The 55,993-nt window shown below is 66.9% G+C and carries 64 protein-coding genes (1 of these 64 cut by a window edge); 48 read left to right on the top strand and 16 right to left on the bottom strand.

From position 1 onward, the window contains the following. The first annotated feature begins 86 nt into the window (after positions 1-86). Positions 87-941 (top strand): 3-hydroxybutyryl-CoA dehydrogenase, encoded by an 855-nt coding sequence (locus A5724_RS25290; protein WP_067808752.1) that lies wholly within the window; start codon positions 87-89, stop codon positions 939-941. Between the two features lie 54 nt (positions 942-995). Here the strand turns inward: A5724_RS25290 and A5724_RS25285 are convergent, their stop codons facing one another. Next, a complete protein-coding gene (locus tag A5724_RS25285) occupies positions 996-1,889 on the bottom strand; it encodes a polyphosphate kinase 2 family protein (RefSeq protein WP_067808750.1) in 894 nt (297 codons plus the stop codon). Beyond that, positions 1,882-2,592 (bottom strand): TetR/AcrR family transcriptional regulator, encoded by a 711-nt coding sequence (locus A5724_RS25280; RefSeq protein WP_067808748.1) that lies wholly within the window; start codon positions 2,590-2,592, stop codon positions 1,882-1,884. Before A5724_RS25280 ends, A5724_RS25285 begins: the two co-directional genes overlap by 8 nt. 105 nt (positions 2,593-2,697) lie before the next feature. On the opposite strand from A5724_RS25280, the gene A5724_RS25275 reads away from it, so the two are divergent. From A5724_RS25275 to deoC, 6 genes are all read left to right on the top strand, one after another. Then, positions 2,698-4,008, top strand: a complete 1,311-nt coding sequence (locus A5724_RS25275) for a DUF445 domain-containing protein (RefSeq protein ID WP_067808747.1) — start codon at positions 2,698-2,700, stop codon at positions 4,006-4,008. 109 nt (positions 4,009-4,117) lie between these two features. Next, positions 4,118-4,588, top strand: coding sequence for a helix-turn-helix domain-containing protein (locus A5724_RS25270; RefSeq protein ID WP_067808745.1), 471 nt, complete (start codon positions 4,118-4,120; stop codon positions 4,586-4,588). Positions 4,589-4,600: 12 nt separating this feature from the next. Beyond that, positions 4,601-5,206 carry a heparin-binding hemagglutinin gene (locus A5724_RS25265; protein WP_067808743.1) on the top strand — a complete coding sequence of 202 codons (606 nt, stop codon included), beginning with the start codon at positions 4,601-4,603 and terminating at the stop codon, positions 5,204-5,206. An 87-nt stretch (positions 5,207-5,293) separates the two neighbouring features. Continuing rightward, entirely contained in the window at positions 5,294-5,575 is a 282-nt protein-coding gene (locus A5724_RS25260) for a DUF2516 family protein (protein WP_067808741.1), read from the top strand. 4 nt (positions 5,576-5,579) lie between these two features. Further along, positions 5,580-5,990 (top strand): DUF2599 domain-containing protein, encoded by a 411-nt coding sequence (locus tag A5724_RS25255; RefSeq protein ID WP_067808739.1) that lies wholly within the window; start codon positions 5,580-5,582, stop codon positions 5,988-5,990. A 32-nt stretch (positions 5,991-6,022) separates the two neighbouring features. Then, the gene (deoC, locus tag A5724_RS25250) at positions 6,023-6,658 is read left to right on the top strand and encodes a deoxyribose-phosphate aldolase (RefSeq protein ID WP_067808831.1); all 636 of its coding nucleotides are present in this window, start codon (positions 6,023-6,025) and stop codon (positions 6,656-6,658) included. A 31-nt stretch (positions 6,659-6,689) separates the two neighbouring features. Here deoC and A5724_RS25245 read toward each other — a convergent pair whose 3' ends face one another. The 4 genes from A5724_RS25245 to A5724_RS25230 are packed head-to-tail and all read right to left on the bottom strand — an operon-like array spanning position 6,690 to position 9,736. Continuing rightward, a complete protein-coding gene (locus A5724_RS25245; RefSeq protein ID WP_067808737.1) occupies positions 6,690-7,556 on the bottom strand; it encodes a DUF2993 domain-containing protein in 867 nt (288 codons plus the stop codon). Then, positions 7,553-8,368 (bottom strand): carbon-nitrogen hydrolase family protein, encoded by an 816-nt coding sequence (locus tag A5724_RS25240; RefSeq protein ID WP_067808735.1) that lies wholly within the window; start codon positions 8,366-8,368, stop codon positions 7,553-7,555. Before A5724_RS25240 ends, A5724_RS25245 begins: the two co-directional genes overlap by 4 nt. Positions 8,369-8,372: 4 nt before the next feature. Beyond that, positions 8,373-9,179 carry a methylase gene (locus A5724_RS25235; RefSeq protein ID WP_067808733.1) on the bottom strand — a complete coding sequence of 269 codons (807 nt, stop codon included), beginning with the start codon at positions 9,177-9,179 and terminating at the stop codon, positions 8,373-8,375. Positions 9,180-9,226: 47 nt separating this feature from the next. Beyond that, positions 9,227-9,736: a DUF2505 domain-containing protein gene (locus tag A5724_RS25230; protein WP_067808731.1), complete on the bottom strand. Its 510-nt coding sequence runs from the start codon at positions 9,734-9,736 to the stop codon at positions 9,227-9,229. A gap of 26 nt (positions 9,737-9,762) precedes the next feature. On the opposite strand from A5724_RS25230, the gene A5724_RS25225 reads away from it, so the two are divergent. Both A5724_RS25225 and A5724_RS25220 read left to right on the top strand, forming a co-directional pair. Beyond that, a complete protein-coding gene (locus tag A5724_RS25225) occupies positions 9,763-10,809 on the top strand; it encodes a UDP-N-acetylmuramate dehydrogenase (protein WP_067808729.1) in 1,047 nt (348 codons plus the stop codon). A gap of 15 nt (positions 10,810-10,824) precedes the next feature. Then, on the top strand, positions 10,825-12,114 hold the full coding sequence (locus A5724_RS25220) for an Ig-like domain-containing protein (protein WP_067808727.1): 1,290 nt from the start codon (positions 10,825-10,827) through the stop codon (positions 12,112-12,114). A 3-nt stretch (positions 12,115-12,117) separates the two neighbouring features. On the opposite strand, the gene A5724_RS25215 is transcribed toward A5724_RS25220, so the two are convergent. Continuing rightward, positions 12,118-12,882, bottom strand: a complete 765-nt coding sequence (locus A5724_RS25215) for an SDR family oxidoreductase (protein ID WP_067808725.1) — start codon at positions 12,880-12,882, stop codon at positions 12,118-12,120. A 192-nt stretch (positions 12,883-13,074) separates the two neighbouring features. Between A5724_RS25215 and A5724_RS25210 the strand changes: the two genes are divergently transcribed. The 7 genes from A5724_RS25210 (at position 13,075) to A5724_RS25180 (ending at position 20,459) form a co-directional block, all read left to right on the top strand. Continuing rightward, positions 13,075-14,349: an ROK family protein gene (locus tag A5724_RS25210; protein ID WP_067808722.1), complete on the top strand. Its 1,275-nt coding sequence runs from the start codon at positions 13,075-13,077 to the stop codon at positions 14,347-14,349. 147 nt (positions 14,350-14,496) lie between these two features. After that, the gene (gene mshA / locus A5724_RS25205) at positions 14,497-15,801 is read left to right on the top strand and encodes a D-inositol-3-phosphate glycosyltransferase (protein WP_067808720.1); all 1,305 of its coding nucleotides are present in this window, start codon (positions 14,497-14,499) and stop codon (positions 15,799-15,801) included. Beyond that, positions 15,798-16,301, top strand: coding sequence for a YbjN domain-containing protein (locus A5724_RS25200; RefSeq protein ID WP_067808718.1), 504 nt, complete (start codon positions 15,798-15,800; stop codon positions 16,299-16,301). Before mshA ends, A5724_RS25200 begins: the two co-directional genes overlap by 4 nt. Before the next feature lie 66 nt (positions 16,302-16,367). Beyond that, positions 16,368-17,123, top strand: a complete 756-nt coding sequence (locus A5724_RS25195; protein ID WP_067808716.1) for a phosphoglyceromutase — start codon at positions 16,368-16,370, stop codon at positions 17,121-17,123. Between the two features lie 121 nt (positions 17,124-17,244). Then, positions 17,245-18,432 (top strand): cell wall metabolism sensor histidine kinase WalK, encoded by a 1,188-nt coding sequence (locus tag A5724_RS25190; RefSeq protein WP_067808714.1) that lies wholly within the window; start codon positions 17,245-17,247, stop codon positions 18,430-18,432. 8 nt (positions 18,433-18,440) lie between these two features. Then, positions 18,441-19,127, top strand: a complete 687-nt coding sequence (gene regX, locus A5724_RS25185) for a two-component sensory transduction protein RegX (protein WP_067808712.1) — start codon at positions 18,441-18,443, stop codon at positions 19,125-19,127. Positions 19,128-19,274: 147 nt separating this feature from the next. Then, positions 19,275-20,459: a glycosyltransferase 87 family protein gene (locus A5724_RS25180; RefSeq protein WP_232004974.1), complete on the top strand. Its 1,185-nt coding sequence runs from the start codon at positions 19,275-19,277 to the stop codon at positions 20,457-20,459. Here A5724_RS25180 and A5724_RS25175 read toward each other — a convergent pair. Together A5724_RS25175 and A5724_RS25170 are read right to left on the bottom strand one after the other, a co-directional pair. Then, positions 20,397-20,690 (bottom strand): YciI family protein, encoded by a 294-nt coding sequence (locus tag A5724_RS25175; RefSeq protein WP_067808708.1) that lies wholly within the window; start codon positions 20,688-20,690, stop codon positions 20,397-20,399. The genes A5724_RS25180 and A5724_RS25175 overlap by 63 nt on opposite strands. Beyond that, a complete protein-coding gene (locus A5724_RS25170) occupies positions 20,687-21,463 on the bottom strand; it encodes a hypothetical protein (protein ID WP_067808706.1) in 777 nt (258 codons plus the stop codon). Before A5724_RS25170 ends, A5724_RS25175 begins: the two co-directional genes overlap by 4 nt. Before the next feature lie 33 nt (positions 21,464-21,496). Between A5724_RS25170 and A5724_RS25165 the strand changes: the two genes are divergently transcribed. From A5724_RS25165 to A5724_RS25135, 8 genes are all read left to right on the top strand, one after another. Then, positions 21,497-22,462: a Ppx/GppA phosphatase family protein gene (locus A5724_RS25165; RefSeq protein WP_067808704.1), complete on the top strand. Its 966-nt coding sequence runs from the start codon at positions 21,497-21,499 to the stop codon at positions 22,460-22,462. Between the two features lie 63 nt (positions 22,463-22,525). Continuing rightward, complete coding sequence (locus A5724_RS25160; protein WP_067808702.1) at positions 22,526-23,542, top strand: hypothetical protein; 1,017 nt, start codon at positions 22,526-22,528, stop codon at positions 23,540-23,542. A gap of 27 nt (positions 23,543-23,569) precedes the next feature. Next, complete coding sequence (locus tag A5724_RS25155) at positions 23,570-24,415, top strand: sugar phosphate isomerase/epimerase (RefSeq protein WP_067808700.1); 846 nt, start codon at positions 23,570-23,572, stop codon at positions 24,413-24,415. A gap of 463 nt (positions 24,416-24,878) precedes the next feature. Then, entirely contained in the window at positions 24,879-25,760 is an 882-nt protein-coding gene (proC, locus tag A5724_RS25150; RefSeq protein WP_197518776.1) for a pyrroline-5-carboxylate reductase, read from the top strand. 139 nt (positions 25,761-25,899) lie between these two features. Beyond that, positions 25,900-26,172: a helix-turn-helix domain-containing protein gene (locus A5724_RS25145; protein WP_067808827.1), complete on the top strand. Its 273-nt coding sequence runs from the start codon at positions 25,900-25,902 to the stop codon at positions 26,170-26,172. Positions 26,173-26,265: 93 nt separating this feature from the next. Then, complete coding sequence (locus A5724_RS33340; protein WP_003402602.1) at positions 26,266-26,367, top strand: 30S ribosomal protein bS22; 102 nt, start codon at positions 26,266-26,268, stop codon at positions 26,365-26,367. A gap of 29 nt (positions 26,368-26,396) precedes the next feature. Further along, positions 26,397-27,473 carry an SDR family oxidoreductase gene (locus A5724_RS25140; protein ID WP_067808698.1) on the top strand — a complete coding sequence of 359 codons (1,077 nt, stop codon included), beginning with the start codon at positions 26,397-26,399 and terminating at the stop codon, positions 27,471-27,473. A gap of 21 nt (positions 27,474-27,494) precedes the next feature. Then, positions 27,495-28,583: a lysophospholipid acyltransferase family protein gene (locus A5724_RS25135; protein ID WP_197518775.1), complete on the top strand. Its 1,089-nt coding sequence runs from the start codon at positions 27,495-27,497 to the stop codon at positions 28,581-28,583. Positions 28,584-28,598: 15 nt separating this feature from the next. On the opposite strand, the gene A5724_RS25130 is transcribed toward A5724_RS25135, so the two are convergent. Together A5724_RS25130 and A5724_RS25125 are read right to left on the bottom strand one after the other, a co-directional pair. Then, positions 28,599-29,138 carry a MaoC family dehydratase N-terminal domain-containing protein gene (locus A5724_RS25130; RefSeq protein ID WP_067808694.1) on the bottom strand — a complete coding sequence of 180 codons (540 nt, stop codon included), beginning with the start codon at positions 29,136-29,138 and terminating at the stop codon, positions 28,599-28,601. Positions 29,139-29,185: 47 nt separating this feature from the next. Further along, entirely contained in the window at positions 29,186-30,076 is an 891-nt protein-coding gene (locus tag A5724_RS25125; protein WP_067808692.1) for an HAD family phosphatase, read from the bottom strand. 38 nt (positions 30,077-30,114) lie between these two features. Here A5724_RS25125 and A5724_RS25120 point away from each other — a divergent pair, with 38 nt between their 5' ends. The 14 genes from A5724_RS25120 to A5724_RS25055 all read left to right on the top strand — a co-directional run bounded on the left by A5724_RS25120 (position 30,115) and on the right by A5724_RS25055 (position 40,771). Further along, positions 30,115-30,372 (top strand): glutaredoxin family protein, encoded by a 258-nt coding sequence (locus A5724_RS25120; RefSeq protein WP_067808690.1) that lies wholly within the window; start codon positions 30,115-30,117, stop codon positions 30,370-30,372. Between the two features lie 65 nt (positions 30,373-30,437). Next, entirely contained in the window at positions 30,438-31,781 is a 1,344-nt protein-coding gene (locus tag A5724_RS25115; protein WP_067808688.1) for a glutamyl-tRNA reductase, read from the top strand. Positions 31,782-31,793: 12 nt separating this feature from the next. Continuing rightward, the gene (gene hemC / locus A5724_RS25110) at positions 31,794-32,729 is read left to right on the top strand and encodes a hydroxymethylbilane synthase (RefSeq protein WP_067808826.1); all 936 of its coding nucleotides are present in this window, start codon (positions 31,794-31,796) and stop codon (positions 32,727-32,729) included. Next, on the top strand, positions 32,726-34,411 hold the full coding sequence (locus A5724_RS25105) for a bifunctional uroporphyrinogen-III C-methyltransferase/uroporphyrinogen-III synthase (RefSeq protein WP_067808685.1): 1,686 nt from the start codon (positions 32,726-32,728) through the stop codon (positions 34,409-34,411). The genes hemC and A5724_RS25105 overlap by 4 nt, the downstream gene beginning before the upstream one ends. A 15-nt stretch (positions 34,412-34,426) precedes the next feature. Then, entirely contained in the window at positions 34,427-35,407 is a 981-nt protein-coding gene (gene hemB / locus A5724_RS25100; RefSeq protein WP_067808683.1) for a porphobilinogen synthase, read from the top strand. Continuing rightward, entirely contained in the window at positions 35,404-35,829 is a 426-nt protein-coding gene (locus tag A5724_RS25095; RefSeq protein ID WP_082965258.1) for a hypothetical protein, read from the top strand. Before hemB ends, A5724_RS25095 begins: the two co-directional genes overlap by 4 nt. 21 nt (positions 35,830-35,850) lie before the next feature. Next, positions 35,851-36,222 carry a hypothetical protein gene (locus A5724_RS25090; RefSeq protein WP_067808679.1) on the top strand — a complete coding sequence of 124 codons (372 nt, stop codon included), beginning with the start codon at positions 35,851-35,853 and terminating at the stop codon, positions 36,220-36,222. Continuing rightward, complete coding sequence (locus A5724_RS25085) at positions 36,219-36,710, top strand: DUF3093 domain-containing protein (RefSeq protein ID WP_067808677.1); 492 nt, start codon at positions 36,219-36,221, stop codon at positions 36,708-36,710. Before A5724_RS25090 ends, A5724_RS25085 begins: the two co-directional genes overlap by 4 nt. Next, the gene (locus tag A5724_RS25080) at positions 36,707-36,931 is read left to right on the top strand and encodes a hypothetical protein (RefSeq protein WP_067808675.1); all 225 of its coding nucleotides are present in this window, start codon (positions 36,707-36,709) and stop codon (positions 36,929-36,931) included. Before A5724_RS25085 ends, A5724_RS25080 begins: the two co-directional genes overlap by 4 nt. An 88-nt stretch (positions 36,932-37,019) precedes the next feature. Then, positions 37,020-37,886 carry an oxygenase MpaB family protein gene (locus tag A5724_RS25075; RefSeq protein ID WP_067808673.1) on the top strand — a complete coding sequence of 289 codons (867 nt, stop codon included), beginning with the start codon at positions 37,020-37,022 and terminating at the stop codon, positions 37,884-37,886. Beyond that, positions 37,873-38,469, top strand: coding sequence for a TetR/AcrR family transcriptional regulator (locus tag A5724_RS25070; protein WP_067808671.1), 597 nt, complete (start codon positions 37,873-37,875; stop codon positions 38,467-38,469). The genes A5724_RS25075 and A5724_RS25070 overlap by 14 nt, the downstream gene beginning before the upstream one ends. A 44-nt stretch (positions 38,470-38,513) precedes the next feature. Further along, positions 38,514-38,873: a hypothetical protein gene (locus tag A5724_RS25065; protein WP_067808669.1), complete on the top strand. Its 360-nt coding sequence runs from the start codon at positions 38,514-38,516 to the stop codon at positions 38,871-38,873. A gap of 45 nt (positions 38,874-38,918) precedes the next feature. Further along, positions 38,919-39,404: a pyridoxamine 5'-phosphate oxidase family protein gene (locus A5724_RS25060; RefSeq protein ID WP_156752446.1), complete on the top strand. Its 486-nt coding sequence runs from the start codon at positions 38,919-38,921 to the stop codon at positions 39,402-39,404. Next, positions 39,401-40,771 (top strand): cytochrome P450, encoded by a 1,371-nt coding sequence (locus tag A5724_RS25055; RefSeq protein WP_067808665.1) that lies wholly within the window; start codon positions 39,401-39,403, stop codon positions 40,769-40,771. The genes A5724_RS25060 and A5724_RS25055 overlap by 4 nt, the downstream gene beginning before the upstream one ends. 69 nt (positions 40,772-40,840) lie before the next feature. Here A5724_RS25055 and A5724_RS25050 read toward each other — a convergent pair whose 3' ends face one another. The 3 genes from A5724_RS25050 to A5724_RS25040 form a co-directional block, all read right to left on the bottom strand. Further along, the gene (locus A5724_RS25050) at positions 40,841-41,263 is read right to left on the bottom strand and encodes an STAS domain-containing protein (protein WP_232004973.1); all 423 of its coding nucleotides are present in this window, start codon (positions 41,261-41,263) and stop codon (positions 40,841-40,843) included. Positions 41,264-41,419: 156 nt separating this feature from the next. Then, positions 41,420-42,148, bottom strand: a complete 729-nt coding sequence (locus A5724_RS25045) for an NADP-dependent oxidoreductase (RefSeq protein ID WP_067808661.1) — start codon at positions 42,146-42,148, stop codon at positions 41,420-41,422. A gap of 356 nt (positions 42,149-42,504) precedes the next feature. After that, positions 42,505-45,291, bottom strand: a complete 2,787-nt coding sequence (locus A5724_RS25040; RefSeq protein ID WP_067808659.1) for a helix-turn-helix transcriptional regulator — start codon at positions 45,289-45,291, stop codon at positions 42,505-42,507. 290 nt (positions 45,292-45,581) lie between these two features. Between A5724_RS25040 and hemL the strand changes: the two genes are divergently transcribed. Genes hemL through A5724_RS25005 form a run of 7 tightly spaced genes read left to right on the top strand, consistent with a single transcriptional unit; the run spans position 45,582 to position 52,524 of the window. Next, positions 45,582-46,886, top strand: a complete 1,305-nt coding sequence (hemL, locus tag A5724_RS25035; protein WP_067808657.1) for a glutamate-1-semialdehyde 2,1-aminomutase — start codon at positions 45,582-45,584, stop codon at positions 46,884-46,886. Further along, complete coding sequence (locus A5724_RS25030) at positions 46,883-47,491, top strand: histidine phosphatase family protein (RefSeq protein WP_067808656.1); 609 nt, start codon at positions 46,883-46,885, stop codon at positions 47,489-47,491. Before hemL ends, A5724_RS25030 begins: the two co-directional genes overlap by 4 nt. Beyond that, on the top strand, positions 47,488-48,105 hold the full coding sequence (locus tag A5724_RS25025) for a TlpA disulfide reductase family protein (RefSeq protein WP_067808654.1): 618 nt from the start codon (positions 47,488-47,490) through the stop codon (positions 48,103-48,105). Before A5724_RS25030 ends, A5724_RS25025 begins: the two co-directional genes overlap by 4 nt. Continuing rightward, positions 48,102-48,872, top strand: a complete 771-nt coding sequence (locus A5724_RS25020) for a cytochrome c biogenesis CcdA family protein (RefSeq protein ID WP_067808652.1) — start codon at positions 48,102-48,104, stop codon at positions 48,870-48,872. The genes A5724_RS25025 and A5724_RS25020 overlap by 4 nt, the downstream gene beginning before the upstream one ends. Beyond that, on the top strand, positions 48,869-50,452 hold the full coding sequence (locus A5724_RS25015; RefSeq protein ID WP_067808650.1) for a cytochrome c biogenesis protein ResB: 1,584 nt from the start codon (positions 48,869-48,871) through the stop codon (positions 50,450-50,452). The genes A5724_RS25020 and A5724_RS25015 overlap by 4 nt, the downstream gene beginning before the upstream one ends. Continuing rightward, positions 50,449-51,429 carry a c-type cytochrome biogenesis protein CcsB gene (gene ccsB, locus A5724_RS25010; protein ID WP_067808648.1) on the top strand — a complete coding sequence of 327 codons (981 nt, stop codon included), beginning with the start codon at positions 50,449-50,451 and terminating at the stop codon, positions 51,427-51,429. The genes A5724_RS25015 and ccsB overlap by 4 nt, the downstream gene beginning before the upstream one ends. Before the next feature lie 18 nt (positions 51,430-51,447). Continuing rightward, on the top strand, positions 51,448-52,524 hold the full coding sequence (locus A5724_RS25005) for a MinD/ParA family protein (RefSeq protein WP_067808646.1): 1,077 nt from the start codon (positions 51,448-51,450) through the stop codon (positions 52,522-52,524). Between the two features lie 11 nt (positions 52,525-52,535). On the opposite strand, the gene A5724_RS34280 is transcribed toward A5724_RS25005, so the two are convergent. Next, positions 52,536-52,709 (bottom strand): hypothetical protein, encoded by a 174-nt coding sequence (locus A5724_RS34280; RefSeq protein WP_197518774.1) that lies wholly within the window; start codon positions 52,707-52,709, stop codon positions 52,536-52,538. Between the two features lie 48 nt (positions 52,710-52,757). Here A5724_RS34280 and A5724_RS25000 point away from each other — a divergent pair, with 48 nt between their 5' ends. The 3 genes from A5724_RS25000 (at position 52,758) to A5724_RS24990 (ending at position 54,533) form a co-directional block, all read left to right on the top strand. Then, entirely contained in the window at positions 52,758-53,075 is a 318-nt protein-coding gene (locus A5724_RS25000) for a DUF4229 domain-containing protein (RefSeq protein ID WP_067808643.1), read from the top strand. Continuing rightward, positions 53,072-54,109, top strand: a complete 1,038-nt coding sequence (locus A5724_RS24995; protein ID WP_067808641.1) for an aminotransferase class V-fold PLP-dependent enzyme — start codon at positions 53,072-53,074, stop codon at positions 54,107-54,109. The genes A5724_RS25000 and A5724_RS24995 overlap by 4 nt, the downstream gene beginning before the upstream one ends. Before the next feature lie 190 nt (positions 54,110-54,299). After that, on the top strand, positions 54,300-54,533 hold the full coding sequence (locus tag A5724_RS24990) for a hypothetical protein (RefSeq protein WP_067808824.1): 234 nt from the start codon (positions 54,300-54,302) through the stop codon (positions 54,531-54,533). Positions 54,534-54,548: 15 nt separating this feature from the next. Here A5724_RS24990 and A5724_RS24985 read toward each other — a convergent pair whose 3' ends face one another. After that, on the bottom strand, positions 54,549-55,993 hold the 3' portion of the coding sequence (locus A5724_RS24985; protein WP_082965256.1) for a DUF4118 domain-containing protein. It continues 832 nt past the right edge of the window; the window shows 1,445 of its 2,277 coding nt (coding positions 833-2,277); its start codon lies beyond the right edge, outside the window; the stop codon is at positions 54,549-54,551.

The following is a 55,993-nucleotide window of genomic DNA, read 5'->3' as shown; positions in this document are numbered from 1 at the left end:
GTGGAACCGAAGACCGGAGCCACTGAGTTGATAGCCTCAGGCCCCGTCCATCAATTTGGGCGGGGCCTGTTGCTCTAGGAGAGCTTGTGAGCATTGAACGCGTAGGCGTGGTCGGCGCCGGACAGATGGGCGGCGGTATCGCCGAGGTGTGTGCCAAGGCGGGCGCCGACGTCGTCGTCTATGAGCCATCCGAGGAACTGGTCGAGGCCGGCCGCAAGCGGATCACGGGTTCGCTCGAGCGCGCAGCGGCCAAAGGCAAGCTGTCCGAAGACGATCGCGATGCAGCGCTGGCGCGGCTGACGTTCACCACGAACCTCGCCGATCTGGCGGACCGTCAACTGGTGATCGAGGCGATCATCGAGGACGAGACGGTCAAGGCGAAGGTGTTCGCCGAGCTCGACGAGATCATCACCGATCCCGACGCGGTGCTGGCATCGAACACGTCCAGCATCCCGATCATGAAAATCGCTGCGGCGACGAAGAATCCGAGCCGCGTGCTTGGACTGCACTTTTTCAATCCGGTGCCGGTGCTGCCGCTGGTCGAACTGGTCAGCACGCTCGTCACCTCCGACTCGGCGATCGAGCGGACGGAGAAGTTCGCCGGCGACGTGCTGGGCAAGCAGGTGGTGCGCTGCAGCGACCGGTCCGGCTTCGTGGTCAACGCGCTGCTGGTGCCGTATCTGTTGTCGGCTATCCGGATGGTCGAGGCTGGCGTCGCCACTGTCGAGGACATCGACAAGGCCGTCGTCGCCGGGCTGTCACATCCGATGGGCCCGCTGCGGCTGTCGGATCTGATCGGTCTGGACACCATGAAGCTGATCGCCGACTCGATGTTCGACGAGCTGAAGGATGCGCACTACGCCCCGCCGCCGCTGCTGCTGCGGATGGTGGAGGCCGGTCAGCTCGGCAAGAAGTCCGGTCAGGGCTTCTACAAGTACTGAGCCGGTGCGAGTGTGAACACACGATTCTTCGCATTGAGTTCACATTCGGGGGAGCTACGCCAGCGCTAGTCGCTTCTTCTCCGCTTCGACGTCGAAATCCGCTGGCGGCCATGACAAGTGGAGTCTCTCCAGCGCCTCGATCAACAACTCGAGGATGGCAAGGCGGCTGTACCACTTGTGGTCCGACGGCACCACGTGCCACGGCGCGACGTCGGTCGAGGTCCGCTCCAGCATCGCTTGATACGCCTCTTGATACGCCGGCCAGAGCAGTCGCTCGTCGACGTCGCCCGGGTTGTACTTCCAGTACTTGTCCGGCCTGTCGAGTCGGGCGGCAAGCCGTCGTTTCTGTTCGTCAAGCGAGACGAACATCGCGACCTTGATGATCGTGGTGCCGTCGGCGACGAGTCTGCGCTCGAATCTGTTGATCTCCTCGTAGCGGTTATCCCACACCTCCGGCGCAACCAGGTTGCGCACGCGGACGATCAACACGTCTTCGTAATGAGAGCGGTCGAACACGCCGATGTGGCCGGGCGGTGGCAGCGCGCGGCGGATCCGCCACAGATAGTGATGCTTGAGCTCTTCCTCGGAAGGGGCGCCAAAAGCGTGGTAGCGCAGGCCTTGCGGATTCGCCGCTCCCACAACATGTTTGACGATGCCACCCTTGCCCGCGGTGTCCATTCCCTGCAGGACGAGCAGTATCGAGCGGTGGTCTTCACCGCTCTTGCTGCGGGCATAGAGCATCTCCTGCAGTTCCGCGAAGCGCTCATTGCGCTCGGGCTGCAGCTCGGCGGCATCGCCCTTCTTGCCCTTGAAGCCAGGCGTTGCGCTGGTGTCGATGTCGGCGACCTTTTCGCCTTCTCGGTAGACCAGATAGTCGTGCGGTTCGTGCGTCCAGTGAGGGGGAAAAGCCGCAGGCTTGCCCTTGGCCTTATCGGCGGATTTACTCATGAGCCAGTAATTGTGGCGGTAAAACCGGTGACGGATGGTCCTGTTCGCGGAACTTCTGCAACGAACCGCCCACCTCGACGATGCCGCGCAGCGCGTTCCACGACAGCATCGTCAGGTAGTCGATCAGCTCGTCGGCCGAGATCCGGCGGTCGTTCATCCACGAGTGCGTGGCCAATTGAACGCCGCCGACCGTGTGATACGCCCACGGTGTGACACCGCCGGTGTCCATCCCCGCCTCCATCATCCTGCGCCGCAGCATCACCGCCAGCATCCGCGCGATGATCTGCTCCGAGGTGGCGATGGCCTTGCTCTTGGAGGCCGAGTTGTTCGCCATGACGAACTGATATGGCTCGGGTTCGGCGGCCACCGTCTCGACGTAGACGCGAATGATCTCGCGAGTCAAGTCATAACCGTCGAGATTCGACGACAGCGCCGCGGCCATGTTCGGGATCAGAGTGGTCTGGGCGAACCGCATCATCACCGCGGTCGTCAGGTCGTTCTTGTCGACGAAATAGCGGTAGAGCACCGTTTTCGACACCCCGATCTCGGAGGCGATCTCGTCCATGCTGACGTTGCTGCCCCGCCGGCGGATCGCCTCGAGGGTGCCGTCGACCAACTCATTGCGACGCTCGACCTTGTGCTGATGCCAGCGTCGTTTACGGCCATCCGTTTTGACGGTCCGAGCCGGAGTCTGCTGTGCCACTGTTGCCGTGATCCGTTCCCTAGTTCGACTCGATAATACGGCGTTTATGTGTAACCGGGCTGTACGGGACGAACGCCCAGCGGCGACATAGTGGACTATGGAGGAGTGGCACATCGACCGGTCCCGGGCACGACCCGCAGCTTCGCTGAGTCGTTGGCCGGTGCCGACACCATCGCCGACGCGGAACGCCGCCGCGGGCTGCGGCGGATGAAGCTCGTCGCGCTGAGTTTCCTGCTCGGCGCGACGGTGATCTTCCTGCTCTGTACGTGGGCGCAGTCGAACGGCGCCGCGCCGTGGGTGGGATATCTCCGAGCCGCCGCCGAGGCCGGCATGGTCGGTGCGCTCGCAGACTGGTTCGCGGTCACTGCGTTGTTCAAGCACCCGCTCGGCATCCCTATTCCGCACACCGCGATCATCAAACGCAAGAAGGACCAACTCGGCGAGGGCCTCGGAACCTTTGTGCGGGAGAACTTCCTGTCGGCGGAAGTGGTGGAGACCAAGCTGCGCGACGCCGAAGTGGCGGGACGGCTGGGCAAGTGGCTCTCAGAGCCGTCGCACGCCAACCGGGTGGCCGCCGAAACATCTACGGTGCTAAGGGTTTTGGTCGAGATGCTGCGCGACGAGGACGTGCAGCACGTGCTGGACCGGATGATCATCAAACGCATCGCCGAACCACAATGGGGACCGCCCATCGGTCGGGTGCTGGCCACGCTGCTCGCCGAGCGACGCCAGGAAGCGTTGCTGCAACTGCTTGCTGACCGCGCGTTCCAGTGGTCGTTGAACGCGGGCGACATCATCGAACGGGTCGTCGAGCGTGATTCGCCGACGTGGTCGCCGCGCTGGGTCGACCACCTCGTCGGTGACCGCATCCACCGCGAACTGATGGACTTCACCGACAAGGTCCGGCGCAATCCCGATCACGAACTGCGGCGCTCAGCCACCCGGTTCCTGTTCGAGTTCGCCGACGACCTGCAGCACGACGAAGCGACGATCCAGCGCGCGGAGAACGTCAAGGATCAGATCATGGCGCGGGACGAGGTCGCCAGGGCCGCTGAGACGGCGTGGAGCGCGGCCAAGCGAATCATTCTGGAATCGGTAGACGACCCGTCGTCGGCGCTGAGGACACGCATCGCTGACACGGTGGTGCACATCGGCGAATCGCTGCGCGACGACTCTGATCTGCGCGACAAGGTCGACAACTGGATCGTGCGGGCGGCCCAACACCTGGTCTCCGAATACGGGGTGGAGATCACAGCGATCATCACGGAGACCATCGAGCGGTGGGACGCCGACGAGGCCAGCAGACGCATCGAGCTACATGTCGGCCGTGACCTGCAATTCATCCGGATCAACGGCACCGTGGTGGGGTCGCTGGCCGGCCTGATCATCTACTCGGTAGCCCAGCTACTGTTCTGACCTGCGCTAACTACTGCTTGCAAAAGTTAGCACCCCGTCGTACGGTTGATTCCGTCGCAATGTTGTCAACCCAACGGGATACCCGCGCACACCGAGGGGGCTAAGCGCTATGCCGCAGGATGAGAATCTTGCCGCCGTCGTGTCCACCGCAGCTCAGAATGCGGCTCAAGACATCGGCACCTTCATTCGAACGCAGCGCGAAGCAGCGCAGGTATCGGTGCGGCAGCTGGCCGAGAAGGCTGGCGTCAGCAATCCCTATCTCAGTCAGATCGAGCGGGGCTTGCGGAAACCCTCGGCAGACGTGCTGCAACAGATTGCCAAGGCGCTACGGGTGTCCGCGGAAGTGCTCTATGTGCGGGCCGGGATCCTCGAGCCCAGCGAGGGGAGCGAGGTCCGCGACGCCATCATCACCGACACGGCGATCACCGAGCGGCAGAAGCAGGTGCTGCTCGATGTCTACACGTCATTCCTTCAACAAAACGAGGGCCAACAGAACGAAGCCGTCAGTGAGGAGCCGACGACTGAAGCGACCGCAGACCGACCGATCCTGGAAATTCAGCAGAATTACGAAAGTCACTGAGAGGAAACAACTATGGCGAAGAAGACTGCCAAGAATCAGCCCACTGTCGACGACCTGAAGGCTCCGCTGCTCGCCGCGGTCGGCGCCGCCGACCTCGCCCTGGAGCGGGTCAACGAGATCGTCGCCACCCTGCGTGAGCGTGCCGGCGAGGCCCGCACCGACACCCAGGCCCGCGTCGACGAGAGCCGTGCTCGCCTGACCAAGCTGCAGGAGGATCTGCCCGGCCAGTTCGGCGAGCTGCGTGAGCGGCTGACCTCCGATGAGCTCCGCAAGGTCGCCGAGAGTTACGCGGAAGCCGCCCAGACCCGGTACAACAGCCTCGTCGAGCGCGGTGAGGCCGCCCTCGAGCGGATTCGCAACACCCCGGCGCTGGAAGAGGGCCGCGAGCGCGTCGAGCGCTACTCGGACCAGGCCGTCGAGCTGACCCAGGAGGCGCTGGGCAACGTCGCGTCGCAGACCCGCGCCGTCGGTGAGCGCGCCGCCAAGCTGGTCGGCGTCGAGTTGCCGAAGAAGGCGCAGAAGGCTGCTCCTGCCAAGAAGGCGGCGCCGGCCAAGAAGGCGCCCGCCAAGAAGGCTCCTGCCAAGAAGGCCGCAGCCAAGAAGGTCACCCAGAAGTAAGTTCAGACCTCGTCGTAGACGAGAAGTCGACACCTCGTCGTAGACGAGAAGTCGACGCAGGGGACGTAACCCGCTTAGGCTGGCTATGTGGAGCTTCAAGGCCTAGTGGGTTACGTCCTCGCTGTTTTGCAGATTGCGGTGTTGGTGACGACCGTTTACGCGTTCGTCCACGCCGCACTGCAGCGGCCAGACGCCTACACCGCCGCCGACAAGCTGACGAAGCCGGTGTGGCTGGTGATTCTCGGGGTGGGCGTGCTGCTGGCCTTGGTCCTCGGCATCACCGGGGTGGCCATTGCGGCGGTCGCTGCGGGGGTTTACCTGGTCGACGTCCGGCCCAAGATCCTGGAAATCCAGGGCAAGTCCCGCTAGCGGCGTGCGCCTCGTCCTCGCCGCCGTCGCAGCGGCCACGATGTCGCCCCTGCTGCTGGCGCCCGTCGCGTCCGCTGACCCCTTGCCCGCCCCGCCCTACGTCGACCACGTGCAGTGGGCCAAATGGGGCGATCTGTCCAGCCTGCGGGTGTACCCGACACCGGCCGCACGGAAGGTGTCGCTGGATCCCAACACCGACGCGCAAGCCGCCGAGGCGTGGACCGAAGTGCTGACCGCGTCGCCGGACGCCGACATGCCGGGCATGAAGGAGCAATTCCTGTGCCACTGGCATTACGCCGAACTCTTCGAGCCCGGCAAGACCAGCTGGAATCTCGAACCGTGGCGAAACGAGGTCTCCGAGGAGCAGATGACCGCGGCAGGCTGCAACCCCGGCGGCACCGAAGAACCCTTCTAGTGGGAAGTTACAGTCGCCGCCAGGTGGCCGCGATGGTCGACCACACGCTGCTCAAGCCCGAAGCGACGAAGGCCGACGTCGATGCGCTGCTGCAGGAAGCGGCCGAACTCGACGTGTTCGCGGTGTGCGTGTCGCCGACCATGGTGTCGACGGCCAAGTCGTTCGGGACGGTCGCGTCGGTGGTGGGATTCCCGTCAGGCAAACATGCTTCGGCGATCAAGGCCGAAGAGGCCCGGCTGGCGGTGTCGGCGGGCGCTAGTGAGATCGACATGGTGATCGACATCGGGGCAGCGCTCGAAGGCGACTACGACGCGGTAAAGCATGACGTCGCAACGGTTTCCGACGCCATCACTCCCGACACCGTGCTCAAGGTGATCGTGGAGTCGGCTGCGCTGATCGCGTTGGCAGGCGAGCAGCGACTCGTCGACGTGTGCCGGATCGCGGAGGACGCCGGCGGCCATTTCGTGAAGACCTCCACCGGGTTTCATCCCAGCGGCGGTGCTTCGGTGCGTGCGGTCGAACTGATGGCCAAGACGGTGGGGGGCCGGTTGGGTGTCAAGGCCAGCGGAGGGATCCGTACCGCGGAGGTAGCGGTTGCGATGCTCGACGCGGGAGCCACCCGACTCGGGTTGTCGGGCACGCGCGCGGTGCTCGACGGGCTGGCATAGCCCCCGAGAGATTCGCTCGCACTGAAGTTAACTACAGCCCCGCGAAGCAGGGGTCCTGTTGTCCCTTCGGGATCGACGCGTTCTGCGTCGAGAACTGGCTCACCACACCGCTATCGGTCACCTGCACCGAATCGGCCTTGATGCCGAGCGGATAGTTCTTGGTCAGCTGATCGGTGAACGCGTCGAGCGCAGGCTGCACCGTCTCGCGCGGCAGCGTGAAGCCCAGGCCGGTCAATTCCGTGACCTGTAGCGAGATTCCGTTGTCCGCGATCGCCGGCTTCGCCGTGATGCTGCCCAACGCGCCCTGCAACTCGATGGTGCCTGCCGACGGATTCGTCGAAACCCCCGTCACGAACGCGCCGACGAGCGGGATGGCGTTCTGGATGGTGTCCTTGATGCCCTGCGACGACCAGGTGATGTTCGCGACCAACGATCCGATCGTCCCGCTGGAGTTGCCGCTGTCCTCGAGTCGCACGTCGTCGATCGCCACCGCGACCTTCATGCCCTTGGCCTGACGGATCTGGTTGCCCGCGGTCTCGAAGTGGATGTTCGTGTAGTGGCCGGTCATGTGCTGCCACAAGAACGGCGGCAGCGCACCGAACGACACCGACGCGCTGTCCTGCACGACGCACTGCGCTGCGCGGGCGATGATGTCATCGGCCCGGCTGCGGGCATACAGCTCACCCGCCAGCAGACCGGCCGCGGTCAGCGCCAGCACGATGACGACCACCAGGACGATCGACAGCGGGTCGCGAAACAGCTTCCCGATCCTGCTCAGCAGCGACGGCCCCTGCTGCGGCGGTACCGGCTGACCGGGTGCGCCTTGCGGATACTGCGGCTGAGGCGGCGGTGGGACGGGCGGGACCTGGTTGGCCGGGCGAGCCCAGGGATCAGTCACCTGAGCGATTCTGCCTTAGCGAGACGGGTGAACTCCGCGCGGTTGCGCAATACCGCGATCGTCTCGCGGGCCTTCTGCGCGGCGTCGAGGTCGAGATCGGTCACCAAAAGCTGCGGATCCGCACCGGCCGACGCAAGCACCTCGCCGATCGCCGACGCCACCACGCTGCCGCCGACGCCAACCGGTCCGACCTTGGCCAGTTCGTCGCCCGGGTAGGCCTGGTCGACCGCGGCGACGATGCCCGTCGTGTCGATCGCGCGGGCCCGCGCCAGCAGCGTCCACTGCTCCAGCTTGCCGCGGCCGGTGCCCCACGCGGCGTGCACGGTGATGAGTTGTGCTCCGCGCCCGGCCAATTCGACGTACAGCTCGGGGAAGCGGACGTCGTAGCACAGGGTGAGCCCGACGTGCACGCCGTCGACAGTGATCATTACGGGCTCGTGGCCTGGCGCGACGGTGTCGGATTCGGCGAAACCGAACGCGTCGTACAGATGGATCTTGTCGTAGTGCGCCTCGACGCCGGGGCCCGTCGCGATCAGCGTGTTGGTCACCCGGCCGTCCCCGGACGGCGTGAACATGCCCGCCACCACCACGACCCCGGTCTGTTCGGCGATCGCCCGCACGCCAGTGGCCCACGGCCCGTCCAGCGGTTCGGCGATCGGCGCGAGCGGCACCCCGAACCGGCACATCGTCGCCTCGGGGAACAGCACCAGGCGGGCGCCCTGCTCGGCGGCTCGCCGGGTGTACTCCTCGACCAGGCCGAGGTTGGCCGACGGTTCGGTACTGCTCTGGATCTGCGCGAGGGCGATTCGCATGTGTTCAGCCTAGTGGCGCGACGAGGGGCCACGGCACGGTGAGAACGCCGTCGCGCATCCGCCGTCGGGGTGGCTCGACGGGGAAGCCCTCGCTGCGCAGCAGTTCCAGCATCGCCCGCCAGCGCACCCGCGGCCCGAACACGCCGTGGCCCGCCACGCTGGCCCACGCCCGGTCGGCAGCCGCGAGCAGCGAGTGGATCGGCTGGTCGTCGACGTTGCGGTGGATCAGCACCTTGGGCAGCCGCTCGGCCAGATCCGAGGGCCGCTCGATCGCGAACGGATCGCACGCCAGCGTCAGGCTCAGCGGTCGCGATGCGTCGAGCAGCACCCAACAGCAGCGGCGGCCCAACTCGTCGCAGGTGCCGTCGACGATCAGCCCGCCGGGTGCCAGGCGTGCCTGCATGGTCGCCCACGCTTCGGCCACCGCCTCCACCGGGTACTGCCGCAACACATTGAACGCCCGCACCAGAACCGGTGTGCGACCAGCCAATTCGAAGCCGCCGAGCCCGAATTCGACGGTGCCCTTTTCCGCAGCGCTGGCCGCGGCTACCACCCGCTCCGGGTGGATCTCCAACCCGACCACACGCACGTCGGCGCGTACCACGCGCAGCCGCGCGGCCAACTCCAGCGTCGTCACCGGTAGCGCGCCGTAGCCGAGGTCGATCACCAGCGGGTCGGCCGCCGCCTGCAAGGCCGCGCGCACCCGTCGGGAATGCACCAGCCACCGGTCGCTGCGGCGCAACCGGTTGTGACCCGTGGTGCCGCGCGTGATGGCACCTACCGGTCTAGTGGGGTTCGGAGATCCAGTCAGCGGTGAACGCCCCTTGCCAGCGGTACGTGTCCATTTTCACCGAAGGGTCACGCATTTTCGGTGATCCACACCGTGGTGAACCGCTGTTCTGCGATGAGCAGGTCGACCAGTTGGCTGCCGATGAAGTTCTCGATCTTGCCGCCGACGAGCGGCACGTTGACCTGGACAGTGGCGTGGAAATCCAGCCGCGAACCCGGGCGCGAGTCCACCGGGACCAGTACCGCGTCGCCGTGCAGCGTCGCGGGTGCCCCGATGACGGTCAGCGCGATGGTCGCGGTCGACCGCGCATCGCGGATCGGCGACCACTTCTCCTCGCGGATCAGCGCCAGGTCGCCGCGATGGAACTGGGTGACCACCGCGGGCAGCCGGTCGGACCGCAGCCGCTGGGTGGTGACGATGTCGATGCCCCTGTCGTCGACTGTCAGGGTGTCCAGCGAATAGTCGTCGGCACCGGAATCGGCCAGTCGCGCAAGCCAATACTGTTCATCGCTGAATGCCTGGTGGACTTGTTCGACGGATCCCCCGTATTCGGTAGCCATGTCGAATGAACGCGGCATAGCTGGTCAGGCTACCGTTACCGCCCGTGACCGGTCTGGAGTTGGGGGGTGCGGCTGTCGCCGAGGACGTGCCTCTGGCGCCGCTGACCACGCTGCGCATCGGACCCGTTGCGCGTCGGTTGATCACGTGTACGAGCACCGAGCAGATCGTCGCGACCCTGCGCAGCCTCGATGACGTGCTGGTGCTGGCAGGCGGATCGAACGTGGTGCTCGCCGACGACCTGACCGACCTGACCGTCGTGCTGCTGGCGAATACCGAGATCACCGTCGACGGCAACCTCGTTCGCGTCGAGGCCGGCGCCGTCTGGGACGACGTGGTGGTCACCGCGCTGGCGCACGGGCTGGGCGGGCTGGAGTGCCTGTCCGGCATCCCCGGATCGGCGGGCGCGACGCCGGTGCAGAACGTCGGCGCGTACGGCGCCGAGGTCGCCGACACCATCCGCCGCGTCCGACTGCTCGACCGCCGCACCGGCGAGGATCGCTGGGTATCTCCCGAGGTTCTCGAATTCGGTTACCGGACAAGCATTCTCAAGCATTCACAGGATGCGGTTGTGCTCGAGGTGGAGTTCGCGCTGAACGCCGACGGCCACAGCGCGCCGCTGCGCTACGGCGAACTGGCCACCGCACTGGACGCCGAACCCGGGTCGCGCGCCGACCCGACCCGCGTCCGTGAGGCGGTGCTCGCGCTGCGTGCCGGTAAGGGCATGGTGCTCGACGAGGCCGACCACGACACCTGGAGCGTCGGGTCGTTCTTCACCAACCCTGTCGTCGCGCCCGCGGAGTTCGAGCGCCTCGAGAACAGCGTCGACCCGCCGGTGCCGAACTACCCCGCCCCAGACGGCGTCAAGCTCGCCGCGGGCTGGCTGGTGGAACGCGCCGGATTCGGTAAGGGCTACCCCGGAGACGCCGGCGCCGCCCGGCTGTCGACCAAACATGCGCTGGCGATCACCAACCGTGGCAACGCCACCACCGCCGACGTGATCGCGCTGGCCAGGACGGTACGCGATGGTGTTCGGGAGGCTTTCGGGATCGAACTCACACCTGAGCCAATTCTGATCGGGGCGGTTCTCTAGGTACCCTGGATCCACGTGAGCCCAGCCGATTCCGTGCCCCAGCTGAACAGGCGGCGCATCCTGACCGCCCTCGCGGTCGGAGTCGTCGCGCCGGGCGCGTTGGCTGCCTGCGGCAGCAAAATCAGCAAAGGTACCGCAGAAGGTCCTGCCCAGCTGCCCGCGCCGTCCATCAGCTATCAGCCCGACAATGCGGCCACCGACGTCAAACCGGTCGGACCGGTGCGCGTCGACGTCAAGGACGGATGGTTTCAGAAGGTCGCGCTGACCAACGCCGACGGCAAGGTGGTGGCCGGGGCGCTCAACCGCGACCGCACCAGCTTCACCGTCACCGAACCGCTCGGCTACGGCGCCTCCTACACCTGGGCCGGCTCGGTCGTCGGCCACGACGGCAAGGCCGTCCCGGTGCAGGGCAACTTCACGACGATCAACCCGACCAAACAGGTCAACGGCCAATTCCAGCTCGCCGATGGCCAGACGGTCGGGGTTGCCGCCCCGATCATCATCCAGTTCGACGCATCCATCAGCGACAAGGCGTCGGTCGAAAAGGCGCTGAAGGTCACCACCGATCCGCCCGTGGAGGGCAGTTGGGCGTGGCTGCCCGACGAGGTGGGCGGTTCGCGGGTGCACTACCGCACCAAGGACTACTACCCGCCAGGCACCAAGGTCAGCGTCGACGCCAGGCTCTACGGCGTCGACTTCGGTGACGACGCCTACGGCGCGCAGGACATCACCCTGAACGTCCAGATCGGCCGCCGCCAGGTGGTCAAGGCCGAAGCGTCGTCGCACCGCATCCAGGTGCTCGACGGCTCCGGCGCGGTGATCATGGACTTCCCGTGCAGTTACGGCGAGGGCGATCTGCCGCGCAACATCACCCGCAGCGGCGTCCACGTCGTCACCGAGAAGTACGAAGACTTCTACATGTCCAACCCGGCCGCCGGCTACTCCAACGCCCACGAGCGCTGGGCGGTGCGGATCTCCAACAACGGCGAGTTCATCCACGCCAACCCGGCCAGTTCCGGTGCGCAGGGCAACAGCAACGTCACCAACGGGTGCATCAACCTGTCGACGTCTGACGCCGAGCAGTACTTCCAGAGTGCGATCTACGGCGATCCCGTCGAGGTCACCGGCACGTCGATCGAGCTGTCGTACGCCGACGGCGACCTGTGGGACTGGGCGGTGCCGTGGGACCAGTGGGTGGCGATGTCGGCGCTGTCGCCGCAGGCCTCGCCGTCGCAGATTCCCAGCACCGCGCCCGCGACGCCGACGGACGCGCCTCAACCGGTCAACGGCCAGCCTGGCGGTTAGGTGCTAGTCCTTCAACCTGCGGTTGAAGCGTGACCCGCTGGCCCCGCTGACCTGATCGCGCGGCCTGATCACGATGAGATCCAGGTCGACATGCGACGGGCGTGACGCCACGAACCCGATCACGTCGGCGATGTCCTCGGCCACCAGTGGCGTGACGCCCTCGTAGACCTTGGCGGCGCGTTCCTCGTCGCCGCCGAATCGGCGCAGCGAGAAGTCGGTCTTCACCATTCCTGGTGCAACTTCGGTGAGCCGCACCGGTTTTCCGAGTAGCTCGCTGCGCAGCGTGCGGTGCAGCACGCCTTGGGCGTGCTTGGCCGAGGTGTAGCCGGCGCCGCCGTCGTAGATCTCGACCGCTGCGATCGAGGTGACCGTGACGATCAGGCCGTCGCCGGAGTCGATCAGCTTGGGCAGCAGCGCGCGGGTGACCCGCAGCGTGCCCAGCACGTTGGCCTCCCACATCCACCGCCAGTTGTCCAGCTCGGCCTCGGCCACCGGGTCCAGTCCGCGGGCGCCGCCTGCGTTGTTGACCAGCACGTCGACCCGGTCCAGCGCTGCAGCCAGCGCGGATACGTCGGCATCGGACGTGACGTCCGCCACAATTGCGGTGCCGCCGATCTCGTCCGCGAGAGCCTTGATCGGCCCTTCCCGTCGGGCCACGCAGACGACGTGAAAGCCTTGTGCTGCAAGCGTTTTCGCGGTCGCTTCGCCGATGCCGGAGCTGGCGCCGGTGACCACCGCGACCCGTCCGTCAGCTGTTGGTGTCGTCATCTGCTCAACTTTAGTTGGCGTGCTAAGTTCAGCGTGTGTCCATGAACAGTCAGACCGCAGTCGCCGCACGGCGCTGTTGTTGTTGTTGTCGCGCTTCTCGCCGCGCCTGACTGATCCCGGACTTCTTTCTGTCCCGCTGAGTCGCCAGGTGTGGCCCGCACCCACCAGCCGACTTCGACAAAGGACAGATTCGTGCGTACTTCCGCCACCACCCTCCGTCAGCCGACCGCCGCCGTTTCCGTCGCCCACACCAAGCGGGCGCTATTGGCGCGGCCGCATGTGATCGCACCCTCGTTGAAGGTCGCGGACGCCGCGGCCGCCTCGGTGTTCAGCGCAGCGCGCCTGCGCGGGCCGATCGCCCGCGACGTCATCGCCCAGGTCACCCAGCTGTCGATCGCGACGGTGAACCGCCAAGTGACGGCGCTGTTGGACGCCGGTGTGCTGCGCGAGCGGGCGGATCTCGCGGTCTCCGGGGCGATCGGCAGGCCCCGCGTGCCCGTCGAGGTCAACCACGAGCCGTTCCTGACGCTCGGCATCCACATCGGCGCGCGGACCACCAGCATCGTGGCCACCGATCTGTTCGGCCGCACGCTGGACGCGGTGGAGACACCGACCCCGCGCGGTACGCAAACCGCGGCGTTGGCGTCGCTGGCGACCAGTGCGCGCCGCTATCTGAGCCGCTGGCACCGCAGGCGCCCGCTGTGGGTGGGTGTCGCCGCGGGCGGCGTCGTCGACGGCGCCACCGGATATCTCGACCACCCGCGGCTCGGCTGGACCGAGGCCCCGGTCGGCCCCGTGCTGGCCGAGACGCTAGGCCTGCCCGTGTCAGTCGCATCCCACGTCGACGCGATGGCCGGTGCCGAGTTGTTGCTCGGGGTGCGCCGCCAGCCCACGCCATCGACAACCAGTCTCTACGTCTACGCCCGCGAGACGGTCGGCTATGCGCTGTCGATCGGCGGTCGGGTGCACTCGCCGACCAGCGGCCCCGGCACCATCGCCGGTCTGCCCGCGCACTCCGAACTACTTGGCGGCACAGGGCAATTGGAGTCGACGGTGAGCGACGAAGCGGTGCTCGTCGCGGCTCGCAAGGCACGCATCGTCCCCGCCGAGGGACCGTCGTCGACGGTGACCGCCGTGACGAAGGCCGCCCGGCAGGGCAACGAGCAGGCGCGCGCGTTGCTGGCTGAGCGGGCCCGCGTGCTCGGCGAGGCCGTGGCGCTGTTGCGCGACATGCTCAACCCCGACGACCTAGTGGTCGGCGGCCAGGCGTTCACCGAGTACCCCGAGGGCATGAGCCTGGTCGAGGCGGCCTACGCCGAGCGGTCCGTGCTGCCTGCCCGCGATATCCGGATCACCGCATTCGGCAATCGGGTGCAGGAAGCGGGCGCGGGCGTGGTGTCGCTGGGCGGGCTGTACGCCGACCCGATCGGCGCCATGCGCCGCGCGCAGAGCCGCCGGTCCGCCTGATTTCACCGCGTAGCTCTGGCGTTCGGATGCGCGCCGAAATGCACTTTTTGTCGACAAAGGGCGAGTAGGACCGGACAAAACGTGCATTTCGCGGGACTATGGCCCGCGCTCGAGGCGTGCGTCGAATGCAGGTGTAGACATGTGTGTGTGCGCCTAGCTCCGGATCTGCCACACCGCGTCGCCGTGCTCTCGGTGCACACCTCCCCGCTGGCCCAGCCGGGCACCGGTGATGCCGGCGGCATGAACGTCTACGTGCTGCAGAGCGCGCTGCAGATGGCGCGCCGCGGCGTCGAGGTGGAGATCTTCACCAGGGCGACCTCATCGGCCGATCAGCCGGTAGTGCGGGTGGCGCCCGGTGTGCTGGTGCGCAACGTGGTGGCCGGGCCGTTCGAAGGTTTGGACAAGTACGACCTGCCCACGCAGCTGTGCGCGTTCACCGCGAGTGTATTGCGCGCGGAGGCCACCCACGAGCCGGGCTACTACGACATCGTGCATTCGCACTACTGGCTGTCGGGGCAGGTCGGCTGGCTGGCCCGCGACCGCTGGGCGGTGCCGCTGGTGCACACCGCGCACACGCTGGCCGCGGTGAAGAACGCCGCGCTCGCCGACGGCGACTCACCCGAGCCGCCGCTGCGCGCCGTCGGCGAGCAGCAGGTGGTCGACGAGGCGGACCGGCTGATCGTCAACACCGGACACGAAGCGCAGCAATTGGTTTCGCTGCACAACGCCGACCCGGCCCGCATCGACGTGGTGCATCCGGGCGTCGACCTGGAGATGTTCACACCGGGCGACAAGCTGGCCGCGCGCAAAGCGCTCGGACTCGACCCAGGCGAGCAGGTGCTCGCGTTCGTCGGCCGCATCCAGCCGCTCAAGGCGCCCGATGTGCTGCTGCGCGCGGCCGCCAAGCTGCCCGGCGTGCGGGTCCTGGTGGCGGGCGGACCGTCTGGCAGCGGGTTGGCGGCCCCCGACGGGCTGGTTCGACTGGCCGACGAACTGGGTATCGCTGAGCGCGTGACGTTCCTGCCGCCGCAGTCCCGCGAGCAACTCGTCGAGGTGTTTCGCGCCGCCGACATCGTCGGCGTGCCGAGCTACTCGGAGTCCTTCGGGCTGGTCGCCGTCGAGGCCCAGGCCTGCGGTACGCCGGTGGTGGCCGCCGCGGTCGGCGGGTTGCCGGTGGCGGTGCGCGACGGTGTCACCGGCGCGCTCGTCGACGGGCACGACGTCGACGACTGGGCGCAGGCGCTGGACGCGGTGTTCAAGCGCGGCCCGCACACCATGAGTCGCGCAGCCGTCGAGCATGCCGCGACGTTCTCCTGGGCGCACACCGTCGATGCGCTGCTGGCCAGTTATGGCCACGCCATCGCCGACTATCGCGCCAAGCACCGGTTGCCAGATGTGACAGCGCGGCGTAACGGCAGGCGGTTCTCGATGCGGCGCGGGGTCAGGGCGTGACGACCGACGTCGCGAAGGTCATCGAGGACACCTGTAAGGAACACGGCCTGGTCTGCACCCGCCACGAGGGGGCACACGGTGGCCTGCCGGGCATCATCGTCGAGTTGCCGGGTGAGCGTCGGCTGAAGACCAACACCATCCTGTCCATCGGTGAGCACTCGGTGCGGGTGGAAGCGTTCGTCTGCCGCAAGCCCGACGAGAACCACGAGGGCGTCTACCGCTTCCTGCTCAAGCGCAACCGCAGGCTCTACGGCGTGGCTTACACGCTGGACAACGTCGGCGACATCTATCTGGTCGGCCGGATATCGCTGGCCTCGGTGACTCCCGACGAGATCGACCGGGTGTTCGGGCAGGTGCTCGAGGCCGTCGACTCGGACTTCAACACGTTGCTGGAGTTGGGTTTTCGCTCGTCGATCCAGAAAGAGTGGGAGTGGCGGGTGAAGCGCGGGGAGTCGCTGAAGAATCTGCGGGCGTTCGAGCACCTCATCGACGAGGACTGACCCCCACCCCCGAACCGATCCCAGCATGGGCAGAGGCCGACGCCGATGCCGGGATAGTCTTCCCCCATGGCTTCAGATTCCTCGGCAACCTTGATCCTGCTCCGCCACGGCGAAAGTGACTGGAACGAGAAGAACCTGTTCACCGGGTGGGTCGACGTCGACCTCACCGACAAGGGCAGGGCCGAGGCCGTCCGCGCCGGCGAGTTGATCAAGGCGTTGAACCGCCAACCCGACGTGCTGTACACCTCGCTGCTGCGGCGGGCCATCACCACCGCCAACCTGGCGCTGGACGCTGCCGACCGGCACTGGATCCCGGTGCACCGCGACTGGCGACTCAACGAACGCCACTACGGCGCGCTGCAGGGCCTGAACAAGGCCGAGACCAAGGAAAAGTACGGCGAAGAGCAGTTCATGGCGTGGCGACGCAGCTATGACACCCCGCCGCCGCCGATCGAACCGGGCAGCACGTACAGCCAGGACACCGACGCCCGCTACGCCGACATCAACGGCGGGCCGCTGACCGAATGTCTGAAGGACGTCGTCGAGCGGTTCGTGCCGTACTACGAGAGCACGATCGTGCCCGACCTGCGGGCGGGTAAGACCGTGCTGATCGCCGCGCACGGCAATTCGCTGCGGGCGCTGGTGAAATACCTCGACGGCATGTCCGACGAGGAGGTCGTCGGGCTGAACATCCCGACTGGGATTCCGCTCCGTTACGACCTCGACGGCGAGCTCAAACCCACGGTCATCGGCGGGGAGTACCTGGACCCCGAGGCCGCGGCGGCCGGTGCGGCCGCGGTCGCCGCGCAGGGCGCCAAGTAAGCCCGCCGCACGGCAAACTCCGGGTGAACGGCTACCGAACTCCTGCGATTCGCGGTGTGACATGTCCCGATTTGGCCGCACGCTGCTGGGATGACGTTCACCGGATGCGTACGATTTTCGCGTGAGTGTGGTATCGGCGCTCCTACTCGTGGGGGCCGTGGCGCTGCTCGCACTGCTGATCGGTGTCGGCTTCGGAGCGGGATTGGCTCCCCGCATCCTCGACCGACGCCGCCGGAAGCAGGCCGAGCAGTCCGGTATCACCGTCTCTCAAATGCTCGAGCACATCGTGTCGGGTTCGCCGATGGGCATCGCAGTGGTCGACAGCTACCGTGACGTCGTCTACACCAATCACCGGGCCGAGTTGTTGGGGCTGGTCAAGGACCGGCGGCTCGACGAGCAGGCCTGGCAGGCCGCCGAGCGCACACTGAGGTCCGGCGAGTCCGGCGACGTCGACCTGTCACCGCCCAAGACCCCCAACCCCGGCAGGTCCGGGCTGTCGGTCCGCGGGCACGTCCAGCTGCTGACCGACCAGGATCGCCGGTTCGCGGTCGTCTACGTCGACGATCAATCCGAGCATGCCCGCATGGAGGCGACCCGCAGGGATTTCGTCGCGAATGTCAGCCACGAACTCAAGACGCCGGTCGGGGCGATGGGCGTGCTCGCCGAGGCGCTGCTGGCGTCGGCCGACGACCCCGAGACTGTGCGCCGATTCGCCGAGAAGATGCTCACCGAATCGAACCGGCTGGCGAACATGGTGGGGGAGCTGATCGACCTGTCGCGACTGCAGGGCGGCGAGCGGTTACCCGATCTCGAGGCCGTCGACGTCGATCGCGTTGTCGCCGAGGCACTCTCGCGCTACAAGGTGGCCGCCGACAACGCCGACATCGCCATCACCACCGACGCCCCGACCGGCTACCGGGTGTATGGCGACGAGCAACTGCTTGTCACCGCGATCGCCAACCTGGTGTCCAACGCAATTGCCTACTCGCCCAACGGTTCGTCGGTGTCCGTCAGTCGACGCGCGCGCGGGCCCAACGTCGAGATCGCCGTCACCGACCGCGGTATCGGCATCGCCCGCGAAGACCAGGAGCGGGTGTTCGAGCGGTTCTTCCGCGTGGACAAGGCCAGGTCCCGCGCTACCGGCGGGACCGGACTGGGCCTGGCGATCGTCAAACATGTCGCCGCCAATCACAACGGATCCATCCGGCTGTGGAGTCAGCCGGGGACGGGATCGACATTCACTTTGTCGATCCCGGCCTATCCCCAGGGCGATGATGCTCTGGACACAGAAGATGAGCGAGAGGACTGACCAGAACAATGACCAGCGTGTTGATCGTGGAGGACGAGGAGTCCTTGGCCGATCCCCTGGCCTTCCTCCTCCGCAAGGAGGGGTTCGAGGCCACCGTGGTGGGCGACGGCCCGTCAGCCCTGGCCGAATTCGAGCGTGCGGGTGCTGACATCGTCCTGTTGGACCTGATGCTGCCTGGCATGAGCGGCACCGACGTGTGCAAGCAATTGCGTTCCCGCTCAAGTGTTCCCGTAATCATGGTGACGGCTCGTGACAGCGAGATCGACAAGGTGGTCGGGCTGGAACTCGGCGCCGACGACTACGTCACCAAGCCGTACTCGGCGCGCGAGTTGATCGCACGCATTCGCGCGGTGCTGCGCCGCGGCAGCGACAACGACGAATCCAGCGTCGGCGACGGCATTCTCGAGGCCGGGCCAGTGCGGATGGATGTCGAGCGGCACGTGGTCTCGGTCAACGGCGAGGGAATCACGTTGCCGCTCAAAGAGTTCGATTTGCTCGAGTATCTGATGCGCAACAGCGGCCGGGTGCTCACCCGCGGCCAGTTGATCGACAGGGTGTGGGGCGCCGACTACGTGGGGGACACCAAGACCCTCGACGTGCACGTCAAGCGACTGCGGTCCAAGATCGAGGCCGACCCCGCGAACCCGGTGCACCTGGTGACGGTGCGTGGCCTGGGCTACAAACTCGAGGGGTGAGTTCGCGCTTCGCTGGGTAGACCCTGTGGGTCCCTCACAACCATTACGTCTACCCTCGACCCCTTGCAACCACGAAATCACGTACGCAACAGGACCCCCGCCCCCTGGGTGACCCGGGGCGGGCCACTTGTCGCGGTGGCAGCCTTGGTGACTTACGTCACCGTCTACACGCAGTGGCCGACGCTGCGCATGCAGGTCGACCTGATGGTCTACCGGTTCGCCGGTGAACGCCTGGTGCAGGGCCTCGACCTCTACTCGACCGGTCTGACCGGTAAGCCCGGCGAATTGCTGTTCATCTATCCGCCCTTCGCCGCGATCTGCGCGGCGCCGCTGAGCCTGGTCAAGGACTCCGACGTGCGGCTGCTCTGGCTGCTCGCCATGGTCGTCGCGCTGACGTACGTCGTCGTCCGCATGCTGAGGTCGATGGGCATGCGCGCCGGTGAGGCGATGTTCGGGCTCGCCGCGCTGCTGATCGGGCTCATCGGGTGGCTGGAGCCGCTGCGGCTCACCGCCGAGCTGGGGCAGATCAACCTCGTCCTGCTGGTGCTCGTGGTCGCCGACCTGTTGGCTGCGCGGCGCGGCAAGTGGGCGGGCGTCGGAATCGGTTTGGCCGCAGGCCTCAAACTGACGCCCGCGTTGTTCATCGTCTACCTGCTGGTGACACGGCGGATACGCGCGGCCGTGGTGTCGACCGCAACCTTCGCCGCCACGGTGGCGCTTGGATTCGCAGTCGCACCAACCGATTCCGTGACGTACTGGCTGCACGGCCGATTCGACGACGTCAACCGCATCTCGCACGACCCGCTTGCCAACACCAGCGTCAGCGGCCTGGTACTTCGAATGCACGCTTCGCCGACCGTCGCCACCGTCAGCACACTGGCGGTCGCGGCGGTCGGCATCGGCCTCGCCGCGTTGGCGTTCAGGCGCGGTCAGGAGGTGCTGGCGCTGGCGCTCGTCGGGCTCACCTCCGCGGCGGCGTCACCGTTCAGCTGGAGCCACCACTGGGTGTGGTTCGCGCCGTTGATCGTTCACCTCGGCTACCGCGCGTACGTCGTCGGCAGTCGCGCGGCGGCGGTGGCGATGTGGTTGCTGTGCGCCGTACTCGGTGGCTGGATCGTGTCCGTGGCGGGGGACACCCCGCAGGCGGGCATTCTGTCGTTGCACCCGGGCGGGGCGTGGACCGAAATTCTGGCAGACGCTTACGTTTTCGTGTTCGCCGCGGTGCTGCTGGGAACCGTGGTGTGGTTGTGGCGTCTGCCCGGCGATCGCCTACGGAGTCCGGCCACCGAGGATTTCGAACACCTCGAAAGTGTTGACGCCGGCCACAACTGAGGGATCACGTTCGCCGATCGCCAGCACTTCGGCGCGGTCGGCGGCGCGCAGCACGCCCATGCCCCATACCCCTTCGGGATCGGCGACGGGCCCGTAGACAAGGACCTTGCCGTCGGCCATCAACCGCTCCCAGTACTCCTTGTGTGCGGCCATCGCCGCCTGCTCGTCGGCCGTCAACGTCTGTGCGAAGTCCGCACGTGGCGGGTTGAGCCGGAACAGGAAAAGACTCATTGGGCGGCGCGGGTCGCGGGGTGCACCGCGATTAGCCCTAATGCGCTGCGCCGCTTGCACATTGCAGCGAGTTCGGCGTACGCCTTCTCGCCGAGCAGTTCGGTCAGTTCCGGTGCGTAGGACTCCCACACCGCCTTCGTTCCGACATGCGCGTTCGGGTCGCCGGTGCAGTACCAGTGCAGGTCGGCGCCGCCCTCACCCCAGCCACGTCGGTCGTACTCGCTGATCCACGTCTTGAGGATCTCGGTGCCGTCGGGTAGCTCCACCCACTCCTGAGTGCGGCGAATGGGCAGCTGCCAGCACACGTCCGGCTTCATGGTCAGCGGCTCGACGCCCATCTTGAGCGCCTTGCTGTGCAGCGCGCAGCCGATGCCCCCTGGAAAGCCGGGACGATTCAGAAAGATGCAGGCGCCCTTGTACTTTCGCGTCCGAAGATTGGGCTTGTCGTCGTACTCGTCCCACTCCAGGTAGCCCTTCTTACCGAGCCCCTTCTCGCGGAACTGCCAGTCCTCGTCGGTGAGCTGCTTGACGGCATCGTCGAGCCGGGCGCGGTCGTCCTCGTCGGACAGGAACGCACCGTGCGAACAGCAGCCGTCGTCGGGTCTGCCCTCGACGGTGCCCTTGCACGCGGGCGTGCCGAACACGCATGTCCACCGCGACAGCAGCCACGTCATGTCGGCGGCGATCAGGTGTTCGGGGTTGTCGGGGTCGTAAAACTCAACCCACTCACGGGCGAAGTCCAGTTCCACCTCACCGGGATGCGATGCGCTCACAAAAGTCAACGGTAAACCCATTAAGTTGGGGACGTGCGATTAGGCGTGCTGGATGTCGGCAGCAATACCGTCCATCTGTTGGTGGTGGACGCGCGTCGCGGCGGGCACCCGACACCGATGAGTTCCACCAAGGCGTCGCTGCGGCTCGCCGAAGCGATCGACGGCTCGGGCAAGCTGACCCGCAAGGGCGCCGACAAACTCATCAGCACCATCGACGAGTTCGCCAAGATCGCCACCAGCTCCGGGTGCGCTGAATTGATGGCGTTCGCCACCTCCGCTGTCCGCGACGCGAAGAACTCCGAAGACGTGCTCGCCAGGGTGCTCGCCGAGACCGGGGTTGCGCTGCAGGTGCTCAGCGGACGAGACGAATCGCGGCTGACGTTCCTCGCGGTGCGCCGCTGGTACGGGTGGAGCGCGGGCCGCATCATCAACATCGACATCGGCGGCGGTTCACTCGAACTCTCCAACGGCGTGGACGAAGAGCCAGAAGTCGCGCTGTCGCTGCCGCTCGGCGCGGGCAGGTTGACACGCGAATGGTTGCCCGACGATCCGCCTGGCCGCCGCCGCGTCGCCATGCTGCGCGACTGGCTGGCCACCGAGGTCGCCGAATCCGCCGCCGAGGTGCTCAAGGCAGGCACCCCCGATCTGGCGGTGGCGACGTCGAAGACGTTCCGTTCGCTGGCCCGGCTGACCGGTGCGGCGCCCTCGGGGGCGGGTCCGCGGGTGAAACGGACGCTGACCGCGACCGGCCTCAGACAGCTCATAGCTTTCATCTCTAGGATGACCGCGGCTGACCGTGCGGAGTTGGAAGGAGTGAGCGCCGAGCGTGCGGCACAGATCGTGGCCGGCGCCTTGGTAGCTGAGGCGAGCATGAACGCTCTCGAAGTCGAAAGCGTCGACATCTGCCCATGGGCATTGCGAGAAGGGCTGATTCTGCGGAAACTCGACAGCGAAGCCGATGGAACAGCGTTGGTGGAGACGTCCGTGCGGGAACGCTGAACGATGGCCGGAGGCGCGACGGCGCCGACATGAGACAGTAGCTAGCCCCAGAGGCAACACACGATGACAGGACCTGAAGACCACAGCAATACGCGACCGATCTCGGTCGCGGAGTTGCTGGCGCGCAACGGCACAATCGGCGCCCCACCCGTCGGCGGCAGGCGTCGCAAACGCCGTGGCGACACCGACGCTGTCACGGTCGCCGAGCTGACCGGCGAGATCCCCATCGTTTCCGATACGCGCGCCGAAGAAAACGAAACCACCCGGATCATTCCCGCCGTAGACGACCGGCCTGCCTCGACCAACGGTGTCGACAGTTACGTCGACACCGAGTCCGAAGAGACCGACGAAGCCGACCTGGCCCACGAGGACGACGTCGACGCCGACTACGCGGACGCGGTCGCCGACTACGCGGCCCACATCGAGCAGCGCGACGTCGAAGACGAACCGGTGGACTTCTTCGCACCCTCGCCGCGCAGGCCCAAGTACGTCCCCGAGCCGCGGCGCTTCGGGTCGGTCGGCCGGGGCGCGGAGGAGATGAGCCCCGATCCGGTCGACGACGACCTGTTCGACTCGCCGGTCGACCCTCTCGACGAACCGGAGCTCGAGGACGAGGACACCGAGGCCTCGTTCACCGATGACGACGACAGGGACGCCGAGGAGCTGCCCTCATATCTGCGGTCGTCGGCGGGCCCGCTGTTCGGCGGCCAGACCGTGGCCGACGACCTGGCCAGGGGCGGTTCACGCCCGCGGCTCGACGAACTCGACCGGGAAGACGACGAGGACGTGGAGGTCGCGGCGGCGCCCTCGGGCGGCATGTCGGGATTCCTGCGCGCGACGTGGATCGTCGGCCAGTGCATCATCGCGGTCGCCTTCGGTGCGGGCCTGTTCATCGCATTCGATCAGCTGTGGAAGTGGAACAACATCGTGGCCCTGGTGCTGTCGGTGTTGGTGATCCTGGGTCTGGTGGTCGGCGTGCGCGTGGTTCGCAAGACCGAGGACATCGGAAGCACATTGATCGCGGTGGCGGTGGGAGCCCTGGTCACGCTGGGACCGTTGGCGCTGTTGCAGTCGGGCTGACGGCGCCGCCCAAGGCCGATAAACACTGTGCGCCCCGCCATCAAGGTTGGTCTGTCGACTGCCTCGGTCTACCCGCTGCGGACCGAGGCCGCCTTCGAATACGCGGCCCGGCTCGGCTACGACGGTGTCGAGTTGATGGTGTGGGCCGAGGCGGTCAGCCAGGACATCGATGCGGTCGAGGAGATGTCCAGGCGTTACGACGTCCCGGTGCTGTCGGTGCATGCGCCGTGCCTGCTGATCTCGCAGCGGGTGTGGGGCGCCAACCCGATCCCGAAGCTGGAGCGCAGTGTGCGGGCGGCCGAACAACTCGGCGCGCAGACCGTGGTGGTGCATCCGCCGTTCCGGTGGCAGCGCCGCTACGCCGAGGGATTCTCCGATCAGGTCGCCGAACTCGAGGCATCTAGCGACGTGATGGTCGCGGTGGAGAACATGTTCCCGTTCCGGGCTGACCGGTTCTTCGGCGCGGGCCAGACCTCGATCGAGCGGATGCGCAAGCGCGGCGGCAAGCCTGGGCCCGGCATCTCGGCGTTCGCCCCGTCCTACGACCCGCTGGACGGCAACCACGCGCACTACACGCTGGATTTGTCGCACACCGCGACCGCGGGCACCGACGCCATCGACATGGCCCGCCGGATGGGTGACGGCCTCACCCATCTGCATCTGTGCGACGGCAGCGGTGCGTCCACCGACGAGCACCTGGTGCCTGGCCGCGGTACGCAGCCGACCGTCGAGATCTGCGAGATGCTGGCCGCCAGTGACTTTGCCGGGCATGTGATCCTGGAGGTGACCACATCGGGCGCGCGGACCGCCAGCGAACGTGAAGCGCTGCTGAAGGAGTCGCTGGACTTCGCCCGGAAGCACCTGCTGCGCTGACGCATTTGAGGACTCACATGTCGGGATCAACCGGGTCGCCGACGCCATGGCGCTGACCCCGGTCGGCGACGGCGTGTATCACGGTGAGCTCAACGAGCATTGGACCATCGGCCCGAAGGTGCACGGCGGCGCGATGCTGGCGCTGTGCGCCAACGCGGCCCGCACCGAACATGGGGCCGATCGCGGTGTCCGGCAATTTTTTGTGGGGCTGAACCAGGGCGATCGTACGGCGGTGCGGGCGGCGGTCACGCTCGGCGACCCGGAACACCATGTGCCGCCGCTGTTGTCGGTCAACCCGGTGATCCCGTTGATGCAGCCGGCACGACGGTGCAAATTGGCCAGGACTGGTTCGATGAGGATCACATCGTCGTGGACTGCGAGGGCCACATCGTCGTGCAGACCCGCCAATTGGCGATGGTGCCTGCCCCGCAGTAGCGGTCGGCCGTCTGCAATGCTTGCCGCCATGGCCAGAATCGCGATCATCGGCGGTGGAAGTATCGGCGAGGCGCTGCTGTCCGGGCTGTTGCGCGCCGGGCGGCAGGTCAAGGACCTGGTGGTCGCCGAGAAGAGCCCTGACCGCGTGAAGTATCTGTCGGACACCTATTCGGTGTTGGTGACCACCGTCGCCGACGCTGTCGACACCGCCGCGTATGTGATCGTCGCCGTCAAACCCAGCGATGCCGGCGCCGTGGTGGCGGAGATCGCCGAGGCCGCCGCCCAAGCCGAAAGTGACGCCGTCGAACAGGTTTTCGTGTCGGTGGTGGCCGGTGTGACCACCGAGTTCTACGAGAACAAACTGCCCGCCGGATCGCCGGTGATTCGGGTGATGCCCAACGCACCCGTCATCGTGGGCGGCGGGGTGAGCGCGCTGGCGCGGGGTCGGTTCGCCACCGCCGAGCAGCTCAAGGAGGTGTCGGCGATCTTCGACGCGGTCGGCGGGGTGCTCACCGTGCCGGAGTCCCAACTCGACGCGGTGACCGCGGTGTCGGGTTCCGGGCCCGCGTACTTCTTCCTGATGGTCGAGGCGCTCGTCGACGCGGGGGTCGCCGCGGGGTTGACCCGGGCGGTGTCCACCGATCTGGTCGTGCAAACCATGGCAGGCTCGGCCGCGATGTTGCTGGAGCGGTTGGACCGGGCTCAGCCCGCAGGCGATGCCGGTGGATCCTCTCTGGGTTCCGCCCTCGACACCACCGCCGCGCAATTGCGGGCCACGATCACCTCACCCGGCGGCACGACCGCCGCTGGGCTGCGCGAACTCGAGCGGGGCGGTTTGCGGGCGGCGGTCGCCGACGCTGTCGATGCCGCAAAAAGGCGCTCTGAGCAGCTCGGAATTACATCTGAGTAATTAATCAATTTCCCACCGATTAGCCCACACCCGTCGCAGTAACCCCATCCGCCACGCTATTCTCCCAGTGGTAAGCACGGGTCGGTGCCAGCGGTGGGGAAGCCGCTGGAACTGCCCGTGCCTGATGGATTGGGTTGCGATGACGTCTATGAACGGGCCATCGGCGCGGGATTCCGCTAGCGGGAAGGCGGCGCGGGACGCCGGCCAAAGCAGTGCCGCTGACGGGCAGCCGCCACGAGCTCAATTTCTCACCGTCGCCGAGGTGGCGAGCCTGATGCGGGTCAGCAAGATGACCGTGTACCGGTTGGTGCACAACGGCGAGTTGCCCGCCGTCCGCGTCGGACGCTCGTTCCGGGTGCACGCCAAGGCTGTCCACGACATGTTGGAGAGCTCGTACTTCGACGCGGGTTAGCGCGCGGCGGCTGTTTTCGTTTACCTGTGCCTCTTCGGTAAGGTGTGCGGGTCAAGAGGCTTTCGAAGCATAGGTACGGAGACATCTGGGTTCATGGGTTCAGTCATCAAGAAGCGGCGTAAGCGCATGTCGAAGAAGAAGCACCGCAAGCTGCTTCGTCGCACCCGGGTGCAGCGCAGAAAACTCGGCAAGTAGCTTTTCCGCTCGGCCGCTAGGCTGACCGAATGGATTCTGGGGGCGGAACGAACGGGGACACCGTTGGGTATCCGAAGATTGTCTTGGTTACCGGTGCGTGCCGGTTTCTCGGCGCGTACCTGACGGCCCGGCTCGCGCAGAACCCGTTGATCAACCACGTCATCGCGGTTGACGCGATCGCGCCGAGCAAGGATCTGCTGCGCCGGATGGGGCGTGCGGAATTCGTCCGCGCCGACATCCGGAACCCGTTCATCGCCAAGGTCATCCGCAACGGCGACGTCGACACCGTGGTGCACGCCGCGGCGGCCTCCTACGCGCCACGCTCCGGCGGCCGCGCGACGCTGAAGGAACTCAACGTGATGGGCGCGATCCAGTTGTTCGCGGCCTGTCAGAAGGCGCCGTCCGTGCGTCGGGTCGTGCTCAAGTCGACCTCGGAGGTGTACGGCTCCAGTTCGCGCGACCCCGTGCTGTTCACCGAGAGCAGCAGCCGTCGCAGGCCGCCCGGTGAGGGGTTCGCCAGGGACAGCATCGACATCGAGGGTTACGCCCGCGGGCTGGGCCGCCGTCGGCCTGACATCGCGGTCAGCATCCTTCGGCTGGCCAACATGATCGGTCCCGCCATGGACACCGCGTTGTCGCGGTATCTGGCGGCCCCCGTGGTACCCACGGTGATCGGCCATGACGCGCGGCTGCAGCTGCTGCACGAACAGGATGCGCTCGGTGCCCTGGAGCGCGCGACGATGGCAGGCAAGGCGGGCACCTTCAACATCGGCGCGTCGGGCATCATCATGATGAGTCAGGCCATCCGGCGGGCGGGCCGCGTTCCGCTGCCGGTCCCGCGCTCGGCGTTGTGGGCGGTGGATTCGCTGCGGCGCGCAACTCGCTACACTGAACTGGATCGCGAACAACTCGACTACTTGAGCTACGGCCGGGTCATGGACACCACGCGAATGCGTAACGAGCTAGGCTACAGCCCAAAGTGGACAACCGCGGAGGCCTTTGACGATTACGTCCGGGGGCGGGGATTGACTCCGATCATCGACCCGCGATGGGTACGCTCAATGGAGAGTCGCGCCGTGTCGGCGGCGCAGCGTTGGGGACGTTAACAAACAAATATTTCAGTTCGGGTGGGGAGAAGGTACAACGTGGCGGGCGAGCCAAAAGCCAAAGTCATTCCGCTGCACTCTAATTCGGGTCGAACGCAGACCCAACGGCGCGCTTCTGCTGCCCGCGCCGCAAGCTCGCGCCGACATCCCTCGCTGCTGACGGACTCCGGCGGTCGTGCTTCCGCCGAGCAGATCGCCGCCGTCGTCCGCGAGATCGACCAGCGCCGCGGCCCCCTCGGCGCCGCTCCCACGGTCGAGGAAAGGCCCACCGAACTCGCCAAGCGGATCGCCACCGTCGCGGACTTCATACGCAAGCGGATGCTCGGCGACTACACCGTCGACGAGTTCGGGTTCGACCGCCACCTCAACGACGCTATCTTTCTGCCTTTGCTGCGTGTGCTCTTCAACTCGTGGTTCCGCGTCGAAGTCAGCGGCATCGAGAACCTCCCGCGAACGGGTGCGGCACTCGTGGTCGCCAACCATGCGGGCGTATTGCCGTTCGACGGGCTGATGACCGCGGTGGCGGTGCACGACAAGCATCCGACCCACCGGGATCTGCGCCTGCTCGCCGCCGACATGGTGTTCGACATGCCGATGATCGGTCAGGCCGCGCGCAAGGCCGGCCACACCATGGCCTGCACCGCTGACGCGCACCGACTGCTGGCCGCCGGTGAGCTGACCGCCGTGTTCCCGGAGGGCTACAAGGGTCTGGGCAAGCACTTCAAGGACCGTTACAAGCTGCAGCGCTTCGGCCGCGGCGGGTTTGTCGGTGCGGCGCTGCGGACCAAGGCGCCCATCGTGCCGTGCTCGATCGTCGGCTCGGAGGAGATCTACCCGATGATCGCCGACATGAAGCTGTTGGCCCGGCTGTTCGGGTTGCCGTACTTCCCGATCACGCCGCTGTTCCCGCTGGCGGGACCGGTCGGCATGGTCCCGCTGCCGTCGAAGTGGCACATCCAGTTCGGTGAGCCGATCGAGACCGCCGACTACGACGAATCGGCCGCCGAAGATCCGATGGTGACGTTCGAGCTGACCGATCAGGTCCGCGAGACCATCCAGCAGACGCTGTACCAGCTGCTGGCGAATCGCCGCAACACATTCCTCGGCTAGGTCTACCGGGCTGGCTCAACTACCCTTCGAGCTTTGCCCAGCAATCATTTTCGCGATCGCGGCGTCGCGCGCGGCCGCGATCTGTGCGCTCACCTCGTCGGCTTCGGAATCTGACGCGGCCTCACCCATCACGGTGACGACGCTGGTCAGCACCGGCTTGCCCGTCGCGTCGGTGACCTCGCCGCGGATCTCGGTGACCACCGCGCCGTGCGATTCGGTGACCGAATCCAGATAGGAGTCGAAGAAGAGCTTGTCGCCGGCCACGATCGGGCGATGGAAGACGATCTTCTGGTCGCGGTGCAGCACCCGCTCCATGTTGATCGGCACGTCGAACTGGTTGAAGATCTCCAACTGCACCTTGCGGCCCGCCACCGCCAGGAACGTCAGCGGCGCGATCAGCGTGTCGAAGCCGCTCTCTTTGGCGGCGTCCTCGGTGAAGTGGGCCGGGTGGTCGTTCTTGACGGCCTTCGCGAACTCGCGGATCTTCTCCCGGTCCACCTCGAAGTAGTCGGGGTACCGGTAGTGGGTTCCGATGATGTTTTCGGCGATTGCCATCCTGCGCGTCTTCCGTCGATTGTCAGCGGCGCGAGCCTATCAATTCTTTAGCTGCCCTCTTGCCTGCGTGACACCACGGCCGCCAGCGCGCCGCCGAGCGCGCCAAGAGCCAGCGCCGACGGCACCCCGATCCTGGCGGCCTTGCGGGCGGTGCGGAAGTCGCGGATCTCCCACCCCCGCTCGCGGGCCAGGACGCGCAGATCGGCGTCGGGGTTGATCGCGACGGCCGTGCCGACCAGCGACAGCATCGGCACGTCGTTGAAGCTGTCGGAGTACGCCGTGCAGCGTTTGAGATTCAATCCCTCGCGAATGGCCAGCGACCGCACCGCATGCGCCTTACCCGTGCCGTGCAGGATGTCGCCGACCAGGCGGCCGGTGAACACGCCGTCGATCGACTCGGCGACGGTGCCCAGCGCGCCGGTGAACCCGAGCCGCTTGGCGATCGTGGCCGCCAACTCGTACGGCGTCGCGGTGACGAGCCACACCTGTTGCCCGGCGTCGAGGTGCATCTGCGCCAGCGCACGGGTGCCCGGCCAGATCTTGTCGGCGATGATCTCGTCGTAGATCTCCTCGCCGAGTGCCGCCAGTTCCTCGGTCGAGCGGCCCTCGATGAATGCCAGCGCCTTGGTCTTGCCTGCGGCCACGTCGTCGCTGTTTTCCCGGCCGAGAAGCTGAAACTTGGCCTGCGCGTAGATGAATCGGCCGATATCGCCGTAGGTGAAGTATTTGCGGGCGGCCAGGCCGCGGGCGAAGTGCACCAGCGACGAGCCGTGCACCAGCGTGTTGTCGACGTCGAAGAACGCGGCGGCCGTCAGGTCCGGCGGCGGGGGAGGTGGCGTGTCGGCGGGCTCCGCGGCCAGATCGGTGACGGCGGCTTCCGCGCTGGCCTCGCCAGCGACCGCCTGTTCAACGGCGTCGAAACCCCCGGTGTCGGACACGAATCAACATTAGGTCACGCACTGGCCATACTGCGGGGGTGAACCGACGCGTGGAATTGCTCACACGACAGGGCTGCTCGATCTGTGCGGCGGCCGCGGCGCAACTGCGGCAACTGGCCGACGAGTTGGGCTTCGAATTGCGCTTAACCGACGTCGACGCGGCGGCCTCCGCCGGGGATTCCTCGCTGCGTGCCGAGTACGGCGACCGGCTGCCCGTCGTGCTGCTGGACGGTGCCGAGCACAGTTATTGGGAGGTCGACGAACCCCGGCTGCGGGCGGATCTGGGAGCTCCCTGACTAATCGAGCAAATTTGGTAGCCCAGCTGGTCAACGATTACCTTGGATGACGTGGTGATCGAGCCGTGAGCGTGCTGCTTTTCGGGGTTTCGCACCGCAGCGCGCCGGTGTCGGTACTCGAGCAATTGAGCACCGACGAAGCCGATCAGGTCAAGATCGTCCAGCAGGTGCTGCAGTCCTCACTCGTCACCGAGGCCATGGTGTTGTCCACGTGCAACCGCGTGGAGGTGTACGCGGTCGTCGAGGCGTTTCACGGCGGGCTTTCGGTGATCGGCTCGGTGCTTTCCGAGCATTCCGGGATGAGCCTGAACGACCTCACCAAGTACGCCTACGTGCGGTACGCCGAAGCGGCCGTCGAGCATCTGTTCGCGGTGGCCAGCGGTCTGGATTCGGCGGTGATCGGCGAGGCGCAGGTGCTGGGGCAGGTGCGCCGCGCGTATTCCGCGGCCGAGGCAAACCACACCGTCGGCCGCACGCTGCACGAGCTGTCCCAACGCGCACTGTCCGTCGGCAAGCGGGTGCACTCCGAGACCGGCATCGACGCCGCGGGAGCCTCAGTCGTCTCAGTGGCGCTCGGCATGGCCGAAGCCAGACTGGACACCCTGGCGGGCCGGTCGGCCGTGGTCGTCGGCGCCGGATCGATGGGTGCGCTGGCGGCCAAGCACCTGGTCCGCGCCGGCGTCGAGCGGATCCACGTGGTGAACAGGACACTGCCGCGCGCCAAGCGGTTGGGCGAGAAGATCCGCCAACTCGGTGTCGCCGCGGACGCGTTCCCGTTCGATCACCTGACCCCGGTGCTCACCGACGCCGATGTCGTCGTCTGCTGCACCGGGGCGGTCCGGCCGGTGGTATCGCTGGCCGACGTGCACCGCGGCCTGGCGCACGGTCACGAGCCGAAGCAACTGGTGATCTGCGACCTGGGCATGCCACGCAACGTCGACCCCGCCGTCGCCGGGCTGCCCGACGTATTCGTCGTCGACATGGACCGCATCCAGCGCGACCCGTCGGCGCGCGCCGCGGCCTCCGACGCCGAGGCGGCGCGCGCCATTGTGGCGGCCGAGGTTGCCAGCTACCTGGCGGGCCAGCGGATGGCAGAGGTCACACCGACCGTGACCGCGCTGCGGCAGCGGGCCGCCGACGTCGTCGAGGCCGAGTTGCTGCGGCTGGACAACCGGCTGCCAGGGCTCGACGCCGCGCACCGCGACGAGGTCGCCAAGACCGTGCGCCGCGTCGTGGACAAGCTGCTGCACGCGCCGACGGTGCGGGTCAAACAGTTGGCCAGCGCGCCGGGCGGTGACAGCTACGCCGAGGCGCTGCGCGAGCTGTTCGAGCTCGACCAGCAGGCTGTCGACGCGGTCGCAGCGAGCGAATTGCCGTTGATGACAAACGATCTCGACAAGACCGAGTAGCGCTTGACAGAAATCATCCGGATCGGCACCCGCGGCAGCCTGCTGGCGAAGACGCAGGCCGGTGTCATCAAAGACGCCCTTGTCGCCAGGGGCCACCCCGCCGAACTCGTCATCGTGTCCACCGAGGGCGACCGGTCGATGGGCCCGATTGCCAACATCGGTATCGGGGTGTTCACCGCGGCGTTGCGCGAGGCCATCGACGAACGCAGGGTCGACATGGCCGTGCACTCCTACAAGGATTTGCCGACGACACCCGATCCTCGGTTCAACATCGCCGCGATACCCCGGCGCGAAGACGCCAGGGACGCCCTGGTGGCCCGCGACGGTTTGGTGCTCGGAGAGTTGCCGGTGGGCTCGGTGATCGGCACCTCGAGCCCGCGACGGGCCGCACAGCTTAGAGCACTGGGTCTCGGTTTGGAAATCCGCCCCCTAAGAGGCAACCTTGATACCAGGTTGAACAGGGTAAGCAGTGGTGATCTCGACGCCGTCGTCGTGGCTCGGGCGGGCCTGGCCCGTATCGGTCGCCTCGACGCTGTCACCGAGACGTTGGAGCCGGTACAGATGTTGCCGGCGCCGGCGCAGGGGGCGTTGGCAGTCGAGTGCCGTGCCGGTGACACCGGCCTGGCGGAACTGTTGGCGGAGTTGGACGACGCCGACACCCGCGCGGCGGTTACCGCAGAGCGAACCTTGCTGGCCGAACTGGAGGCGGGTTGTTCCGCACCGGTGGGGGCGATCGCCGAGGTCGTCGAATCCATCGATGAGGACGGCCGTGTCTTCGAAGAGCTGTCGCTGCGCGGCTGTGTGGCGACGCTGGACGGATCCGACGTGATCCGTGCGTCCGGTATCGGGACACCCGATCGGGCACGGGAGCTGGGCCTCTCGGTGGCCGCGGAGTTGTTCGAGTTGGGCGCACGCGATCTGTTGGCCGAGGCTGGGAGAGGGAAATGACTGGGCACTCGGGCCGAGGGCGAAAGACAAAGCCCGGCCGCATCACATTCGTCGGCTCAGGGCCGGGTGATCCCGGTCTGCTGACGACGCGGGCGCGAACGGTGCTCGCCAACGCCGCATTGGTGTTCACCGACCCCGACGTGCCGGAGTCGGTGCTCGCCATCGCGGGCTGCGAACTGCCGCCGCCGTCGGGACCCCAACCGGCCGAGGCGGAGCCGACCGACACCGACACCGATTCCGAGGCGACGACCGCCATCCTCCCCTACTGGCGTGGGGGCCCAGGCGGGCCCGACATCCGGCCCGCACTCGGCGATCCCGCCGAGGTTGCCAAGACGTTGGCCACCGAGGCCCGCACGGGTGTCGACGTGGTCCGGTTGGTCGCAGGAGATCCGCTGTCGGTGGACGCCGTGATCACCGAGGTGACCGCGCTGGCCAAGACGCACCTTGATTTCGAGATCGTGCCGGGCCTGCCTGACACCACCGCGGTGCCGACGTACGCGGGGCTGCCGCTTGGCTCCTCGCACACCGTCGCCGACGTCCGCGGTGACGTCGACTGGGCGGCGCTGGCCGCCGCGCCAGGCCCACTCATCTTGCATGCCACCGCATCTCACCTTCCCGACGCGGCGCGCATCCTGATCGAGCACGGGCTGGTCGACACCACGCCGACCGTGGTGACCGCGAATGGCACGACGTGCCAACAGCGTTCGGTGGAGACGACGCTCGGCGGCCTGCTGGACAAGGCCGTGCTGGAGAAGCCGGCGGGCAGCGAGCCTTCAGGCCCGTTGGCCGGGCCGCTGGTGGTGACCATCGGCAAGACGGTCGCCAACCGCGCGAAGCTCAACTGGTGGGAGAGCCGCGCCCTGTACGGCTGGACCGTGCTGGTGCCGCGCACCAAGGACCAGGCGGGCGAGATGAGCGAAAAGCTGGTCAGCCACGGCGCATTGCCGGTCGAGGTGCCCACCATCGCGGTCGAACCGCCGCGCAGCCCGGCGCAGATGGAGCGGGCGGTCAAGGGTCTGGTCGACGGCCGCTTCCAGTGGGTGGTGTTCACCTCCACCAACGCGGTGCGTGCGGTGTGGGAGAAGTTCAACGAGTTCGGTCTCGACGCCCGCGCCTTCTCAGGTGTGAAGATCGCCTGCGTTGGACAGGCCACCGCCGATCGGGTGCGGGCCTTCGGCATCAACCCGGAACTGGTGCCTTCCGGTGAGCAGTCCTCGTTGGGTCTGCTCGATGAATTCCCGCCCTATGACGACGTTTTCGATCCGGTCAACCGGGTGCTGCTGCCGCGGGCCGACATCGCGACCGAGACGCTGGCCGAGGGGCTGCGCGAGCGCGGCTGGGAGATCGAGGACGTCACCGCGTACCGCACGGTGCGCGCGGCGCCGCCGCCGGCGGCGACCCGCGAGATGATCAAGACCGGCGGCTTCGACGCGGTCTGCTTCACCTCCAGCTCGACGGTGCGCAACCTGGTCGGTATCGCGGGTAAGCCGCACGCGCGGACGATCGTCGCCTGTATCGGCCCGAAAACCGCTGAAACGGCTGCGGAGTTCGGTCTGCGCGTCGACGTGCAACCCGAGGTTGCCGCGGTGGGGCCGTTGGTCGACGCGCTCGCCGAGCACGCCGCCCGACTGCGTGCCGAAGGTGCGCTGCCGCCGCCGCGCAAGAAGAGCCGCAGGAGATAAGGCAAAAGGGTTCCCATGCCTTTTCCAAGTCACCGTCCACGGAGACTGCGGTCTACTCCTGCGCTGCGTCGCTTGGTAGCGGAAACCTCGGTCGAGCCAAGGCATTTGGTGCTGCCGATGTTCGTCGCCGACGGCATCGACGAGCCTCGTGACATTGCGTCGATGCCAGGCGTGGTGCAGCACACCCGCGACTCGCTGCGCCGCGCCGCCGCCGATGCGGTGGCTGCCGGCGTCGGCGGATTGATGCTGTTCGGTGTCCCTCGCGACGAGGACAAGGACGCCACCGGTTCGGTCGGCATTTCTGAAGACGGCATCCTCAACGTCGCACTGCGCGATCTGGCCAAGGACCTCGGCGAGGACACCGTGTTGATGGCCGACACCTGCCTCGACGAGTTCACCGACCACGGCCACTGCGGGGTGCTCGACGACGCGGGCCGCGTCGACAACGACGCCACCAACGCACGCTATGTGGAATTGGCTGTCGCACAAGCAGATTCGGGTGCCCAGGTGGTCGGGCCGAGCGGCATGATGGACGGCCAGGTCGCCGCGATCCGCGACGGCCTCGACGCGGCCGGCCACACCGACACGGTGATCATGGCCTACGCCGCGAAGTTCGCCTCCGGGTTCTACGGCCCGTTCCGCGAGGCCGTCGCCTCAAGCCTGCGCGGGGACCGGCGCACGTACCAGCAGGGTGCGGGCAACGCCCGCGAGGCCCGCCACGAGATCGAGTTGGACATCGACGAGGGCGCCGACATCGTGATGGTGAAACCGGCGATGAGCTATCTCGACGTGGTCAGTGCGGCCGCCGACATCTCGCCGGTTCCGGTCGCGGCCTATCAGGTGTCCGGCGAGTATTCGATGATCGCCGCCGCCGCCGCCAACGGGTGGATCGATCTGCAGACCGTGGCGTTGGAGACGCTGACCGGCATTCGGCGCGCCGGTGCGGACATCGTGCTCACGTACTGGGCGGCCGACGTCGCCGGTTGGCTGGCGTGACGAATCAGCAGCAACCGACGACCGCGCCGGGCAGGCCCGTTGACGTCGACACCGGATTCTGGCTGTGGGTGGCCGCCCTTCCGCTGATGGTGACCGGCTACATCGTCGACCTCTTCACCAACCCGAGAGACCATCCCCCGGCGATCGTGTACGCGGTCTCGTTGCTGTTCGTCGTCGTGGTCGCGGCGATCGTGGTGACATTCCTGATCTTGATGCGGCACGGTTACCGGTGGACACGCACCTTGTTGACCGGTGGCGGCATCGCATCGGTGGTGTACGCCGCCACCAATCTGTTCAGTGTCGACCGACCCACGGCGGCGGCGATCACGTACGCGGTCACCGTAATCGTGGGCTCGGTGTTGATCGTCGGCGGCGCGTTCCTGCTGCACCGCAAGGACGCGCACGCCTTCTTCACCCGGTGAGCGGCTAGGCTTGGCCGCGTCATGACAGCCCCACAGTCGCGACCGCGCGTCGTCACCGCCGCATTCTGGTGCTGGGTGGGCGCGTCGTTTCTGCTCATGCTCGGCGGTTTGATCGCGGCTTCACTCAATGTTCCGGTGGTCTTTCGCGGCGCCGGTGTGCTGTTTGCGATTGCCGGCGGGGCGTTGGCGTTTCTGACCGGCCGCGTCCGCGGCGGCGATACCCGGTTCCGGCGGGCCGCGCTGGCGCTGGCGCTGACCGTCGTCGCGCTGATCGCGCTGGCGGCGCTGGCCCGGCTCGCCAACGGCATCACGCTGCTGGCGGTCTTCCCGCTGGTCGCCGGTGCCGTGCTGATCACCCGGCCCGCGGCGGTGCAGGGACAGGAGTCGCCGTGAGCAACGTCGGCACGTCGTCGGACGTGCTGTTCTACGAACAGGGCGCCAGCTGGTGGTGGACCGCGGCCGGGCCCGCCGCCGGCGTCGCGATGGCGCTGATCCAGTTGTCCGCCGGTTACGGCATCCAGCTGCTGGTTCCCGGCGTGTTCTTCGTGCTCGTCAGCGGATTTCTGGCGATCCAGGTCAAGGCCGCGCGCATCCACACCTCGGTCGAGTTGACGCCCGATCATCTGCGGCAGGGCACTGAACTGCTGCGCATCGACGACATCGTGCGGATCTACCCGGAGCCGACCGGGCCCGACGAGCCGAGGTGGATGTCCGCGCGGGCGCTCGGCGAGCTGACCGGCGTCCCGCGCGGTCGCACCGGCATCGGCCTGCGGCTGACCAACGATCGCACCGCCCAGGCGTGGGCGCGCAAGCATCAGCTGCTGCGGTCCGCGCTGACCCATCTGGTCGAGGAGCGCATTCCCCCGGAGCAGGCGTCGTGAGGGCCCGGGTCGAGTTGGTCGCGGCGGTGGTTTGCGCGGTCGGCGCTGTGCTGAGTTGGTTGGCCGCCAGTTCGACGGTGGTGGTCGCGCCTGTGCTGGACGGCGAGCCGCAGACCACGTCGGTGGTCTACAGCGCGCCGCTGCTGGTGCTGTCGCTGCTGCTGGCGACGATCGCCGGCGTGCTGGCCGTGCTGGGCATCGCCCGGATGCGGCGCGGCTGATCCGTCGAGATCGACGTTTCGCAGGCCGCTACCCGGGCGGTTTCACGCCGGGTTGGTACAAAGTTCGAAATCTGTAACACTGTTGCACATGACCGAGCTTGCCGAGCAGTCCACCGCCACCGACGCGCTGCCGTTGGGGCCCGAGTCGCTGGTGTGGCGGTATTTCGGCGACAACCGGATGTACCTCATCGGCCCGCGGCCCGCGGTGCTGCAGAACATGCTCGCCCAACTCGGCCAGGGCGTGCTGGACCACTCGTCGTTCTTCGCCGACACCGCGGAGCGACTCAAGCGCACCATCCCGCCGATCTTCAACACCGTCTACGGGTCCGACCACGAGAACGCGGGCACTCAGGTCCGCGACTTCCACCACCACGTCAAGGGCCAGATGCCGGGCCCCGACGGACCGGCGGGCCGCTACCACGCGCTCGATCCGGACACCTACTTCTGGGCGCACGCCACCTTCGTCGAGCAGGTGCTGTACTTCGCCGACACGTTCGTCAAGCGGTTGACGCGGGCCGAGAAGGAACAGATCTACCTGGAGTCCAAGACGTGGTATCGCCGCTACGGCGTCAGCGACCGGCCGATGCCCGCGAACTACGCCGAGTTCGAACGGTATTGGGACCGGATGATGGACGAGATCGTCGTCGCCCACCCGACCGCGAAGTACGGCGTCGGCTACGTGACGAAGGGCTTCCCGTGCCCCAAAGCCGTGTCACCTGCGTTGTGGCGGGTGATCGCGCCGGTGTTCAATCCGGTGGCGGCGTTCCTGACCACCGGGGGGCTGCCGCCGCGGGCCCGCGAGCTTCTCGGCCTGCCGTGGAGTGACCGCCAGGAGCGCCGCTATCAGCGGTTCGCCGCGTTGTGGCGGTCGCGACCGGTGAACTGGGTGTGGGACCATCTGCCAATGCGGGTGCGCTACAACGGTTATGCGTTAAAGGGCTATGCGAGGGGCTGATCCCACCCTGGAGGCCATCCTCGACGCCGCAGTCGTCGAGTTCGAACAGCACGGCTTCCGTCGGGTGGCCCTCGACGACGTCGCCCGCCGGGCCAAGGTCAGCCGCACCACCATCTACCGGCGGTTCGCGAACAAGGACGACCTGGTCGCGGCCGTCATCGAACGGGAGAACCTCCGGCTGTTCGCCGACATCGCCATCGAGCTGAAAACTGCTGGGCCGCAAGCGAACTACTACGTCGAGGCGTTTACGCTGTCGATCCTGAAGTTTCGTCGGCACCGGGTGCTCGACAGGATGATCACCGACGAGCCCGGCTTGGTGCTCGAGCTGGCGGATCAGCACTACGCCGCCGCCATCGATCGGATGGCGGAGGCATTGCGGGTCATTTTCCCTGCAGGGTTCGCCGAGCTGATCGGCGAGCAGGCCGTCACCGAATTGGCAGACACCATCCTGCGCTACGCCGCGATGGTGCTACTGCTGCCCAGCACCCAACCCTTGGACACCGCCGACGACATCCGCGCATTCGCCAGACAGCACTTCCTGCCCAGCCTTCCCACTGCGTTGCGGGCCGTGCCTGCTGGTTAGCTGCGCTGTGTTTGATAGGTCACACCTTCGGGCAGCCATACCGCATGGGTACCGAACAACAGCAAAGCACCGGCGAAGCCGAGCAACAGCAGCAGACTGGCCAGCCCGACGTCCGCGAGCAGCGCCGACAGGCTGAGTCAACCGAGAACTCCGAAGAACCGAAGATGACCGAGAAGCCCGAGGTCACCGACGAGCACGAAGAAGAGGCCAAGAAGATAGCGCAGGCGTACGACGACGACCACCTCCAGACCACGGTACTGCCCGGCAGCGGCGGCACGGTTTCCGGAACCGCCGTCACCGAGTGGGTCGATGACAAGGACAAGGGCCACATCGAAACCACCGCCGAAGAGGGCAACGTGGAATATCGCAAAACCGAGGAATTCCGCAAGATTCAGGAGTCGTGACTCTTCGGGCGCGGCCTCTGGCGGTAATGCCTAAGCTTCAAAAGCGTGGCACCGCTTGAGGTAATCGCCCCGGCTTTCGTCGAGATGGCTCACTCGATCGTGTGGGCTTCAATCGCCACCGTCGACGAGAACTGCCGTCCGCGTACCCGTATCCTTCATCCGATCTGGGAATGGGACGGCATCGATCTGTTCGGTTGGATCGCCACGGTGCCCAGTCCGGTGAAGAAGGCGCATCTCGCCGTCCACCCGGAAATGGCGGTCAGCTACTGGACCACGAACCACGACACCTGTAGCGCCGACTGCCTGGTGGAGTGGTATCACGACGACGAGACCCGATCCGCGGTCTGGAAGAGGTTCGCCGACGCGCCTGCGCCCGTAGGCTATGACCCTCGTATTGTCCCCATGTGGGCCGACGGCCCGACCTCGGAGCAATTTGCTGCACTGCGGTTGAGCCCCTATCGGCTGCGGGTGATGCCCGGCACTGCGATGATCACCGGAGAAGGAGAGACGCTCACCTGGACGGCGACGTGAACCCGACGACCACCGAGACCATCGACGTCAGCGCGCTGCCGTTGGTGCCGAAGAACCCACTGCCGCTTCGGCAACTGGTGCAGTTGGTCCGCAGGCTGGACACCGGTCAGGAGGTCATCCGCGACGCGGGCGGCCCGCTCAGCAGAATTCAATTCGGGCCCGCGAAGCTGTTCCCGCCCATCGTGGCGGTGATGTCGCCCAACGCGATACGCGACGTGCTCGGTCGCAGCGACGCGTCCTCCGAGCGCTGCGTCATCCATGAAGAAGTGCAGAGCATGGCGGGGGACAGTCTCTTCGTGCTGCCCAACGAGCAGTGGCGCCCGCGTAAGCGGGCGCTGCAACCCGTGTTCACCAAACACAACGTCCGGAACTTCGGCGGCCACATGTCCTCTGCGGCACAGCAATTCGTCGAACGCTGGCCGGACGGCGGTGACGTCGATCTCGACACCGAATGCCGCACGGTGGCGATGCAGTCGTTGGGTCGCTCGGTCCTCGGCATCGACTTGAACGAACGGGCGGACACCATCGCCCGCTGTATGCACGTGGCGTCCTCGTACACCGCCGACCGGGCGCTGCGCCCGGTTCGTGCGCCGCGATGGCTGCCGACCCCGGCACGGCGCAAGGCCCGCGCCGCGGTTCAGGCCATGCGCACGATCACCGACGAGATGGTGCATGCCTGCCGGGCGGATCCGACGCGCGACGCCCCGCTGGTGCAGGCATTGATCGCCGCGTCCGATCCTGAGACCGGGCAACCACTTTCGGACGCCGACATCTCCAACGATCTGCTGATCTTCATGCTGGCAGGACACGACACCACCGCGACCGCGCTGACCTATTCGCTGTGGGTGCTCGGCCACCACCCCGACATCCAGGATCGCGTGGCCGCAGAGGCCGCCGCGATCGGTGATCGTCAACTGACGCCCGACGACGTGCCGCGGCTCAGCTACACCGTGCAGGTGCTGCACGAGTCGCTGCGGTTGTGCCCACCCGCCGCAGGCGTCGCCCGGTTGGCGACCCGTGACATCGCGGTCGACGGCTATCGCGTGCAGGCGGGCAGTTTGATCGCGGTGGGAATCTATGGGCTGCACCATGATCCGGCGATCTGGCCCAACCCCATGGTGTTCGACCCGGACCGGTTCAGCCCGGAAAACGTCAGGGCGCGCAACCGCTGGGAGTTCCTTCCGTTCCTCGGCGGCGGCCGGCCATGCATCGGTGAGCACTTCGCCCGGCTGGAAACCACGCTGGCCTTGGCCACCATCGTCCGCGCACTCGAAGTCCGTTCTATGGACAGCGATTTCACGTGTGACGTACCGTTCACCACCGTCGCCGACGGGCCCATCCCGGCACGTGTGAAGCCGCGGCGCTGAGCCGGTCCCTTGTCGCCGGTGCCGTCACCACCTGTGCCGCCTGAACGTTGTGAAGTGCTACACGACGGACTATCCGACCGGTACCACGTGCCGACGGCACTGCGCGCAGCGGTCCAGCCGTACCAGCGCCGAGACAAGGTCATCGACGAGGGGGAGTTCGCCATCGGCATCGCAGATGTCGAGTAGTCGCCGCACCGGCGGCGCGCCGATGATGACCCAGTCGACGTCGCTGCGCGCGCAGTGCACGCTGATGTAATACAGCGCAGTGAAGCCGTGGCCGCCGAAGAAGTCGACCGCGCGCAGGTCCAGTAATAGTTGACGGGAGACACCGGTGTGGGCCTCGACGTAGCGCGCCATCACGCGTGAATTCACTGCGTCGATCTCACCAAGCACCGACACGGTCGTCCTGGCCGATGTCGATCGCCGCGCCGCGAACATCGCCCTCCCGCATCGCTGCATGTCACCGGAGAAACTCGGGGCATGACGATACATGCGGATGGTCCCCGCAGGCTGCATTATTGTGTCCCCTAGATGATTGTGACGGCGTTCGTTACGGCTGGACGAACGCTACATTGCGTCGAATCGGCCTGACGCTCGTCAACTGCCTTGATACCAGCGGGTTCGGCTGGCAGGCATATACCCGTATATCTATGAGACGCGAAGCACCACCTTCCCCTTCTTGCCGTGCTCGGCGGTGCGGGCGAAAGCAGCTTCGAACTGGTCCAACGGAAAAACGCTGTCGATCTGCGGCTGCAGTTCTGGCAGCGCACTGAGCTGCGCACCGTTTGGCTCTACGACGAAATACTGGGCGCCGGGCGCCTCAGCTGCGACCGTGACGACGCGCGCCGCGCCGCCAGCGTTACGCGCCAGCTCCTCTCCGCCTGTGGTGTCGAAGAGGAGGTCACAATCCTCGCCGTCCTCGACCAGATCCGCCCCTAGGTGAGGTCCGAGTTGGGCGGCTATGTGTCCGACTCCGCCGCGCCTGCCAGTGATCAGTAATCGCTCGCCGCGTTGAATCTTGCCGTGGACGACTAGCGCCTGCCACGCGGTCGTCCCTGGCATCGGTAGCGCGGCCGCCTGCTCATAAGTCAGTGCGGACGGCTTCGGCGCAAGTAAGGATTTCGACACGACCGCGAACTCGGCGGCGACACCATCGCGATCGAACGGCGTCAGCGCGATGACCTCCTGTCCTGTCGACTCGACGACGCCACACAGCTCATAGGAGGGAGTCGCAGGCAGCCGATCCGTCGACCAGGTCAACTCATCCCTGGTGATCGCCGCGGCGTGGACTCGAATGAGCACCTCGTCGGGACCCGGTTCAGGTTGGGCAATCTCTTCAAGCCGCAACCCGTCAGCGTGCTGGCGTACTGCCTTCATCAAATTCTCCTCATCTTCGTTGTGGTAACTCGTCTCGACGACGGCGACGCAACTGCGGTGGCCTCGCAAACTGGCCTGCAACCCCGCGGGGCTCTGGATGTACTGAGAATGCGGTAAGACTGGGTGAGGTGTCATCGCCCACCTCTGCGTTCACCCGGGTGAGTAGTGCGCTGCCGTCTACGCCGATTCGGGATCTTCATGTCACTCGTCGAACAGAGGATCTCGGTACTGCGCGGCGGGGTCGGTGTGCCACCAAGGCAGAGCTGCAGGCATCACCGGCCCCACCCACTCTGCATGCTCATGGCTGTCGGACACCAACGCATAGCAAGTGATGCCGAACGCCACGGCGGTTGTGGTCAATCTGAGCGGCGCACGAGTTGGGTCAATTGAGCCCGAGAGGTGATGCCGAGCTTGGCAAACGCATTGTGTACGTGGGTCTTCACGGTGTGAGGCGATAGGTGGAGTTCGTGTGCGACGGAGCGATTGGTTGCGCCCTCGGCGATGAGGTTGATGACCTTGAACTCCGACTCAGTGAGGCTCTCCCAGCCGGTTTTTTCCCGCGCGCGGGTGACGATGCGCCGTGCCACACCCAACCCGCGCAGCAAGCGGCCAACCCTGCGGGCATCGGCGATCGCTTCATACCGGCTGTAGGTGTCGAATGCGGCGTTGAGCTGATCGACCGCCTCGTCAGTGCGGGCGATGCGCGCGAGTTCGGCCCCGGCATCCTCGGCGGCGCCACCATAAAGAAGCGGCCGTTGCGACGATTCAAGCAACCCAGCAGCATCCACCAGCGCGCGCGCATCGCGTTCCAGTATCCCGCGGGCATATCCGGCCACCGTCGCCAACAACGGCACTGCAGGCCGTTCACGCTCCAGCACCTCGCTGGCCTGCAAGACTCGCGCCCGCAAACCGGCATCCCCGGCCGCCGAAGCCACCCGCGCACCCAAGATCAGCCGAACCAACGCGTGGGGGAAAAGGGGTGTCCCCAGCAAGCTGATGTCGCCAAGCCAGCGCGCCGCTTCATGAACGTCGTCGCGATACCACGCCGCCCGCGCCAGCACATATGCCGAAGCACGACGTTGCCCAGGCGAACCTGTGCCGTAGGCAACACGCGCATCATTGGCCGCCTGCTGCAACAAGTTCCGGTCATCGGTGTGCGCCGCTACCTCGGCGAGGATCAGCAATCGATGTACATCGTGCTCGGTCGCGCCTGTCGGCTGTGGGGGCGCAAGGGACTCGGCCGCGTCGCGAGCGGCCGAGAGCCGACCAGCGGCGAGGTGGACCCACCCGCTGTAGACGACCCAGGTAGCCAGGGCTAACGAGTTGCCTTCCCGGCGGGCCCGCCCCATGCCGTCGGCGACCCTAGCGGTCGCGTCGTCCAATCGCCCGACCACCGCCAGCAGATTTGCGTGGTACCCCTCGGCATAGGCATGTGCCAACGCCGTTTCATTCGTGTACGCGAGTGAGCGAAGCTGCTCGAGGCGGCCTAGTGCCCGCGCCGGGTAGCCCTCACCAGAATCGAGCAACGCGTGAGTGACCTCGGCCACGATCGTCGCCTCGAGATCACCGGTGGCTGCCGCGGCGGCGGTGGCTTCGTCGGCTGCGGTGCGCCATTGCCCGCTTTTGTCCTGCAACACAAGGTTGTAGGCCAGCCACGCCAGATGCCGTGTCCGGATGACCTCGCTGATCCCGCTCAACCGCAGCGCCCGGCGGTTCTCCTCCACCCGCCTCTGCGTGCTGTGCCTGGTGAGCGTCGGAAGCCGGAGTCGGATCTCGGCCTGGACGTCGGGCGAGGCCGCCTCCGAGAGCGCCACGACGGCCAATTCTTCGGCCTCGTCGTAGCGGCTGGCCCGGTTGAGCCACGCCACCGTTTCGGCGACCAACGACCCGTTCTCGGCATCGTCGACGGGCAATAACTCCAACGCCCGCTTGCTCAAGTCCGCGGCCGCGCTCGCATCGCTGTGGCCCACCGATTTCGCGGCCTGACGCAGCGCATCGATGGCCTCCCGGTCTCCCGGCTCCGCGCTGCGCGCCAACTGGGTGGCCACCTCGGCCGGCGTCGCACCCATGTCCAACATGATGGATGCTGATTGGCGCTCCATCGCCCGAAGCAGCGACTGCGGCAACGACTGCCGGGTGGCCTCCCGCAACAAATCATGCCTAAACCGCAACTGCTCACCGTCTTCGATGAGCAGATCGGCACGCACCGCCTCCTGCAACGCCGACAGCAATGACACCGGCTGACGGTCCAGCATCGCGGCCAACAATCCCGCCGAAAACCGATCCGGCAGCACCGCGGCCACCCGCACCACCTGTGAGGCCTGCGGACTAAGCAGGTCCAGCCGCTGATGCATCGTGGCACCCAACCGCCGCGGCAACCCCGTTCCCGTCACCACCGCACGCCCACCGGCAACGTTCAGCCGGTCCTCCTCGCCCAGCCCGCCCACCAGCTCACGGACCAGAAACGGATTACCGTGCGCCTTGGAGGCCAAATTCAACAGCGACACATCGGGTTTCGCGCGTACTGCATCTTCGACCATGTCGGCGACCGCGTCCGCCGCGATCGCCCCCAACCGCACAAACGTGGCATTGGCCCGCTGCAACACCGACAACGTGTCCTGCACGGCGGGTCCACCGTCCCCGGTACGCGCGGTCAACACCCACAACACCGCCACATCCCGCCGCGCCGTGGCCAGCGACCGCAAGGCCAACAACGTGGCGTTATCGGCCCAGTGAATGTCCTCCAACACGATCACCAGCGGAGTCTGCGCGGCCGCCACCCGAATCGCCTCGGCCAGATCGTGCACCACCCAATACCGCAGATCCGCCGAACCACCCAACCTGCGCAAGGCCTCAGCCTCACCCACGGGAGGATCCGCATGCAGCGTCGCCATGAACAACGAGAAAAACGGCACCGACTGCTGGTACTCAAACGCCTCACCAAACAGCGCCCGGACCCCAGCCTTCTCGGCCAACCTCAACACCTCGGTGAGCAACCGGCTCTTGCCGATACCCGGGGGCCCCTCAACAACCAGCACACCCCCGTGACCGGAAGCCACTGCAGAAACCAGCCCACCAACTATCTCGAGCTCATCGTGCCGCCCACGAATCGGCGGTATGCGCACCGTCCCCGAGGTACCCACAGCGCTCACGCGAATGACCGCCCACCAACTTGACGTAGGCGGGCGCAAAGCCTCCAGATTGTGCCGTCCAAGTTGTGTCGCCCAGATCTCTCGCCGCTGCTAGCGCTGGCAGTCAGTGTAGGCCTGTTCCGCCGCTCCCACCTGCTGTGATCCCGTTGGGCTACGCAATTGGCGATGAGTTTGCCGCACGCCGCGCCGTTACCGATGTCCGTGGCCGGCACGTCCAGCTCGAACGCCGACCACTACACCCTGTAGTTGACCTCATCCGCGGGGCTGGAACACTAGAGGTCATGCACCGCACCGACCTGTCCGCGAAGCTGTTCAGCGACGCGTGCGCCGTGATCCCCGGCGGGGTGAACTCGCCGGTCAGGGCGTTTTCCTCGGTCGGAGGCACCCCGCGCTTCATCACCTGCGCGGCGGGCTACTGGCTGACCGACGCCGACGACAACCGCTACGTCGACCTGGTCTGCTCGTGGGGACCGATGATCCTCGGCCACGCGCACCCCGCGGTCGTCGAGGCCGTGCAGCGGGTCGCCGCCTACGGTCTGTCCTTCGGCGCGCCGACACCGTCGGAGACCGAACTCGCGACCGAGATCATCGGCCGCGTTGCGCCGGTCGAACGGCTGCGCATGGTCAACTCCGGAACCGAGGCCACCATGAGCGCCATCCGGTTGGCCCGCGGGTTCACCGGCCGCGCCAAGATCGTCAAGTTCTCCGGCTGCTACCACGGCCACAGTGATGCGCTGCTCGCCGACGCCGGATCGGGGGTGGCCACTCTCGGTCTGCCGTCCTCGCCGGGGGTGACGGGCGCCGCCACCGCAGACACAATCGTGTTGCCCTACAACAATGTTGCGGCCGTCGAAGAGGTCTTCGGGCAGTTCGGCGACGAGATCGCCTGCGTCATCACCGAAGCCAGCCCCGGCAACATGGGCACCGTCCCACCTCTGGACGGTTTCAACGCCGCCCTGCGCCGCATCACCGCCTCTCACGGCGCGCTGCTCATCTCCGATGAGGTGATGACCGGCTTTCGGGTCAGCGGATCCGGTTGGTACGGACTCGATCCCGTCGACGCGGACCTGTTCACTTTCGGCAAGGTGATGAGCGGTGGCCTGCCCGCCGCCGCGTTCGGCGGCCGCGCCGAGGTGATGGAACGACTCGCGCCGCTCGGCCCGGTGTATCAGGCGGGCACCTTGTCGGGTAACCCCGTCGCGATGGCGGCCGGCCTTGCCACACTGCGCGCCGCCGACGATGCCGCGTACGCCGCACTGGATGCCAACGCCGACCGGTTGATGGCGCTGATGAAGACGGCGCTCACCGAAGCCGGTGTGGCGCATCAGGTTCAGCATGCGGGCAACATGCTCAGCGTGTTCTTCACCGACGAACCCGTCCACGACTTTGCGTCCGCCCGCGCCACCGAGACGTGGCGGTTCCCGGCGTTCTTCCACGCGCTGCTCGATGCCGGTGTCTATCCGCCGCCGAGCGCATTCGAAACCTGGTTCGTCTCAGCGGCTCTCGACGACGAGGCGTTCGAGCGCATCGCCGACGCCCTGCCCGGTGCCGCGCGCGCGGCGGCCGAAGCGAAGAAGCCGACATGACCGAGAAAACAATCGTGCACGTGATGCGGCACGGCGAGGTGCACAACCCGGAGAAGATCCTGTACGGCAGGCTGCCGAACTACCACCTCTCCGAACGCGGGCGTGCGCAGGCGCAGGCTGTCGCGGACTGGCTGGCTCTGCGTGACATCGTCTATGTCGTCGCCTCGCCGCTGGAGCGCGCGCAGGAGACCGCGGAGCCGATAGCGGTCGCCCGCGGCCTGTCGATCGACACCGACGACCAACTGATCGAGTCGACGAACATCTTTCAGGGCCAACGGGTCTCGCCCGGCGACGGCGCCCTGCGCGATCCGCGCAACTGGTGGTACCTGCGCAACCCGCGCAGCCCGTCCTGGGGTGAGCCATACGCCGACATCGCGGCCCGCATGACGGCGGCGCTGCACAGGGCCAGGGCCAAGGCAGCCGGTCACGAGGCGGTCTGCGTCAGTCACCAGCTTCCGGTGGAGACCCTTCGCAGGGCGATGACCGGTCACCCGCTGCACCACTTCCCGACCCGCCGGATGTGCAATCTGGCCTCGGTCACCTCCTTCTACTTCCACGGCGACGCCTACGTCGGCTGGGGATACTCGGAGCTGGCAGGGCAGTGAAGTGGCTGGTGGCCCTGGCAAGCGCGGCGGTGGTCGCGCTCGCTGGCTGTTCCACCGGTGACGACGCCGTCGCGCAGGGCGGCACCTTCGAATTCGTGGCGCCAGGCGGCAAAACCGACATCGTCTACGACCCGCCCGAAAACCGCGGCCGCCCAGGCGCGTTGACGGGCCCCGAGTTGATGGACCCCGCCAAGACCGTGTCGCTCGACGACTTCGCGGGCAAGGTCGTCGTCGTCAACGTGTGGGGTCAGTGGTGTGGACCCTGCCGCACCGAGATCACCCAACTGCAGAAGGTGTACGACGCCACCCGCGCCAAGGGGGTGGCGTTCCTCGGCATCGACGTGCGCGACAACAACCGCGACGCCGCACAGGACTTCATCCTCGACCGCAAGGTCACCTTCCCGTCGATCTACGACCCGCCGATGCGCAGCATGATCGCGTTCGGCGGTAAATATCCCACCACGGTGATTCCGTCGACCGTCGTGCTGGACCGCCAGCACCGCGTCGCCGCGGTGTTCCTCCGCGAACTGCTCGCCGAGGACCTGCAGCCTTTGGTGGAAAGGCTTGCTGGGGAAAAGGACTCAACACCGGAGCACCAAAAGGCCGGCGCATGACCGGGTTCACCGAGATCGCCGCTGCTGGACCGGTGCTGCTCGCCGTCGGTGTCAGCATCGCGGCAGGCTTCGTGTCGTTCGCCTCACCGTGCGTGGTGCCGTTGGTGCCGGGCTACCTGTCCTATCTGGCCGCCGTCGTCGGCGTCGAGGAAAGGCCGGGCGACGTCGCCGTGCGCACCGCCCGACTCCGTGTCACGGGCGCGGCGCTGCTGTTCGTGGCGGGCTTCACCGCGGTCTTTCTGCTCGGGACGGTCGCGGTGCTGGGGATGACGACGACGCTGATCACCAATCAGCTTCTGCTGCAACGCCTCGGCGGCGTAATCACGATCGTGATGGGTCTGGTGTTCGTCGGATTCATCCCGGTGCTGCAGCGCGAGGCCCGATTCACTCCGCGCCAGGTCTCGACGCTCGGCGGGGCCCCGCTGCTGGGCGCGGTGTTCGGGCTGGGCTGGACGCCGTGCCTCGGGCCGACGCTGACGGGTGTGATCGCGGTGGCCTCGGCCACCGACGGCGCCAGCGTGGCCCGCGGCGTGGCGTTGGTGATCGCCTACTGCCTCGGGCTGGGGATCCCGTTCGTGCTGTTGGCTTTCGGTTCGGCCCGCGCAGTACAGGGCCTGGGCTGGCTACGGAAGCACACTCGCGCGATTCAGATCTTCGGCGGGGTTCTGCTGATTCTGGTCGGCACCGCGCTGGTGACGGGGCTGTGGAATGACTTCGTGTCCTGGGTGCGCGACGTGTTTGTCAGCGATGTGACGTTGCCGATATGACGAAGCTGCTCGCGCTGATACGGAACACCTGGCGGACCCTGACGTCGATGGGCACCGCGCTGGTGTTGCTGTTCCTGCTGGCGCTGGGCGCCATCCCCGGCGCACTGCTGCCGCAGCGCAGCCTCAACGAATCCAAGGTCGAGCAGTACCTCGCCGAGCATCCGACCATCGGCCCCTGGCTGGACCGGGTGCAGGCCTTCGAGGTGTTCTCCAGTTTCTGGTTCACCTCGATTTATGTGCTGCTGTTCGTCTCGTTGGTCGGTTGCCTGACCCCGCGACTGATCGAGCACGCCCGCAGCCTGCGGGCCACGCCGGTCGCGGTGCCCCGCAACCTGAGTCGACTGCCCAAACACCATGCCGCCGAGATCAACGCGGACCCGCAGCAGTTGACCGACCACGTCAACGGCGAACTGAAGGGGTGGCGCCGCGTCGTCCGCACGCAAGAGGGCGGAATCACCGAGATTTCTGCGGAAAAAGGTTACCTCCGCGAGTTCGGCAACATCGTCTTCCACTTCTCGCTGCTGGGTCTGCTGGTCGCGGTGGCCGCCGGCAAGCTGTTCGGCTACGAGGGCAACGTGATCGTCGTCGCCGACAAGGGGCCAGGCTTCTGTTCGGCGTCACCCGCGGCGTTCGACTCGTTCCGGGCGGGCAACACCGTCGACGGCACCTCGCTGTACCCGATCTGCTTGCGGGTCAACGACTTCCAGGCGCATTATCTGCCCAGCGGGCAGGCCGTCGGCTTCGCCGCCGACATCGACTACCAGGCCGGCGCCGACCTCGACAGCAACACCTGGCGGCCGTACCACCTGAAGGTCAACGAGCCGCTGCGCGTCGGCGGCGACCGGGTGTACCTGCAGGGCCACGGCTACGCCCCGACGTTCACCGTCACGTTCCCCGGCGGGCAGACCCGCACGCAGACGCTGCAGTTCCGGCCCGAGGACCAGATCACCCTGCTGTCCTCCGGCGCGATGCGGTTCGACCCGCCAGCCGGCAGCTACCCCGGCCCCGACCAGCGGCGCAAGAACCAGATCGCCATCCAGGGTCTGTTCGCGCCGACCGAGCAACTCGACGGCACGCTGCTGTCGTCGAGCTTCCCCGCGATGAACGACCCGGCCGTCGCCATCGACATCTATAAAGGCGACACCGGCCTGGACACCGGCAAGCCGCAGTCGTTGTTCTCACTCGATCCGAAGCTCATCGAGCAGAACCGGCTGACCAAGAAGGCCAGGGTGAACCTCAAGGTGGGACAAGAGGTCCGGCTCGACCCTGGCCCCGGGCCTGGCACCGTCGTCCGGTTCGACGGCGCCGTGCCGTTCATCAACGTGCAGGTGTCGCACGACCCGGCCCAGATCTGGGTACTGGTGTTCGCGCTGACGATGATGGCCGGCCTGCTGGTGTCGCTGGTGGTGCGGCGTCGCCGGGTCTGGGTTCGGCTGACGCCCGCGGGTGCAGGTACGGTAAGCGTCGAGCTGGGCGGCTTGGCGCGCACCGACAACTCGGGGTGGGGTGACGAGTTCGAGCGGTTGACGCAACGTCTGTTGGACGTCGACGTCCAGCGGGAAGCGGAGAAGGTCACATGAATACCGAACACATCGACATAGACCTGGCCCGGTATTCCGACTGGGCCTTCACCTCGTCGGTGGTGGTGCTGGTGACCGCGCTGCTGTTGCTCGCTGTCGAGCTGGCCTACAGCCGAGGCCGCAAGGTCGAAGCCCGCGAGTTGGTCGGGGCCGCAACGGCGGCGACATTCGGCCCGGGCGCCAAGGTGGGCGCCGACAGCGCCACCCCTGGGGTCGTCGCCGCGGAGCCGAAACGCCCGCTCGACGAACGCACCGGCAAGGCCGGGCTGGCGTTGGTCTACGTCGGCATCGGGTTGTTGGCAGTGTGCATCGTGCTGCGCGGTCTGGCCACGGCGCGGGTGCCCTGGGGCAACATGTACGAGTTCATCAACCTGACCTGTTTCTCGGGACTGGTCGCGGGCGCCATCGTGCTGCGCAGGCCGCAGTACCGCGCCCTGTGGGTGTTCGTGTTGGTGCCGGTGCTGATCCTGCTGACCGTGTCGGGTCGCTGGCTCTATACCAACGCCGCCCCGGTGATGCCGGCACTGCAGTCGTACTGGTTGCCGATCCACGTGTCGGTGGTCAGCCTCGGCTCTGGGGTGTTCTTGGTGGCGGGGGTGGCCAGCATCTTGTTCCTGCTGAAGATGTACCTGCCCGACAACGCGTTCGTGCAACGGCTGCCCGACGCGCAGACGCTCGACCGGATCGCTTATCGAACAACCATTTTCGCGTTTCCGGTGTTCGGGTTCGGCGTCATCTTCGGCGCGATCTGGGCCGAGGAGGCCTGGGGCCGGTACTGGGGCTGGGACCCCAAGGAGACGGTGTCGTTCATCGCGTGGGTGGTGTACGCGGCGTATCTGCACGCACGGTCGACCGCGGGCTGGCGCGACAGGAAGGCCGCATGGATCAACGTCGTCGGATTCGTCGCGATGGTGTTCAACCTGTTCTTCATCAACCTGGTCACCGTCGGGCTGCATTCGTACGCTGGAGTCGGCTGATAACGAGAGGGGTACGCGTTGTCTGACCAGTCGGGCGGGTTTCGGTCGCAGCAGCGGTTCAGCGATCCGGCGCAGTCTGTTCCGGCCGAGTGGACCGCCCCGACACCGCCGAACGGCTTGCCGCTGGGGCACGCGTCTGGTCCGCCGGCCTCGCCGCCGGACCAACCGACGCCATACCTCGATCTGTCCACCGTCGCGCTGCTGGGGCAGCCCAAGCGGGCGCCGTCGGAGGGGTGGCGCAAGTGGCTGTACTTCGGGACGTTCAAACTGCTCAACGTCGGCGAGAGCCCCAAGGTCACCCGCCGCAACGGCCTCGTCGCCCAGGTGCAGCGGCCGCTGCGCGGCTGCTACCGGATCGCGTTGCTGTCACTGAAGGGCGGCGTCGGCAAGACCACGATCACCGCGACGCTCGGAGCCACCTTCGCCTCCATCCGCGGTGACCGCGTCGTCGCGGTCGACGCCAATCCCGACCGCGGCACGCTCAGCCAGAAGGTGCCGCTGGAAACCCCGAACACCGTGCGGCACCTGCTGCGCGACGCCGAGGGCATCGAGGCCTACAGCGACGTCCGCGCCTACACCTCGCAGGGGCCCAGCCGGCTGGAGGTGCTCGCGTCGGAGAGCGATCCCGCGGTGTCGGAGGCGTTCAGTTCCGACGACTATGCGGCCACCCTGGAGGTGCTGGAGCGGTTCTACAGCGTGGTGCTCACCGACTGCGGCACCGGCATGTTGCACTCGGCGATGTCGGCGGTGCTGGATAAGGCCGACGTGCTCGTGGTGGTCAGCAGCGGTTCGGTCGACGGAGCCCGCAGCGCATCGGCCACCCTGGACTGGCTGGACGCGCACGGACATCAGGACATGGTGCGCAACTCGATCGCGGTCATCAACGCGGTGCGACCCAGGTCAGGAAAGGTCGATCTGAAGAAGGTAGTCGATCATTTCTCGCGGCGGTGCCGCGCCGTCAAACAGGTGCCCTTCGACCCGCATCTCGAGGAGGGCGCCGAGATCAGCCTCGACCGGCTCAAGCCGGAGACGAGGGAGGCACTGCTGGAATTGGCGGCGGTCGTCGCGGACGGCTTCCCGAGCGCGACGACCTGAAGCACGTCTGACTAGGGCCGCTCCGGTCGAGGATTGTTGTCCCCGTGACCGAGCCGCCGCAGAAAATCGGGATCGTCGTCCGGGCCGATCACACGCGTCTTCGGCCGAGCCGCAGTCATGCGGGTCAGCCGCCAACCGGCGTAGACCAAACCGCCCAACACGAGAACAAGGAGCAAATACGCCACCAAAAACCTCCTTTAACTGAATATACGCGCCGTGGGTAGGCTCGGGCCGTGTCTGATCGACCACCTCGATCCCGATTGGTGCTCGACGTGCTGGCCTACGTCGCAGCCCGCCTGCTACTCGTCGCGATTCTGACGGCGGTGATCTTCGGTGCCGGACATCTGCTCGGCGTGCGCGATTTTCCGCTCGTGGTGGCGTTGCTGTTCGGTTTGGTGATCGCGCTGCCGCTCGGCATCTGGTTGTTCGCCCCGCTGCGGCGCCGCGCTACCGCGAGCATCGCGGTCTTCGACGAACGCCGCCGCAAAGACAAGGAGCAGTTGCAGGCCAGGCTGCGCGGTGAAGACACCGACGAGCCCTCCGCCGGATGACGGCGCGCGAAGCGTTCGGCGCCGAATTCGCCGGGGCGGATGGATTTCTCAACTCACCCACCTACGGGCTGCCACCGCAGTTCGTGGTCGACGCGCTGCAGGCCTGCATCGCCGAATGGCAAGCGGGAATCATGGATGTGCCATCGTTCGACGGCTACGTCCGTGACGGGCGTGCGGGCTATGCGGCGCTGGCGGGTGTTCCCGTCGACTCCGTGGTGATGGCGGGCAACGTGTCCGCGGCACTCGGGTTGGTGGCGGCAGCGATTCCCGACGGCAGTCGGGTAGCCACATTGGCGGGCGAATTCACCAGCACCACCTTCCCGTTCGCCGCGCAGGCAAACCGCGGTGTCACGCTCACCGAGTTGGCGCCCGCGGACCTGATCGCCTCCGCCGCCGACTTCGACGTCGTGACGGCCAGCCTGGTGCAGTCCGCCAACGGCGCCGTACTCGACGTCGACGCGCTGCGAAACACTCTGGCGGACACGGACACACTGACCGTCATCGACATCACGCAGGCCCTCGGGTGGAAGAAAGTCGACCTCGGCTGGGCCGACGTCACCGTCGCGGCGGTCTACAAGTGGTTGCTCGCGCCGAGGGGAACCGCGTGGATGTCGCTGAGCCACAGGGTCAGCCGGTTCGTCACGCCGCACGCGGCGAACTGGTATGCGGGTGAGGATCCCTGGCAGTCGATATACGGCCTGCCGCTGCGACTGGCCGACGACGGCAGGCGCTTCGACGTTTCGCCGACGTGGTTCAGCGTGCTCGGGGCCGGGCTGACGTTGCCGTGGCTGGCGGCGTTGGACAACGCGGCCGTCGAGTCGCACGCGGTCGGGCTGGCCCGCCGTGCGCAGGCTGAACTCGGACTGCCACAACATGATTCGGCGATCGTGTCGATACCCATCGCCGATGCGGCCGACAAGCTGGCCGCCGCAGGCATCCGCGCCTCGGTCCGCGCAGGCGCGGTGCGCGTCGGTTTTCATCTGTACAACACCGAAAGCGACCTGGACCGGTTGCTCGACGCGTTGCGCGCTTAGCGCGAGCAAACGGGAAGGTCCCGACACGCCGTGGAAACGGCGTAATTTGCGTCTGTTGGCGCCTGGGAAGTGCCCCTGGGAAATGGGGGATAACTGCTAGGCGCGGATGGGTGACAGCAGCGACGACATTCGCTCCTACCGAGGCGATCCTGGATGACAGGCAGATGCTGACAAAGGAGTAGCGGTGATCATGACGATTCGAAGGTTCGTTCCGCTGGCGTTGGTGGCAGGCGCGGGTGCTGTGGCAATCGCGGTCGCACCGCTTGCCGGAGCGGCCCCATCATGCACGTCGACCGGGTTGGCAAGTGTCTGCCAATCCGGTGGGAACGCACAAGTCATCGCCACCCCGCCACCGGTCGACTATGGACCCGCGTACCCGTTCCTGGGGGACGTACTGATCTTCCATCACGACGGCCGTCGCTGACGCAGTGCGCGAACGTCATTCGCACTGGAGCGGAATGGTCACCTCCAGGGTCGTCCCACCGCCGACGGGGCTGGAGATGGCCAGCCGGCCGGCCAGCGCCTCGACTCGATCCTTGAGGCCGATCAGCCCGGAGCCCGCCCCGGCCGTCGCACCACCGACCCCGTCGTCGCTGATCTTCAGATGCAAATCGAAATCACCGGCGGTGGCGATCACCTTGACTTCGGATGCCCGCGCGTGTTTCGCGGCGTTGGTCAGTGCCTCCGCGACGACGTAATAGGCTGCCACTTCAACCGATTCCGGTAACCGGCGATCGACAGTGACGTTCAGTTCGACGGGCACCGCGGAGCGTCGGGCAAGCGTTTTGATCGCGGGTCCGAGTCCGCCTTTGGAAAGGATCGCGGGATGGATGCCCCTGGAGATCTCCTGCAAGTCGGTCGACACTCCGACCAGCCCGTCGACGAGACGGGACAGCCGGTCGCGCAGCTCCTGCTGCTCGGCAGGCACCGCGGCCTCGACCGCGCGCAGTTCGAGGCCCAGCGACACGAGTCGCTGCTGGGCGCCGTCGTGGAGGTCGCGTTCAAAGCGACGCCTGGCCTGGTCGCCGGCGGTGACGATGCGCGCGCGGGACGCGGTGAGCTCCGCGCGGGTCTCGGCGTTGGAGATGGCGGTCGCCACCAGATCCGCGAAATCCCCTATGCGCGCTTCGGTTTCGGGGGGCAGCGGCTCGGTTTGCGCCGTTCCGATCACCAGCGCACCCCAGATCGTGCCGTTGATGATGATCGGCGCACCCACCGACGCGTGGATGCCGAGGTGACGCATCCGTTCGGCGGTGGGGCCGACGGCGGACTGGAACGAGTCGACTCGGGCCGGCTGTCCGGTCGCGAGGATCTTCGCCGCCGTGCTGTCACCGTCGAGCGGAAGACGTTCGCCGATAGACAGTTTCGTCAGACCACTGTCGTCGCGGGCGGCCAGCAGTACCAGCGCTTCGCCGGATTCGTAGCGCAGCAGCAACACATTGTCGATACCGAGGCCGCGGGACAACTCGGTGACGGCTGCGGGATACACCTGGGCCGGGTCGACTCCGCGCGCCACCAGTGTCGCGACGCGCCGAAGCGCCGCTTGTTGCTCCGCGAGCGCACTGACCTTGGCGTGGCTGGCCTCGACCATGCGCTGCGCCTCGCGCAACCGGTCCTGCTCGCGGCGGCGGTCGGTGACATCGCGCGCGGCGCCGTACAGCAGCCCGTTCACAGCCACGATGCTCCACTCGAGCCAGCGCACCGCACCGTCGGCGCGCAGACAGCGGTTCTCGAATTGCGCCCGGCCGCCACTGCCGGCCAGCGTCTCCACAAACGACGTGGTGCGGTCGCGATCGTCGGGATGGACGAACTCGGTGTAGCGGCGCGACAGCAACTCGGTGCGCGGAGAACCGAATATGCGTTCCGCCGCCGGGTTGAGCCTGC

The organism is Mycobacterium sp. ACS1612, from assembly GCF_001667505.1.
Classification (GTDB): Bacteria; Actinomycetota; Actinomycetes; order Mycobacteriales; family Mycobacteriaceae; genus Mycobacterium.
Note: the sequence above shows the minus strand (reverse complement) of the source record. Positions and strands in the feature narration are given on the sequence as shown.

Excerpts from the sequence above, each read along its gene's own strand:
- A5724_RS25075 (WP_067808673.1), top strand. The coding sequence starts at position 37,020 with ATGACCGAGCTTGCCGAGCAGTCCACCGCCACCGACGCGCTGCCGTTG.
- A5724_RS25195 (WP_067808716.1), top strand. The coding sequence starts at position 16,368 with ATGGCTTCAGATTCCTCGGCAACCTTGATCCTGCTCCGCCACGGCGAA.
- A5724_RS25140 (WP_067808698.1), top strand. The coding sequence starts at position 26,397 with ATGGATTCTGGGGGCGGAACGAACGGGGACACCGTTGGGTATCCGAAG.
- A5724_RS25030 (WP_067808656.1), top strand. The coding sequence starts at position 46,883 with ATGACCGAGAAAACAATCGTGCACGTGATGCGGCACGGCGAGGTGCAC.
- A5724_RS25130 (WP_067808694.1), bottom strand. The coding sequence starts at position 29,138 with ATGGCAATCGCCGAAAACATCATCGGAACCCACTACCGGTACCCCGAC.
- A5724_RS25265 (WP_067808743.1), top strand. The coding sequence starts at position 4,601 with ATGGCGAAGAAGACTGCCAAGAATCAGCCCACTGTCGACGACCTGAAG.
- hemB (WP_067808683.1), top strand. The coding sequence starts at position 34,427 with ATGCCTTTTCCAAGTCACCGTCCACGGAGACTGCGGTCTACTCCTGCG.
- A5724_RS25090 (WP_067808679.1), top strand. The coding sequence starts at position 35,851 with ATGACAGCCCCACAGTCGCGACCGCGCGTCGTCACCGCCGCATTCTGG.
- deoC (WP_067808831.1), top strand. The coding sequence starts at position 6,023 with ATGGTCGACCACACGCTGCTCAAGCCCGAAGCGACGAAGGCCGACGTC.
- A5724_RS25230 (WP_067808731.1), bottom strand. The coding sequence starts at position 9,736 with ATGCCGCGTTCATTCGACATGGCTACCGAATACGGGGGATCCGTCGAA.
- A5724_RS25065 (WP_067808669.1), top strand. The coding sequence starts at position 38,514 with ATGGGTACCGAACAACAGCAAAGCACCGGCGAAGCCGAGCAACAGCAG.
- A5724_RS25175 (WP_067808708.1), bottom strand. The coding sequence starts at position 20,690 with ATGAGTCTTTTCCTGTTCCGGCTCAACCCGCCACGTGCGGACTTCGCA.
- A5724_RS25015 (WP_067808650.1), top strand. The coding sequence starts at position 48,869 with ATGACGAAGCTGCTCGCGCTGATACGGAACACCTGGCGGACCCTGACG.
- A5724_RS25285 (WP_067808750.1), bottom strand. The coding sequence starts at position 1,889 with ATGAGTAAATCCGCCGATAAGGCCAAGGGCAAGCCTGCGGCTTTTCCC.
- A5724_RS25070 (WP_067808671.1), top strand. The coding sequence starts at position 37,873 with ATGCGAGGGGCTGATCCCACCCTGGAGGCCATCCTCGACGCCGCAGTC.
- A5724_RS25270 (WP_067808745.1), top strand. The coding sequence starts at position 4,118 with ATGCCGCAGGATGAGAATCTTGCCGCCGTCGTGTCCACCGCAGCTCAG.
- A5724_RS25160 (WP_067808702.1), top strand. The coding sequence starts at position 22,526 with ATGACAGGACCTGAAGACCACAGCAATACGCGACCGATCTCGGTCGCG.
- A5724_RS25020 (WP_067808652.1), top strand. The coding sequence starts at position 48,102 with ATGACCGGGTTCACCGAGATCGCCGCTGCTGGACCGGTGCTGCTCGCC.
- regX (WP_067808712.1), top strand. The coding sequence starts at position 18,441 with ATGACCAGCGTGTTGATCGTGGAGGACGAGGAGTCCTTGGCCGATCCC.
- A5724_RS25215 (WP_067808725.1), bottom strand. The coding sequence starts at position 12,882 with ATGACGACACCAACAGCTGACGGACGGGTCGCGGTGGTCACCGGCGCC.
- proC (WP_197518776.1), top strand. The coding sequence starts at position 24,879 with ATGGCCAGAATCGCGATCATCGGCGGTGGAAGTATCGGCGAGGCGCTG.
- A5724_RS25105 (WP_067808685.1), top strand. The coding sequence starts at position 32,726 with ATGACTGGGCACTCGGGCCGAGGGCGAAAGACAAAGCCCGGCCGCATC.
- hemL (WP_067808657.1), top strand. The coding sequence starts at position 45,582 with ATGCACCGCACCGACCTGTCCGCGAAGCTGTTCAGCGACGCGTGCGCC.
- A5724_RS25145 (WP_067808827.1), top strand. The coding sequence starts at position 25,900 with ATGACGTCTATGAACGGGCCATCGGCGCGGGATTCCGCTAGCGGGAAG.
- A5724_RS24990 (WP_067808824.1), top strand. The coding sequence starts at position 54,300 with ATGACGATTCGAAGGTTCGTTCCGCTGGCGTTGGTGGCAGGCGCGGGT.
- A5724_RS25240 (WP_067808735.1), bottom strand. The coding sequence starts at position 8,368 with ATGCGAATCGCCCTCGCGCAGATCCAGAGCAGTACCGAACCGTCGGCC.
- ccsB (WP_067808648.1), top strand. The coding sequence starts at position 50,449 with ATGAATACCGAACACATCGACATAGACCTGGCCCGGTATTCCGACTGG.
- A5724_RS33340 (WP_003402602.1), top strand. The coding sequence starts at position 26,266 with ATGGGTTCAGTCATCAAGAAGCGGCGTAAGCGCATGTCGAAGAAGAAG.
- A5724_RS25045 (WP_067808661.1), bottom strand. The coding sequence starts at position 42,148 with ATGAAGGCAGTACGCCAGCACGCTGACGGGTTGCGGCTTGAAGAGATT.
- A5724_RS24995 (WP_067808641.1), top strand. The coding sequence starts at position 53,072 with ATGACGGCGCGCGAAGCGTTCGGCGCCGAATTCGCCGGGGCGGATGGA.
- A5724_RS25050 (WP_232004973.1), bottom strand. The coding sequence starts at position 41,263 with ATGTATCGTCATGCCCCGAGTTTCTCCGGTGACATGCAGCGATGCGGG.